The organism is Paracidovorax konjaci (assembly GCF_900112675.1).
GTDB lineage: Bacteria > Pseudomonadota > Gammaproteobacteria > Burkholderiales > Burkholderiaceae_C > Paracidovorax > Paracidovorax konjaci.
The window spans coordinates 283,458-339,565 of sequence record NZ_FOMQ01000003.1 but is presented as its reverse complement, the minus strand read 5'-3'; the positions used below and the strand labels follow the sequence as shown (position 1 = coordinate 339,565).

The 56,108-nt window shown below is 69.1% G+C and carries 51 protein-coding genes and 1 tRNA gene; 27 read left to right on the top strand and 25 right to left on the bottom strand.

The genetic code is table 11. The features are described 5' to 3' along the window. Positions 1-42: 42 nt before the first annotated feature. The 6 genes from BM144_RS22635 to katG form a co-directional block, all read right to left on the bottom strand. Positions 43-309, bottom strand: coding sequence for a hypothetical protein (locus BM144_RS22635; RefSeq protein WP_139225651.1), 267 nt, complete (start codon positions 307-309; stop codon positions 43-45). 128 nt (positions 310-437) lie between these two features. Next, positions 438-683 carry a hypothetical protein gene (locus tag BM144_RS22630; protein WP_139225650.1) on the bottom strand — a complete coding sequence of 82 codons (246 nt, stop codon included), beginning with the start codon at positions 681-683 and terminating at the stop codon, positions 438-440. Between the two features lie 63 nt (positions 684-746). After that, positions 747-1,211, bottom strand: a complete 465-nt coding sequence (locus tag BM144_RS06000) for an SRPBCC family protein (RefSeq protein WP_092950384.1) — start codon at positions 1,209-1,211, stop codon at positions 747-749. Positions 1,212-1,321: 110 nt separating this feature from the next. Next, on the bottom strand, positions 1,322-2,218 hold the full coding sequence (locus BM144_RS05995; RefSeq protein WP_217644321.1) for an alpha/beta hydrolase: 897 nt from the start codon (positions 2,216-2,218) through the stop codon (positions 1,322-1,324). Positions 2,219-2,411: 193 nt separating this feature from the next. After that, on the bottom strand, positions 2,412-2,735 hold the full coding sequence (locus tag BM144_RS05990; RefSeq protein ID WP_092950382.1) for a DUF2322 family protein: 324 nt from the start codon (positions 2,733-2,735) through the stop codon (positions 2,412-2,414). Positions 2,736-2,845: 110 nt separating this feature from the next. Next, positions 2,846-5,077 (bottom strand): catalase/peroxidase HPI, encoded by a 2,232-nt coding sequence (gene katG / locus BM144_RS05985; protein ID WP_092950381.1) that lies wholly within the window; start codon positions 5,075-5,077, stop codon positions 2,846-2,848. 287 nt (positions 5,078-5,364) lie between these two features. Here katG and BM144_RS05980 point away from each other — a divergent pair, with 287 nt between their 5' ends. Then, the gene (locus BM144_RS05980; protein ID WP_217644320.1) at positions 5,365-5,988 is read left to right on the top strand and encodes an excalibur calcium-binding domain-containing protein; all 624 of its coding nucleotides are present in this window, start codon (positions 5,365-5,367) and stop codon (positions 5,986-5,988) included. Positions 5,989-6,060: 72 nt separating this feature from the next. Here the strand turns inward: BM144_RS05980 and BM144_RS05975 are convergent, their stop codons facing one another. After that, on the bottom strand, positions 6,061-7,875 hold the full coding sequence (locus BM144_RS05975; protein ID WP_092950379.1) for a glutamine--tRNA ligase/YqeY domain fusion protein: 1,815 nt from the start codon (positions 7,873-7,875) through the stop codon (positions 6,061-6,063). Between the two features lie 180 nt (positions 7,876-8,055). On the opposite strand from BM144_RS05975, the gene BM144_RS05970 reads away from it, so the two are divergent. The 9 genes from BM144_RS05970 (at position 8,056) to hmuQ (ending at position 14,815) form a co-directional block, all read left to right on the top strand. Then, the gene (locus tag BM144_RS05970; RefSeq protein WP_092950378.1) at positions 8,056-8,421 is read left to right on the top strand and encodes a hypothetical protein; all 366 of its coding nucleotides are present in this window, start codon (positions 8,056-8,058) and stop codon (positions 8,419-8,421) included. A 160-nt stretch (positions 8,422-8,581) separates the two neighbouring features. Further along, complete coding sequence (gene aroQ, locus BM144_RS05965) at positions 8,582-9,034, top strand: type II 3-dehydroquinate dehydratase (protein ID WP_092950377.1); 453 nt, start codon at positions 8,582-8,584, stop codon at positions 9,032-9,034. Positions 9,035-9,111: 77 nt separating this feature from the next. Continuing rightward, positions 9,112-9,897, top strand: coding sequence for an alpha/beta fold hydrolase (locus tag BM144_RS05960; RefSeq protein ID WP_092950376.1), 786 nt, complete (start codon positions 9,112-9,114; stop codon positions 9,895-9,897). Between the two features lie 8 nt (positions 9,898-9,905). Beyond that, entirely contained in the window at positions 9,906-10,313 is a 408-nt protein-coding gene (arfB, locus tag BM144_RS05955) for an alternative ribosome rescue aminoacyl-tRNA hydrolase ArfB (protein ID WP_092950375.1), read from the top strand. 130 nt (positions 10,314-10,443) lie between these two features. Further along, positions 10,444-11,310, top strand: a complete 867-nt coding sequence (locus BM144_RS05950; RefSeq protein ID WP_092950374.1) for a dioxygenase family protein — start codon at positions 10,444-10,446, stop codon at positions 11,308-11,310. A 69-nt stretch (positions 11,311-11,379) separates the two neighbouring features. After that, the gene (locus tag BM144_RS05945) at positions 11,380-12,057 is read left to right on the top strand and encodes an alpha/beta hydrolase (RefSeq protein WP_092950373.1); all 678 of its coding nucleotides are present in this window, start codon (positions 11,380-11,382) and stop codon (positions 12,055-12,057) included. A 219-nt stretch (positions 12,058-12,276) separates the two neighbouring features. Then, on the top strand, positions 12,277-13,293 hold the full coding sequence (locus BM144_RS05940; protein WP_092950372.1) for a YopJ family acetyltransferase: 1,017 nt from the start codon (positions 12,277-12,279) through the stop codon (positions 13,291-13,293). 180 nt (positions 13,294-13,473) lie between these two features. Beyond that, positions 13,474-14,451: a DUF3014 domain-containing protein gene (locus BM144_RS05935; protein ID WP_092950371.1), complete on the top strand. Its 978-nt coding sequence runs from the start codon at positions 13,474-13,476 to the stop codon at positions 14,449-14,451. 55 nt (positions 14,452-14,506) lie between these two features. Continuing rightward, positions 14,507-14,815 (top strand): heme-degrading protein HmuQ, encoded by a 309-nt coding sequence (gene hmuQ, locus BM144_RS05930; RefSeq protein WP_092950370.1) that lies wholly within the window; start codon positions 14,507-14,509, stop codon positions 14,813-14,815. Positions 14,816-14,827: 12 nt separating this feature from the next. Here the strand turns inward: hmuQ and BM144_RS05925 are convergent, their stop codons facing one another. Further along, entirely contained in the window at positions 14,828-15,301 is a 474-nt protein-coding gene (locus tag BM144_RS05925; protein ID WP_092950369.1) for an Lrp/AsnC family transcriptional regulator, read from the bottom strand. Between the two features lie 104 nt (positions 15,302-15,405). On the opposite strand from BM144_RS05925, the gene mdeB reads away from it, so the two are divergent. Then, positions 15,406-18,126, top strand: coding sequence for an alpha-ketoglutarate dehydrogenase (mdeB, locus tag BM144_RS05920; RefSeq protein WP_092950368.1), 2,721 nt, complete (start codon positions 15,406-15,408; stop codon positions 18,124-18,126). Between the two features lie 108 nt (positions 18,127-18,234). Here the strand turns inward: mdeB and BM144_RS05915 are convergent, their stop codons facing one another. After that, positions 18,235-18,813, bottom strand: coding sequence for a TetR/AcrR family transcriptional regulator (locus tag BM144_RS05915; protein WP_092950367.1), 579 nt, complete (start codon positions 18,811-18,813; stop codon positions 18,235-18,237). A 97-nt stretch (positions 18,814-18,910) separates the two neighbouring features. Between BM144_RS05915 and BM144_RS05910 the strand changes: the two genes are divergently transcribed. Continuing rightward, complete coding sequence (locus tag BM144_RS05910; RefSeq protein ID WP_092950366.1) at positions 18,911-19,378, top strand: nuclear transport factor 2 family protein; 468 nt, start codon at positions 18,911-18,913, stop codon at positions 19,376-19,378. Here BM144_RS05910 and BM144_RS05905 read toward each other — a convergent pair. Further along, positions 19,359-20,327, bottom strand: a complete 969-nt coding sequence (locus tag BM144_RS05905) for a LysR family transcriptional regulator (RefSeq protein WP_092950365.1) — start codon at positions 20,325-20,327, stop codon at positions 19,359-19,361. The genes BM144_RS05910 and BM144_RS05905 overlap by 20 nt on opposite strands. A 128-nt stretch (positions 20,328-20,455) precedes the next feature. Here BM144_RS05905 and BM144_RS05900 point away from each other — a divergent pair, with 128 nt between their 5' ends. Then, positions 20,456-21,439 (top strand): Bug family tripartite tricarboxylate transporter substrate binding protein, encoded by a 984-nt coding sequence (locus BM144_RS05900; RefSeq protein ID WP_092950364.1) that lies wholly within the window; start codon positions 20,456-20,458, stop codon positions 21,437-21,439. 8 nt (positions 21,440-21,447) lie between these two features. Continuing rightward, entirely contained in the window at positions 21,448-23,082 is a 1,635-nt protein-coding gene (gene ggt / locus BM144_RS05895) for a gamma-glutamyltransferase (RefSeq protein ID WP_092950363.1), read from the top strand. A gap of 22 nt (positions 23,083-23,104) precedes the next feature. On the opposite strand, the gene BM144_RS05890 is transcribed toward ggt, so the two are convergent. From BM144_RS05890 to BM144_RS05865, 6 genes are all read right to left on the bottom strand, one after another. Beyond that, positions 23,105-23,953, bottom strand: coding sequence for a M90 family metallopeptidase (locus BM144_RS05890; RefSeq protein ID WP_092950362.1), 849 nt, complete (start codon positions 23,951-23,953; stop codon positions 23,105-23,107). Between the two features lie 4 nt (positions 23,954-23,957). After that, positions 23,958-24,767 carry a UDP-2,3-diacylglucosamine diphosphatase gene (locus BM144_RS05885; RefSeq protein ID WP_092950361.1) on the bottom strand — a complete coding sequence of 270 codons (810 nt, stop codon included), beginning with the start codon at positions 24,765-24,767 and terminating at the stop codon, positions 23,958-23,960. A 165-nt stretch (positions 24,768-24,932) separates the two neighbouring features. Then, positions 24,933-25,439 carry a peptidylprolyl isomerase gene (locus BM144_RS05880; protein WP_092950360.1) on the bottom strand — a complete coding sequence of 169 codons (507 nt, stop codon included), beginning with the start codon at positions 25,437-25,439 and terminating at the stop codon, positions 24,933-24,935. Between the two features lie 55 nt (positions 25,440-25,494). Further along, positions 25,495-26,076, bottom strand: a complete 582-nt coding sequence (locus BM144_RS05875) for a peptidylprolyl isomerase (protein WP_175525965.1) — start codon at positions 26,074-26,076, stop codon at positions 25,495-25,497. Between the two features lie 8 nt (positions 26,077-26,084). Continuing rightward, positions 26,085-27,395, bottom strand: coding sequence for a L,D-transpeptidase family protein (locus BM144_RS05870; RefSeq protein WP_092950358.1), 1,311 nt, complete (start codon positions 27,393-27,395; stop codon positions 26,085-26,087). A gap of 145 nt (positions 27,396-27,540) precedes the next feature. Beyond that, entirely contained in the window at positions 27,541-28,614 is a 1,074-nt protein-coding gene (locus tag BM144_RS05865) for a tetratricopeptide repeat protein (RefSeq protein WP_092950357.1), read from the bottom strand. 224 nt (positions 28,615-28,838) lie between these two features. Between BM144_RS05865 and cysS the strand changes: the two genes are divergently transcribed. The 6 genes from cysS (at position 28,839) to BM144_RS05835 (ending at position 34,611) form a co-directional block, all read left to right on the top strand. Next, positions 28,839-30,218: a cysteine--tRNA ligase gene (gene cysS, locus BM144_RS05860; RefSeq protein WP_092950356.1), complete on the top strand. Its 1,380-nt coding sequence runs from the start codon at positions 28,839-28,841 to the stop codon at positions 30,216-30,218. 52 nt (positions 30,219-30,270) lie between these two features. Continuing rightward, on the top strand, positions 30,271-30,930 hold the full coding sequence (locus BM144_RS05855; RefSeq protein WP_092950355.1) for a DNA-3-methyladenine glycosylase family protein: 660 nt from the start codon (positions 30,271-30,273) through the stop codon (positions 30,928-30,930). Positions 30,931-30,992: 62 nt separating this feature from the next. After that, the gene (locus BM144_RS05850) at positions 30,993-31,967 is read left to right on the top strand and encodes an acetyl-CoA carboxylase carboxyltransferase subunit alpha (RefSeq protein ID WP_092950354.1); all 975 of its coding nucleotides are present in this window, start codon (positions 30,993-30,995) and stop codon (positions 31,965-31,967) included. Positions 31,968-32,069: 102 nt separating this feature from the next. Next, positions 32,070-33,017: a tRNA lysidine(34) synthetase TilS gene (gene tilS / locus BM144_RS05845; protein ID WP_092950353.1), complete on the top strand. Its 948-nt coding sequence runs from the start codon at positions 32,070-32,072 to the stop codon at positions 33,015-33,017. Between the two features lie 186 nt (positions 33,018-33,203). Next, the gene (locus tag BM144_RS05840) at positions 33,204-34,475 is read left to right on the top strand and encodes an aspartate kinase (RefSeq protein WP_092950352.1); all 1,272 of its coding nucleotides are present in this window, start codon (positions 33,204-33,206) and stop codon (positions 34,473-34,475) included. A gap of 43 nt (positions 34,476-34,518) precedes the next feature. Further along, positions 34,519-34,611, top strand: a tRNA-Ser gene (locus tag BM144_RS05835). Between the two features lie 99 nt (positions 34,612-34,710). On the opposite strand, the gene BM144_RS05830 is transcribed toward BM144_RS05835, so the two are convergent. Together BM144_RS05830 and BM144_RS05825 are read right to left on the bottom strand one after the other, a co-directional pair. Then, entirely contained in the window at positions 34,711-35,007 is a 297-nt protein-coding gene (locus BM144_RS05830; RefSeq protein WP_092950351.1) for a hypothetical protein, read from the bottom strand. Positions 35,008-35,336: 329 nt separating this feature from the next. After that, a complete protein-coding gene (locus BM144_RS05825; RefSeq protein WP_092950350.1) occupies positions 35,337-35,684 on the bottom strand; it encodes a KGG domain-containing protein in 348 nt (115 codons plus the stop codon). Between the two features lie 488 nt (positions 35,685-36,172). Here BM144_RS05825 and BM144_RS05820 point away from each other — a divergent pair, with 488 nt between their 5' ends. Together BM144_RS05820 and BM144_RS05815 are read left to right on the top strand one after the other, a co-directional pair. Next, the gene (locus BM144_RS05820; protein WP_092950349.1) at positions 36,173-36,982 is read left to right on the top strand and encodes a ferritin-like domain-containing protein; all 810 of its coding nucleotides are present in this window, start codon (positions 36,173-36,175) and stop codon (positions 36,980-36,982) included. Positions 36,983-37,046: 64 nt separating this feature from the next. After that, complete coding sequence (locus tag BM144_RS05815) at positions 37,047-38,237, top strand: hypothetical protein (RefSeq protein WP_092950348.1); 1,191 nt, start codon at positions 37,047-37,049, stop codon at positions 38,235-38,237. Between the two features lie 66 nt (positions 38,238-38,303). Here BM144_RS05815 and BM144_RS05810 read toward each other — a convergent pair whose 3' ends face one another. Further along, the gene (locus BM144_RS05810) at positions 38,304-42,896 is read right to left on the bottom strand and encodes a PAS domain S-box protein (protein ID WP_092950347.1); all 4,593 of its coding nucleotides are present in this window, start codon (positions 42,894-42,896) and stop codon (positions 38,304-38,306) included. Between the two features lie 211 nt (positions 42,897-43,107). On the opposite strand from BM144_RS05810, the gene BM144_RS05805 reads away from it, so the two are divergent. After that, positions 43,108-43,686, top strand: a complete 579-nt coding sequence (locus BM144_RS05805) for a hypothetical protein (protein WP_092950346.1) — start codon at positions 43,108-43,110, stop codon at positions 43,684-43,686. A 22-nt stretch (positions 43,687-43,708) separates the two neighbouring features. Here the strand turns inward: BM144_RS05805 and BM144_RS05800 are convergent, their stop codons facing one another. Genes BM144_RS05800 through BM144_RS05790 form a run of 3 tightly spaced genes read right to left on the bottom strand, consistent with a single transcriptional unit; the run spans position 43,709 to position 46,292 of the window. Then, positions 43,709-44,128, bottom strand: a complete 420-nt coding sequence (locus BM144_RS05800) for an RNA-binding S4 domain-containing protein (protein WP_092950345.1) — start codon at positions 44,126-44,128, stop codon at positions 43,709-43,711. Next, entirely contained in the window at positions 44,125-45,594 is a 1,470-nt protein-coding gene (locus tag BM144_RS05795; protein WP_092950344.1) for a sensor histidine kinase, read from the bottom strand. The genes BM144_RS05800 and BM144_RS05795 overlap by 4 nt, the downstream gene beginning before the upstream one ends. Beyond that, positions 45,591-46,292, bottom strand: a complete 702-nt coding sequence (locus BM144_RS05790) for a response regulator transcription factor (protein ID WP_092950343.1) — start codon at positions 46,290-46,292, stop codon at positions 45,591-45,593. The genes BM144_RS05795 and BM144_RS05790 overlap by 4 nt, the downstream gene beginning before the upstream one ends. Positions 46,293-46,409: 117 nt before the next feature. Here BM144_RS05790 and BM144_RS05785 point away from each other — a divergent pair, with 117 nt between their 5' ends. From BM144_RS05785 to BM144_RS05775, 3 genes are all read left to right on the top strand, one after another. Next, positions 46,410-47,369, top strand: coding sequence for a Bug family tripartite tricarboxylate transporter substrate binding protein (locus BM144_RS05785; protein WP_092950342.1), 960 nt, complete (start codon positions 46,410-46,412; stop codon positions 47,367-47,369). 155 nt (positions 47,370-47,524) lie between these two features. Continuing rightward, the gene (locus BM144_RS05780) at positions 47,525-48,085 is read left to right on the top strand and encodes a tripartite tricarboxylate transporter TctB family protein (RefSeq protein WP_092950341.1); all 561 of its coding nucleotides are present in this window, start codon (positions 47,525-47,527) and stop codon (positions 48,083-48,085) included. A 2-nt stretch (positions 48,086-48,087) separates the two neighbouring features. Further along, positions 48,088-49,599, top strand: coding sequence for a tripartite tricarboxylate transporter permease (locus BM144_RS05775; protein WP_092950493.1), 1,512 nt, complete (start codon positions 48,088-48,090; stop codon positions 49,597-49,599). A 146-nt stretch (positions 49,600-49,745) separates the two neighbouring features. On the opposite strand, the gene BM144_RS05770 is transcribed toward BM144_RS05775, so the two are convergent. From BM144_RS05770 to BM144_RS05760, 3 genes are all read right to left on the bottom strand, one after another. Continuing rightward, the gene (locus tag BM144_RS05770) at positions 49,746-50,936 is read right to left on the bottom strand and encodes a PepSY-associated TM helix domain-containing protein (protein WP_092950340.1); all 1,191 of its coding nucleotides are present in this window, start codon (positions 50,934-50,936) and stop codon (positions 49,746-49,748) included. Between the two features lie 55 nt (positions 50,937-50,991). Then, positions 50,992-53,211, bottom strand: coding sequence for a TonB-dependent receptor (locus BM144_RS05765; protein WP_092950339.1), 2,220 nt, complete (start codon positions 53,209-53,211; stop codon positions 50,992-50,994). Between the two features lie 109 nt (positions 53,212-53,320). Further along, positions 53,321-53,596 carry a hypothetical protein gene (locus BM144_RS05760; protein ID WP_245783554.1) on the bottom strand — a complete coding sequence of 92 codons (276 nt, stop codon included), beginning with the start codon at positions 53,594-53,596 and terminating at the stop codon, positions 53,321-53,323. A gap of 349 nt (positions 53,597-53,945) precedes the next feature. Here BM144_RS05760 and BM144_RS05755 point away from each other — a divergent pair, with 349 nt between their 5' ends. Then, positions 53,946-56,078: a D-(-)-3-hydroxybutyrate oligomer hydrolase gene (locus BM144_RS05755; protein WP_092950338.1), complete on the top strand. Its 2,133-nt coding sequence runs from the start codon at positions 53,946-53,948 to the stop codon at positions 56,076-56,078. Positions 56,079-56,108: the final 30 nt, after the last annotated feature.

The following is a 56,108-nucleotide window of genomic DNA, read 5'->3' as shown; positions in this document are numbered from 1 at the left end:
GGGCAGGGGGCCGGCAGCGGTCACGCCCATCTGGCGGACGGATCAGCGACCGGGGATGCGCAGGTGTTTTGCGACGAGTTCCTCCAGCTTGGGCCACAGCTCCGCGCGAAGCTGCTCTCTGATTTTTGCCGCGGCAGGCCGTGACATCGATTCCATCGGCGATGACTGGGCAACGCTGATCCCCGTGGGGATGTGGACCAGTTTCACTTCCACGCAGCGTTTGGTTTTTGAGGGATGCCCATGCGATTTCGAGTAACCGCCGACATTCGATACGTACACATCGGCGTCATGGAGTTTCCAGTTTTTCATGCGGCTGGCTGCGATGTGAAAGAGACGGGTAGCACCCTTGCCATCAGACCTGCCGGCTGGCGCTCGAGCAGCGCCTCGGAGTGCGACCGCGCGGCGTGCGTGCGATCGGTCGCGTGTCCGGCGGGCGCCTACTGTTCGGCGGCTTCTTTTTTCTTCTTCTTATCCTGGTCGTAATGCCACTTGATGGCGAAAAACATGCCCGTGCCGAACACGAGAACCTTGAACACGATGAAGACTATCGGGACCCAATCCATCTTGGAGTATTTCCTGGCGGCTGATTGACACTGTTTGTCGCGATCGTAGCAAGCCGATGGGCGGGAAGCGCTGGACATTCTGTCCCACCCGGTCCGGAAAGCAGCGTGCTGAATGCCCATGCTCCCGCACCTCCTGCGTGGCTGCACCCGGCGGGAACGCGCCGCCCGCGCCGCCAGTCGCCGTCAGCCCGGGATCTCTGCCTCGACCAACAAGGCCAGCAACTGCAGAGACTCCTGCCATCCGAGGTAGCAGGCCTCGGTGGGGATCATGGCGGGAATGCCTTCCTGCACCACCGACAGATCGGTGCCCACGGGCACCGCCTTGAGCTGGATGGTGGTGCGCATCTCGCCGGGCAGGCCGGTCGCGTCGAAGCGGTCCGTGTGCACGATGCGTTCGCCCGGCACCAGTTCGAGGTATTCACCGCCGAAGGCATGCACCTGCCCGTTGCCGAAGTGCGTGAACTGCATGCGGTAGCGCCCGCCCACGCGGGCATCGATCTCCAGCACCTTGCCGGTGAAACCGTGCGGGGGAAGCCACTTGGCCATGGCGTCGGGATCGAGGAAGGCGCGGTAGATGCGGTCGGCCGGTGCACGCAGCACGCGGTGCAGCCTGACGGTGCCGGTGGGGTCTGGGGTGGGGGCGCTCATGGGCAGTTCTCCTTGGGGCGGCGGCGGGGTTGGATCCCGGGAACCGGCACCCTAACTGGCCTGCTGCCGCGATTCAAGAGGGTTGATGCCAGGGGCCGCCGTGCCCCGTTTCACGGCGCCGGTGGGGCCGCGCCGATGAAGCCCACCACGTCGTCCAGCACTGGGGCCAGCCAGCGCAGCGGCCAGGCGAAGGCACCGATCAGTGTGGCGTGGTTCACGCGGTCGTACATCTTCAGGGTGACGGGCACGCCGGCCGCCTCCAGCCGGCCCGCCAGCTGCCGCGTGCTGCGCTCGGGGCTCACCAGCCGGTCCTTGAGGGGGGCGCCCAGGAAGCTGCGCGGCGCCTGCGGGTGCGCGAAACCGATGGGCTGGGCGTTCGGCGGATAGTCGGGGTGGAAGAACACCGGCTGCGCATCGGGGTTGTCGGTGGGGAAGAAATCGTACGGCCCCGCCAGGCCGATCCACCCGGCCAGCTCGCGCGGCGTGTGGCCGGCGGCCTGCAGCCAGCGCCCATCCAGCGCCACCATGGCCGCGTTGTAGCCGCCCGCGCTGTGGCCCATCGCAAACACGCGCTTCGGGTCGCCTCCCAGCCGCGCCGCATGGTCCAGGCCGTAGGCCACGGCGAGGGCGCTGTCCACCAGGAAATCCGGGTAGCGCACTTCGGGGTAGAGCCGGTAGTCGGCCACCAGCGTGAGCACGCCGCGCGCCGCGAGCGCCTCGCCGACGAACCGGTAGTCGGCGCGCTCGCCGCTGTTCCACGAGCCCCCATAGAAGAAAACCACCACCGGCCAGCCCCCGGCCGGTGCGGCGACGCGCGGGCGGTACACATCCAGGCGCTGGCGCGGCAGCGGCCCGTAGGCCACGGCGGCTTCGACCGTGTGCGTGCCCTGCGCGGTGAGCGCATTCAGCGTGCCCACGCCCGAGCAGCCAGCCATCGTGGCCACCAGGGCCAGCGCGCCCGCGGCCCGCAGTGCCGCTCGCATCCAGGGGTTTCGGGAAGCTGTCATGTCGCGCCTTGGGTGTCGGGAGAAGGTGGTCCGGAGCGGCTGCTGGCCGGAGCGGCGCGGTGGGGCGCCAGCGCTGTGGATTGTCGAAGGGCCGAAGGCGTGTTGCCGTCGGAGGCCGCGCCGCCGTGCCGTGCGGCCAGCGCGCACCGGGTTCGCCGGCTGGCGGCTCCGGAGGCGCGAGGGGGCTCCCGGGTCAGCCGGCGTTCGCCGTCCACTCCACCCGGTAGCTGGCATCGCCCTCGGCCCACGCTGTCAGGCGGTCGATGTTCGGGTGCTTGCCGGGGTGCGCCTGCGCATCGGCGGTGTGCTCGGCATACCACTCCAGCCCCAGGCGGGCACCTGCCGGCGGGATGGAGCCGCCATACAGCGCGGCCAGCGCGTGGTACACGGCCAGCGAGCCGGCCTGGCCGGGCTTGTTTTCCAGCGTGGCGATCGGCTGGCCCTGGCCATCGAGCATGCGCAGCGATGCGATGTGGGCGACGGAGGGCAGTTGCTGGAGGCGTTCGGAGAATTTCATGGGAGAAAAAAAGAAAGGAAATGGGTTAACGGTGGCCAAACACAGCGGGGCCCGCACCTTCCGGCGCGGGCCCCGCAACGCGAAGGCGCGACCTTATCGCAAACCGCGCGTCATCGCTTCTTCAGATCGAAACGGTCCAGGTCCATCACCTTGGCCCATGCGGCGGCGAAGTCACGCACGAACTTGGATTCGGCACCGTTCTGCGCATACACCTCGGCCAGCGCCCGCAGTTGCGAGTTGGAGCCGAAGACCAGGTCGGCGCGCGTGGCCGTCCATTTCACCTCGCCGCTCTGGCGGTCGCGGCCTTCGTAGAGGTCGTTCGCTTCCGAGGCGGGGCGCCATGCGGTGCGCATGCTGAGCAGGTGCACGAAGAAGTCATTGGTGAGCTGCCCGGGGCGCTTCGTGAACACGCCGTGGTGCGAGCCCTCCCCATGGGCGCCCAGCACCCGCAGCCCGCCCACCAGCACCGTGAGTTCCGGTGCGCTCAGCGTGAGCAACTGCGCACGGTCCACCAGTAGCGCCTCGGCCGGAATGGCATAGGTCTTCTTCTGGTAGTTGCGGAAGCCGTCGGCCTGGGGCTCCATGGCTGCAAAGGATTCCACATCGGTCTGGGCCTGCGACGCATCGGTGCGGCCGGGCGTGAAAGGCACCTCGATCGCATGGCCTGCCGCCTTCGCGGCCGCTTCCACGGCGGCGCAGCCACCCAGCACGATCAGGTCGGCCAGCGACACCTTCCTGCCGCCCGCCTGCGCCGCATTGAACGCGCCCTGGATGCCTTCGAGCACCGAGAGCACCCGGGCGAGCTGGGCGGGCTGGTTCACTTCCCAATCCTTCTGCGGCGCGAGGCGGATGCGTGCGCCGTTGGCCCCTCCGCGCTTGTCCGAACCGCGGAACGTGGAGGCCGATGCCCATGCCGTGGACACGAGTTCCGCCACCGTCAGGCCGGAGGCCAGCACGCGCGCCTTCAGGTCGGCGATGTCCTTCGCGTCGATGGGAGCGCCGTCCGCTGCGGGCAGCGGGTCTTGCCAGACCAGTTCTTCGGCGGGGACTTCGGGGCCCAGATAGAGCGGCTTGGGGCCCATGTCGCGGTGCGTGAGCTTGAACCAGGCACGGGCGAACGCATCGGCGAACGCCTGCGGGTCCTGGTGGAAGCGGCGCGAGATCTTTTCGTAGACCGGGTCGAAGCGCAGCGACAGGTCGGCCGTGGTCATCATCGGCGCATGCTTTTTGGACGGGTCGTGGGCGTCGGGAATCATGTGCTCGGGGCGCACGTCCTTGGCCACCCACTGGTGGGCTCCGGCGGGGCTCTTGGTCAGCTCCCAGTCGTAGCCGAAGAGCATGTCGAAATAGCCGTTGTCCCAGGTCGTGGGATTGGGCTTCCAGGCGCCTTCGATGCCGCTGGTCGTTGTGTGCACGCCGAAGCCGGATTCGAACCTGTTGGTCCAGCCCAGGCCCTGCTCGGCGATGTCCGCGCCTTCGGGCTCCACGCCCACGAGCGTGGGGTCGCCTGCGCCGTGCGCCTTGCCGAACGTATGGCCGCCGGCCACGAGCGCCACGGTTTCCTCGTCGTTCATCGCCATGCGGGCGAAGGTCTCGCGCACATCGCGGCCCGAGGCGATCGGGTCGGGGTTGCCGTCCGGGCCCTCGGGGTTCACGTAGATCAGGCCCATCTGCACGGCGGCCAGCGGGTTGTCGAGCTGCCGCTCGCCGGAGTAGCGGCTGTTGGCCTTGTCGCTCGTCGCCAGCCACTGTTCTTCGGCGCCCCAGTACACGTCTTCTTCGGGCTGCCAGATGTCGGCACGGCCACCGGCGAAGCCGAAGGTCTTGAAGCCCATGGATTCCAGCGCCACGTTGCCCGCCAGGATCATCAGGTCGGCCCAGGAGATCTGGTTGCCGTACTTCTGCTTGATGGGCCAGAGCAGGCGGCGCGCCTTGTCCAGGTTGCCGTTGTCGGGCCAGCTGTTGAGCGGCGCGAAGCGCTGGTTGCCCGTGCCGCCGCCCCCCCGGCCGTCGGCCGTGCGGTAGGTGCCGGCGCTGTGCCAGGCCATGCGGATGAAGAGGCCGCCATAGTGGCCCCAGTCGGCAGGCCACCAGTCCTGCGAATCGGTCATCAGCGCCGTGAGATCGGACTTGAGCGCGGCGTAGTCGAGCTTCTTGAATTCTTCGGCGTAATCGAAGCCGGCATCCATCGGGTTGGACGCGGGAGCGTGCTGGTGCAGGATGCCCAGATTCAACTGGTTGGGCCACCAGTCTCGGTTGGTGCGGCCCCGGGCCGGAATGCGCGGCTTGGCGGCGGAAGAGGTCTGCGCGCCGGAGAACGGGCACTTGGATTCACTGCTCATGGGTCACTCCTTTTTTGCTTCTGTGTCGGTCGTATGTGGATCAGACGGCCACGGATGAGAAGGATAGGTCTATCAAATTCATTTTTCCATTGAAGAAAGCTAATTTCTGCAATCAAGGAGTGCTATCCCGTGCGGTCGTGTTTGATGCTGAGCCTGGCCAGAGCGATCCGGACGAAGCGGGAGGGACGCCTGCAAAGCGATGCCATACTGCACGGATGGGCAGCAGGCGCGGTACAGCGCCGCCGCCTGAATCACCAGGCAAAAGCGCGCACAGGGAGGGACAGCGCATGGAGCACCGCTTCGGAGGGCGGCTGAAGAACTGGAATGCCGAGCGCGGCTTCGGCTTCGTCGTGGCCGACGACAGCGGGGCCGAGTTGTTCGTGCACATCTCGGCCTTTCAGCGGCGCGATATCGTCCCTTCGGTGGGAGAGCCCCTGACCTTCGAAGTGGAGCCCGACCGCGAGGGCCGCCGGCGCGCCGTGCGCGTGCTGCGCAGGGGCGAAGTGGCCGGTGGCGCATCCGTCCACCCCTTCCATGCGCCGATCCAGCGCACGTCGGAAGGCGCTGAGCGGCACCGCCGCGATTCCGATGGCGCGGCTAGCCGTCCCGGCAGGTTCTATTCCGCCGTCGCCGTCCTGTGCATCGTGGGCGTGCTCGCCTGGATGGGGTACTCCCCCGCCATGCGAACGGCGGTGGAACAGGGGGCATCACTGCCTGCACCCCTGGCCTCTACCGACGTTGCCAAAGAGACGATGCCGGCAGGCTTTCGCTGCGATGGGCGCAAGTACTGCTCGCAGATGACTTCATGCCGCGAGGCAAAGCTGTTTCTGAAGAACTGCCCGGGCACGCAGATGGACGGGAACGGGGATGGGGTGCCTTGCGAGCAGCAGTGGTGTGTCGGGTCGAAATGACCCCCAGGAAATTTCCCCCTGGAAAAGCCGATGGCTCTTCCAGGGCGCCGGGTTTTCCGGTGGCCGAAGCCGTCACTTCCCCCAGGAATCCTTCAGCCCGGTCACCCGGTTGAACACCGGCTTGCCCGCTGCATGGTCCTTGCGGTCCGCCACGAAGTACCCGAACCGCTCGAACTGAAACTTCTCGTCCGGCTTCGCCTGCGCCAGTGATGGCTCGACATAGGCCTTCACCACCTTCAGGCTGTCCGCGTTCAGCAGTGCGAGGTAGTCCTTGCCCCCGGCATCGGGTTGCGCGTCGGTGAACAGCCGGTCATACAGCCGCACTTCGGCTTCCACGCCATCGGCCACGCCCACCCAGGTGATGGCGGCCTTCACCTTCACGCTGTCGGCGCCGGACGTGCCGCTCTTGGTGTCGGGCACCACGGTGGCCTGCACCTGCGTGACCTTGCCTTCGGCATCTTTCTCGCAACCGGTGCATTCGATCACGTAGCCGCCCTTCAGGCGCACCTTGTTGCCGGGGAAGAGGCGCTTGTAGCCCTTGGGCGGGGTTTCCTCGAAGTCTTCGCGCTCGATCCACACTTCCCTGCCCAGGGTGAAGTGGCGCACGGGCGCCTCGGAGCCTTCGGGCGGATGGGGCAGGGCCGGCAACTGGCAGGGCTCCAGGTGGCCGGCGCCGAAGACCTCGTCCCAGTTGGTCAGCACGAGCTTGACGGGGTCGAGCACGGCCATGCCGCGGTGCGCCTTGTTTTCCAGGTCTTCGCGCAGGCAGCCCTCGAGCGTGCCGTAGTCGATCCACGAATAGTCCTTGGTCACGCCGATGCGTTCGCAGAAGAGCTGCAGGGCCTCGGGCGTGTAGCCCCGGCGGCGCAGGCCGACGATGGTGGGCATGCGGGGGTCGTCCCAGCCGCCCACGGTGCCGCTGTCCACCAGGTGCTTGAGCTTGCGCTTGCTGGTGACCACGTACGTGAGGTTGAGCCGCGCAAATTCGTACTGCCGCGGCTGGGGCGTGGCGATCAGGCCGCCCTCGGCGAGCCGGTCCATCAGCCAGTCGTAGAAAGGCCGCTGGTCTTCGAATTCCAGCGTGCAGATGCTGTGGGTGATGCGTTCCAGCGCGTCCTCGATGGGGTGCGCGAAGGTGTACATGGGGTAGATGCACCACTGGTGGCCGGTGTTGTGGTGCTCGGCGTGCTTGATGCGGTAGATGGCCGGGTCGCGCAGGTTGATGTTGGGCGAGGCCATGTCGATCTTCGCGCGCAGCACGGCGGCGCCGTCGGGCAACTGGCCGGCCTTCATCTCGCGCAGGCGCGCAAGGTTCTCGGCGGGCGTGCGGCTGCGGTAGGGGCTGTCGATGCCGGGTTTGCCGAAGTCGCCGCGGTTGGCGCGCATTTCCTCGGGCGTCTGCTCGTCCACATAGGCATGGCCGGTTTCGACGAGGTATTCGGCCGCGCGGTACATGAAGTCGAAATAGTCGCTCGCCTGGTAAGGCGCGGCGCTGCCGGGCGTCTGGCCGATCTGCGCCCAGTCGAAGCCGAGCCAGCGCACGGCGTCGATGATGCTGTCGACGTATTCCTGGTCTTCCTTCTCGGGGTTGGTGTCGTCGAAGCGCAGGTGGCACACGCCGCCGTAGTCGCGCGCCAGGCCGAAGTTCAGGCAGATGCTCTTGGCGTGGCCGATGTGCAGGTAGCCGTTGGGCTCGGGCGGGAAGCGGGTGCGGATCTTCGCCGGGTCGGGCTGGCCGGCGGCGTGGTGGGCGGCATCGCCCGGGGTGCCGGCCCAGCGGGCCTGGGCGTGCGTGCCCTGGGCCAGGTCGGTTTCGATGATCTGGCGCAGGAAATTGCTGGGCTTGGCGGCTTCTGGCGGTGTGGGGGAGGGGGCGTGCGAACTCATCCCGCGATTCTAGGCGGCGGGCCCCGGCCGTAACTCCCTGCAACAATGGATGCAACGTCCGGAAACAAGATAGTGGGTGGTTTGTGCCATCCTTTCGGCCATGTGCTGCGTTAGTAGCGCACCGGGCCGCGTTTTCCGCCCTCCCTGCGCGGTAGGGGCCCAACTTCCAAGGAGATTTCCATGACCAAAAACCGTTCCCTCGCAGCCATTGCGGCCACGGCCGGGATGGGGCTGGCATTGCTGGCCGCATCGGGTGCCGCGCAGGCGCGCGATGTGTTCTGGTCCGTCGGCATCAATTCGCCGGGCGTGGTGCTCGGCGTGGGTGGCGGCCCTGGCGTCGTCTACGGCCCGCCGCCGGCCTATGTGGCGCCGCCGCCCGTGTATTACTCGCCGCCCGCTCCGGTCTACTACGCGCCCCCGCCCGTGGCCTATGTGCCTCCCCGTCCCGTTTATTACGCACCGCCGCCTCCGGTGGTGTATGGCGGTGGCTACGGGTACTACGGCCGGCCGCACTGGCACGGCGGTGGCCGGGGACACTGGCGCTGAGGTGGGCGCCGGGCCCCCGGAGGCCCGGTTCCCGGCGCCGGTTTCCATCGGCAAAGGCCCCTTGCAGGGGCCTTTTTCATTGGGGGCGCCGCATAATCGCGCGTTTCGCGCAGCAGCCAGGGCCGGATGCGGCAGGCGCTGGATCTGGAGTACCGCCCCCGTGACCCCCACCCGTACCGTTTTCGTTCTCAATGGCCCCAACCTGAACCTGCTCGGCACGCGCGAGCCGGCCGTCTATGGGGCGCAGACGCTGTCCGACGTGGAGCAACTGTGCGCCCAGGCCTGCGCGCGGCACGGACTGGCGCTGCAGTTCCGGCAGAGCAACCATGAGGGCCAACTGGTCGACTGGATCCACGAGGCAGGCCGCTTGCATGCGGCCGGGGAGCTTGCCGGCGTGGTGCTGAATGCCGGCGCCTATACCCACACGAGCGTGGCATTGCTCGATGCCGTGAAGGGCACGGGCGTGCCGCTGGTCGAGCTGCACATCAGCAATGTGCACGCGCGGGAAAGTTTCCGCCACCATTCCTATCTGGCCGCCGCGGCGCGGGCCGTGATGTGCGGCTTCGGCGTGCGCGGCTACGCGCTGGCCATCGACGCGGTGGCGGACTGGTGACGGCCGGGCTTCCTGAAGAGGTCGTTCGCCTCGCTGCGCGGGCGGAGGTCCACGCCACGCCCTGCGGCGCAGGCTCCATGGTATGGCGCGCCTGGAGGGCCCCCGTTTCGCCTGCCGGCGTCCTGCCGCCGCTGGTGCTGCTGCACGGCGGCAGCGGCAGTTGGACGCATTGGGTGCGCAACATCGACACGCTGCTGTCCTGGGGGCGCACGGTGTGGGTGCCCGATCTGCCGGGTTTCGGCGATTCCGCGGTGCCCACCAACGGCTCCGACGCGGATGCGCTGGTGGCGCCGCTGGCCGAGGGCATGCGGGCGCTCTGGGACGGCACGCCCTGCGATCTGGTGGGTTTTTCTTTCGGCGGGCTGGCTGCTGGGCTGCTGCTCGCGGCCGAGCCGGCGCTGGCCCGGCAACTGGTATTGGTCGGTGCCCCCGCGATGGGCGTGGTGCCGCAACGGCAGTTCACGCTCAAGGCCTGGCGCCATTTGCCCGAACATGCCCAGGCGGCGGTGCACCGCCACAACCTGGCCGAATTGATGCTGCACGACGCGGCGCTGATCGAAGGGTTGGCGCTGCAGGTGCACTGCGCCAACGTGGTTCGTGACCGCATGCCACGCCGGCGGCTGGCGCATACCGACGCCCTGGCCGGTGCCCTTCCTGCCGTGCGCTGCCCGGTGCAGGCGATCTATGGCGAGCGCGACGCGCTCTACAAGGGTTTTTTGCCTGCGCTCGAAGGCGCCTACCGCGCCGCGGCGGCCGATTTCCGCGGGCTCTCGCTCGTGCCGGACGCGGGGCACTGGGTGCAGTTCGAGCAGCCCGCCGCATTCGCCGATGCGCTGGCCGCGGCGCTGGCGGCCGGGGCCTGATCCGCGCCATGGCGGCCGCATCGCCCCGGGTGGATGAACGCGAGGTGGTGATCACCGCCGTGCGCGCGCAGGGCCCCGGGGGCCAGAACGTGAACAAGGTCTCCACGGCCGTGCAGTTGCGCTTCGACATCCCCGCCTCGTCGCTGCCGGAGGACCTCAAGGAGCGGCTCCTCGCGCTGAGCGATGCCCGCATCACCCAGGCAGGCGTGGTGGTCATCAAGGCGCAGCAGTACCGCACGCAGGAGGCCAACCGGCTCGACGCCCTGCAGCGGCTGGAGGCGCTGGTGGCGCGCGTGGCCCAGCCCCCGCGCGCTCGCCGGGCCACCAAGCCGTCGTACGGCGCCCGCCAGCGCCGGCTGCAGGACAAGCGCGAGCGTTCCGGCACCAAGGCGTTGCGCGGCCGGGTGCAGGACTGAACTGCCGCGGCGCCGTGGGTGCGCATGGCGCAACGATGTGTCTCGGGCACGCGCCCCTTGGGAACGCGGCCATGCGCACCCATATCCTCGGGGCAACCCTTCCGTTGCGGCATTCCTGGACCGCTCTGCCATGCTTTCTTCTTCCGTGCCTTTGTCGCCGCAGGCCGCTGCGCCTTCTATCCCGATTTCACCGCAGGGGCGGGTGCCGGCACTCTTCGTATCGCACGGTGCTCCGCTGTTCGCGCTGGAGCCCGGCACTACCGGCCCGGCGCTGCATGCCTGGGCGCAGGCGTTGCGGCAGCGCTTTCCCGGCCTGCGCGGGGTGGTGGTGATGTCGCCGCACTGGACTGCCCGCGGCGCGGCCGTGATGACCGGTGCGCAGCCGTCCACCTGGCACGATTTCGGCGGATTCCCGCCGCCGCTCTATGCGTTGCAGTACCCCGCGCCCGGGGCGCCGGACCTGGCTGCCGACGTTCTGGGCTTGCTGCGGTCGGCCGGCATCGCGGCCGAGGCCGATGCGCAGCGGCCTTTCGACCATGGCGCATGGGTGCCGCTGCGGCACCTGTTCCCCGAGGCCGATCTGCCCGTGGTCCAGGTCGCGCTGCCCGCAGGCGCCGGCCCGCGCGAGGTGCATGCCATGGGCACCGCAGTGCGCGGCCTGCGCGACCGCGGCGTGCTGGTCATGGGCTCGGGCAGCATGACGCACAACCTGTCCGAATTCTTCGGTGGCACGGCCGCCGCCCGGTCGCTTGGCTATGTGGACGACTTCTGCCGCTGGGTCGAGGCCGCGCTCCAACGGGGCGACACGGAGGCCCTGCTGGACTACCGCAGCCAGGCCCCGCATGCCGTCCGGGCGCACCCGGGCGACGACCATTTCCTGCCGCTCTTCTTCGCGCTGGGCGCTGCAGGCGAAGACCGCGTGCCGCACTACCTGAGCCGCGAGGTCATGCATGGGTCGCTGGCCATGGATGCCTTCGCGCTGCAGGCAGATGCATGAAACTCCCGACCCCGGACGGTGCTCCAACCGGGTCGATCCACTTCGCCAGCCGCCCTCCGGACGCCTTCCATGCTCGATCTGCCGCTCACATTCCTGAACCGCCCCGCCGCTCCCGAAACGCAGCAACCCTGGCTGCTCGTGCTCATGCATGGTGTGGGAAGCCATGAAAAAGACCTCTTCGCGCTGGCACCCTATGTGCCAGCCTCCTTCCACGTGGTGAGCCTGCGGGCCCCGTATCCGATGGGGCCCGGGGCCAACACCTGGTTCGAGTTCTCGGTGGAGCCCGACGGCAGCCGCACCATCCACGAGGCCCAGGAAATCGCCAGCCGCAGCCTGCTGGCGCGCACCGTGGAAACCGCGGCCGCGCAGTTGGGCGTGCCCCCCGATCGCGTGATCGTGGGCGGGTTCAGCCAGGGCGGGATCATGGCGCTTTCGCTGCTGCTGACCCGGCCCGACCTGCTGCGGGGCGCGATGGTCTGGCACAGCCGCCTGCTGCCCCAGGTGCTGCCGCATGCCGTGGCGCCCGCTGCGCTGTCGGGCAAGGCCCTATGGGTCAGCCATGGCGAGCAGGACAACGTGATTCCCCTGGCCAGTGCCCGCGCGATCCGCGACCATGCGCGTGGCCTGCCGCTGGCGCTGACCTACCGCGAGTACCCGGGCATGCACGAGATCCGGCCCAACGAGCTGCACGACGCGATGGAGTGGCTGGCCGCGCTGGACCTGCCGGAGGCCGTGGCCCGGGAGTGAAAGAAGCGGTTCCATGGAGTAATTGGCCTGTGGCGGTGGCTGGGATAGAGGGTTTTCGGACTGGGGCCCCACGTGCAGGATGCACGGACGCGAGTGCGTGAGGCCATGGGCTGCGCTTCGCCGTGATGGATAGGTATTCGCGCAGGGCGGGCCGCCAGGGCGGCTGGCGTCCGAATATCTTCGCATCGACTTACTGATGCCGGCAGGGCACAACCCGCGATGCGCAAGATCAATCATCCAGGCTTCAAGATTTCCATCCAATTGCCGGTAGCCGCGCCGGCTGCACAGGATGTGGAGATTCGAGGCCCCTCGGGCTCCTTGCCAGCGCTGTCCAGTCCAGGCATATCGCCAAGAACGCGCGCCAAGTCGGAGAAAACAGTGGCGCTCGACGCCGAAATACAAAAGGTGCGTGCGGACATCAACGCCCATCGGCAGCCCGACCTCCCGACCTTGCAGAGCGATCTTTCCAACGTCCAGTCCATTGTCCATGCACAAAATGTGCGAAAGCCGGGACTTGCGTTGTCATACCACGCCAGTGCCGAGTCACTGGTCGAGGCCATGCATGCGATGGACCCGAACCGGAGCCATCGGTTTCGCTCGGTTTTTCGAGTCGACCATCGACCCGGTGGGGTACACCACGCCGTCGTGGATGTGCGCATGCATCCGGGGCATCCGCCGACCGTCATCGCGGTGGAGCCCGCGACCATGGGCGCTGGTACCAACATCGACAGCTATGCGAATTTTGTCGATCTGCTGAGAAGTTCTCCGGGAATGGAGCACGCCCGGGTTTTCATCATTGATGCCGAAGCCCAGAAGTCGGGTGCCGATTGCGTGATGTTCGGGTTGACCTTCGCTTCGCACATGCACAAGGAATCCGGTTTGCTGGATCAGTGGCACGAACGGCTGGCTCAGGATTTGCAGCTTGCAGAGAATGTGCAGAGCGACCGTTTGCCCAGTGGGGTCGCGATTCTCGATGGGCAGAAGTTTCTGCCCCCCGCATTCTTCAAACACGCCCACTCGTTGACGCGGACGCTGGAGGTCCGGCCGGAGCTGGCCGATGCCGTGGTCGGCCATGGACCTGATGGAAGTCCGGAGACCCTTGGGGCACGCAAGGAGCGATTCACCGACCGGCGCATCACGGAGCGGGGGGAGAAAATGACCAGCGCATCCATTGACTACAAGCGGCACGATTACCTGAAGAAGACGCTCGAAACGCTGGCCAAAGAGATGCCCTGACGGGGGCGGCAGGCGCGCGTTTCTGTATTGGCTTGCGCGCCGTGATCTTTCGTCTCGCCGTCACATGCTTTTACGGCCCCATGTCTGAACGGACATCACAATGGCGCCCGAAGCTTGTCGGGCTTCCGTCGCAGGCGGGAGGACTGGCATGCCCAATCCTCGCTTCTGAAAGTCCCCCGCATGCCCGAAACCGATCCGCAGGATTTCCGCCCCCCATCTTCCCGGCCCGCTCCGGCGTCTGCGCTGCGGTGGGTGGTGGCCGGGGTGGCCGGCGCGATCGCGGTGGCGGGTGCGGCCTGGTGGATGGGCTGGCTGCCGCCACCCACCCAGATGCCGGCGCCGATCCCGCCGGCCTCGGTGGCGTCCGGGGCGCAGGGCGCGGCCCCCGTCCCGCCGCCCGTGGCCGCGGCCTCGGGGCCGGAGCATCCCGTGGCGCCCGAGGGCCCGGCCGCACCGGCCACGCCGGCCGAAGCCGACGCCGCCATCGCCCGCTCCCTGGGGGAGTGGCTGGGCGGCGAACGCGTGGCGGCGCTGTTGCGCGTGGACGAGATCGTGCGGCGCATCGTGGTGACGGTGGACAACCTGCCCCGCACGCAGGCCCCGGCGGGGCTGTGGCCCGTGCAGCCCGCGCCACAGCGCTTTCTGGTGCAGGCCGTGCCCGGCAGCGCGGTGGCCGAGAACGGCGCGCCCCTGCACGCCACGGTGGCCCCGGCCAACGCCGCGCGCTACGGGGCCCTGGTGGCGCTGGCCGAGGCCGTGCCGCGCGAGCAGGCCGTGGCGCTCTACCGCCAGCTCTACCCGCTGTTCCAGCAGACCTACGTGGAACTGGGCTATCCCAAGGGCTATTTCAACGATCGGCTGGTGGCGGTGCTGGGCCATCTGCTGCAGACCCCTGAGGTGCAGGGGCCGCTCGACGTGCAGCTCACGCGGGTGCAGGGCGAAGTGCCCTCCACGCGCCCCTGGGTGCGCTATGAATTCGCCGACCCGCACCTGCAGGCGCTCTCCAGCGGCCAGAAGATGCTGCTGCGCATCGGGCCCGAGAACGCCCGCCGCGTGAAGGCCGTGCTGGCCGATGTGCGGCGCCGGCTGGCTTCGGGCGATGCGCGCCCGGGCGCGGCGGCCGCCGCACCAGCCGTGTCCGCCAGTGCGGCGCAGTGATGCCGCACGGTCCGGTTCCTTTCCCGTCATCCTTTCTTCCTATCCTTTCAAGACCATGCCTCTGTTCATCGCCATGAACCGCTTCCGCATCGCCCCGGGCCGCGAGGACGAATTCGTGGAGGTCTGGCGCCAGCGCGACAGCCACCTCGCCCAGGTGCCGGGTTTCGAATCGTTCCATCTGCTGCGCGGTGAAACGACGGCCGAGCACACGCTCTTCGCCTCGCACACCGTCTGGGCGTCGCGTGCGCACTTCGAGGACTGGACGCGCTCCGATGCGTTCCGGGCCGCGCACGCCAACGCGGGCCAGAAGCGCGACCTGTACCTGGGCCCGCCGCAACTGGAGCTGTTCGACGCGGCCTGGTAGCCGGGCGCCGGTCTATCCCGCGGCCAGAGGCAGGGGCAGGGCGGTCTTGTAGCGCACCTGCTTGAGCGCGAAGCTGGAGCGGATCTTCTCGATGCCCGGGATGGGCGTGAGCTGCTCCAGGATGAAGCGCTCCAGCGCGCCGATGTCGGCCACGGCCACGCGGATCAGGTAGTCGGAATCGCCGCTCATGAGGTAGCACTCCATGACCTCGTCGTGCTCGGCGATGCGCCGCTCGAAGTCGGCGAGCGCGGGCTTGGCCTGCGACTTCAGGCTGATGCTGATGAACACGTTGAGCCCCAGCCCCAGGGCCGCCGCGTTGGCGAGCGCCACATAGCGCGCGATCACGCCGGCCGCTTCCAGCGCCTTGACGCGTGCCAGGCACGGCGAGGGCGAAAGGTGCACGCGCCGTGCCAGCTCCACATTGGAGAGCGAGCCATCGGCCTGCAGTTCGGCCAGGATGCGCAGATCGGTGGTGTCGAGCTTCATGTGCCGCAGTTTATGCAAAGCGCGGCACGAAATGCCGCCATTCGGGGTTTGTCAGGACGCGTAAAAGTCACTCATGCCGCGCCCGCATCGCTAGAGTGCCCAGGATGAACGCTCCCACCCCCCTGCATGCCCTGGCCGGCGGCGCGCCCGCCGATTTCGCTTCTGCTTCCGCTGCCGCCGATTCCGATCCGCAAGAAACCGCCGAGTGGCGCGATGCCTTCCTGTCGCTGCTGGCCGCGCAGGGCCCGGAGCGAGCACGCTACGTGCTGGACGAACTGGCGCGGCTCGCGCGCCGCCAGCGCACGGGCTGGCAGCCCACGCTGAACACCCCGTACGTGAACACCGTGGCGGTGGAGGCGCAGCCGGCATTCCCGGGCGACCTGGCCATTGAGGAGCGGCTCGCGTCGCTGATGCGCTGGAATGCGCTGGCGATGGTGGTGCGCGCCAACCAGGCCTATGGCGAGCTGGGCGGCCACATCGCGAGCTACGCCAGCGCCGCCGACCTGTTCGAGGCCGGCTTCAACCATTTCTTCCGGGGGCGCGAGGGCACGGGCGAGGGGCAGCACCGGGGCGATCTGGTGTTCTTCCAGCCGCACAGCGCGCCGGGCGTGTATGCGCGCGCCTTCCTGGAAGGCCGGCTGACCGAAGACGATCTGCAGCATTACCGGCAGGAGATCACGGCGCCGGCCGCGGGCGCGCAGGGGCTCTCCAGCTACCCGCACCCGTGGCTCATGCCGGATTTCTGGCAGTTCCCGACCGGCTCGATGGGCATCGGGCCGATCAGCAGCATCTACCACGCGCGCTTCATGCGCTACCTCACCCACCGCAACCTGCTCGACTGCCAGGAGCGCAAGGTCTGGGGCGTGTTCGGCGACGGCGAGATGGACGAGCCCGAGAGCATGAGCGCGCTGACGCTCGCGGCCCGCGAGGGGCTGGACAACCTCGTGTGGGTGGTCAACTGCAACCTGCAGCGTCTGGACGGCCCGGTGCGCGGCAATGGCCGCATCGTGGACGAACTGGAGCGGCTCTTTGCCGGCGCGGGCTGGAACGTGGTCAAGCTGCTCTGGGGCAGCGACTGGGACGGCCTCTTCGCGCGCGACCTCACCGGCACCCTGGCCCGCACGCTGGGCGGCACGGTGGACGGGCAGATGCAGACCTTCGCCGCCAAGGACGGCCGCTTCAACCGCGACCATTTCTTCGGCCAGACCCCTGAACTGGCCGCACTGGCCCAGGGCCTCACCGACGAGCAGATCGACCGCCTGAAGCGCGGCGGGCACGACCTGGTGAAGATCCATGCGGCCTATGCCGCGGCGGCCGCGCACCGCGGGCAGCCCACGGTGATCCTGGCCCACACCAAGAAGGGCTACGGCATGGGTGCGGCGGGGCAGGGCAAGATGACCACGCACAGCCAGAAGAAGCTCGACGACGCCGACCTGATCGAGTTCCGCAACCGCTTCAACCTGCCGCTCACCGATGCGCAGGCCACGGGCCTGGCGTTCTACCGCCCGGCAGAAGGCAGCCCCGAGATGCAGTACCTGCGCGCGCGCCGCGCCGGACTGGGCGGCGCGCTGCCGCGCCGCGAGACCGCCTGCGACGCCGTGCCGGTGCCCGCGCTGGGCCAGTACGCGCAGTTCGCGCTGCAGGCCGCGGGCAAGGAGATGAGCACCACCATGGCCTTCGTGCGCATGCTGGGCACGCTGCTCAAGGACGCCGCCCTGGGCCCGCGCATCGTGCCCATCGTGGCGGACGAGGCGCGCACCTTCGGCATGGCCAACCTGTTCAAGCAGGTGGGCATCTATTCCAGCGTGGGCCAGCGCTACGCGCCGGAGGACATCGGCTCCGTGCTGTCCTACCGCGAGGCGCTGGACGGCCAGATCCTGGAGGAGGGCATCAGCGAGGCCGGCGCCATCGCGAGCTGGACGGCCGCCGCCACCAGCTACAGCGTGCATGGCCTCGCGATGCTGCCGTTCTACATCTACTACTCGATGTTCGGCTTCCAGCGCGTGGGCGACGCGATCTGGGCGGCCGCCGACCAGCGCGCCCGGGGCTTCCTGCTGGGCGCCACCTCGGGCCGCACCACGCTGGGCGGCGAGGGGCTGCAGCACCAGGACGGGTCCAGCCACCTCGTGGCCGGCACCATCCCCAACTGCAAAGCCTACGACCCGGCCTACGCCGGCGAGCTGGCCGTGATCCTCGACGCGGGCATGCGCGAGATGCTGGTCGAGCAGCGCGACGTCTTCTACTACGTCACGCTCATGAACGAGAACTACGCGCAGCCCGACCTGCCCGAGGGCGCCGCGGCCGGGGTGTTGCGTGGATGCTATGTTTTTGATAGCTATCAAGCCAATGGATCCGGCGGCATGGAGGCAAAAACACCCCAAGGTGGCGTGCAGGATGGCGCAGGCCGCCCGGCCGTCACGCTGCTGGGCTCCGGCGCGATCCTGACCGAGGTGGTGCGCGCCGCGCAACTGCTGGCGGCCGAGGGCATCGATGCCACTGTGGTCAGCGTGACGAGCTGGAGCGAGCTGGCGCGCGACGGCGTGGCCTGCGAGCAGCGCTGGCTGGTGGAGGGCGATGCCCGGCCCGGCACGCCTTGGCTCGCCCAGGTGCTCCAGGGCACGCGGGGCCCGGTCATCGCCGCCACCGATTACGTGCGCGCCGTGCCGGAGACCGTGCGTGCCTTCGTGCCCGAAGGCCGCCGCTATCTCACGCTGGGCACCGATGGTTTCGGCCGCAGCGACACGCGCGCCGCCCTGCGCGGCTACTTCGGCGTGGATGCGGACAGCGTGGCCCGCGCCGCCCGCAGCCTGCTGCAGCGCCCCTAGGCCGCCCGCCGAAAACCCTTCTGGTGCCATGGCCCTGGCCGTGGGACCTGCCCGGCCCGGGTCGCGGCGGCGCGCCGCCAGGCGCTGCGCTGCTGGGGTGGCGGGCGCTTAGCTGGCCTGATCGATCAGCGCCACCGCGTGCCCCAGCGCCTGCAGCGCGGCCTGCGGATCGCCATCGAACTGGGCGTGCACGATGGCGCCGTCCACTGCCAGTGCGAGAACCTGTGCATGCGCCTCCCGCTGCGCCGAGGGGGGCAGCAATGCGGCGATGCGCGCCGCCATGTCCTGCTTGTGCCGGCGGGTGTGCGCATCCACCGCGGGCACGGTGGCGCCCAGTTCCGCCGTGGTGTTGAGGAAGGCGCAGCCGCGGAAGTCCGCATCGCCCAGCCACTCGGCCAGCGCCGGCACCAGCGCCTGCGGTCCATTGCCGTGGCGCTGCAGCACCGCATCGAACCACGCCATCCAGCGCGCATGGCGCTCGGCCAGGAAGGCCTCGACCAGATCGTTCTTGCTGGGAAAGTGCCGGTAGAAGGTGACCTTGGTCACCCCCGATTCGGCAATCACCCGGTCCACGCCGGTGGCGCGCACGCCGTCCCGGTAGAACAGGGCGTAGGCCGTCCACAGGATGCGCTCGCGCGCTGGCAGATCAGGGGTGGCGGCGGGGGCGGTGAGGGGAGCAAGGGGCATGGCGGCATTGTAGACAAGTCTGTCTACATCGACTACATTGCGGATGTAGACAGGTCTGTCTACATTGTTGTCACCCCGTTCTGAAAGGCCCGCTGCCATGACCTCGACCCCTCTCGTCCCTCCCTTCACCGAAGCCACCGCCCTGCTCAAGGTCCGCATGGCCGAAGACGCCTGGAACAGCCGTGACCCCGACCGCGTGGCCCAGGTCTATACCGAGGACACGCGCTGGCGCAACCGCGTGGACTTTCCCGTGGGCCGCGATGCCGTGCGTGCGCTGTTGCGCCGCAAGTGGGCGCGCGAGCTGGACTACCGGTTGATCAAGGAGCTGTGGGCTTTCGGCGGCGACCGCATCGCCGTGCGCTTCGCCTACGAATGGCACGACGATTCGGGCAACTGGTATCGCTCGTACGGCAACGAGAACTGGGAGTTCAACGCAGAGGGGTTGATGCAGCGGCGCTTCGCCTGCATCAACGACCTGCCCATCCGCGAGGCCGAGCGGCTGTTCCACTGGCCGCTGGGCCGCCGCCCGGACGGCCACGCATCGCTCAGCGACCTGGGGCTGTGACGCTGCCCGGGGATGGTGGCGGGACTGTCCTGGCCTGCGTGATGTGGTCCACGAAGAGCCGCACGGCCTCGGCGGGGTTGTCGCGGCTCCAGACCACGCCCACCGGGCCGAAGCGGATCGTGCGGTCCAGCGGCAGGATCCGCATGTTGCCCAGCGCCGCCTGGTATTCGGCCATGGCTTCCGAGCACACGCCCAGGTAGTCGCCCTGGTGGATCAGCGCCTGCAGCGTGGTGATGGCGGCGGTCTCCACCTTGGGCAGCAGCCAGGGCGCGCCGCTGTCGAGCAACGCGGCGTCCAGTTGCGAGCGCATCAGCGTGCCCTTGGGCGGCATGATCCAGTCCTCTTCCAGCAGGTCGGCCAGCCGCAGGGGGCCGGCAGCGTCCCAGAGGCGGCTCGCGCGGCCGACCACGAGGCAGACGTTGTCCTCGAACAGCTCCCGGTGCTCCAGCCGCGCATGATGCGCGCGGGCATCGAGCGAGCCCACCACCACGTCGAGCTGCTTGTTCTGCAGCCCTTCGAGCAGGTTGCCGAATGGGCTTTCGGACACCGTGACCGAGATGTGGGGGTGCAGCCGCTGGAATTCCGCCAGGGCCTGCGGCACGCCGCGCGCCACCCCGGCCCACACGCTGCCGATGTGCAGCCGCGCGGTGCGGCCCTCGGCCACCGCGCCCAGCTCCATCTGCGTGCGCGAGATGTCGCCCAGCACGCCAATGGCCAGCCGCTTCATGATGACCCCGGCCGGCGTGAGCTGGATGCGCCGCCCGCGCGTGACCAGCGGCATGCCCACCAGCTCTTCGAGGTCGGCCAGCCAGTGCGACATGGCTGACTGCGTCATGTGCATGCGCACGGCGGCCTCGGTGAGCGTGCCGGCCTCGTCCAGCACGAGGAACGACTCCAGGTGCTTCACCTTCAGCCGGCGCGCCCAGGCGACTTGATCATAGAAACCCATGAGCAAATGCTAATGGATCCATCGGGCGAATTCGCTGGTGCGGCGGCGGGCGCCTCCGAATAATCCAGGGAGCAGCGGTGCCTTGCGGCCCGCGTTCCCACCCCTGATCCCCTCGGAGACTGCAGACCATGAAGAAATTCTCTTGCCTTGCCGCGTTGGCGGCCGCCGCGCTGTCGTGGGCCGCCCCGGCCCTCGCGCAGGACGCCGCCGGCTACCCGGGCACCCGGCCGATCCGGCTCGTCGTGTCGCAGCAGGCCGGCGGCAGCTCCGACACGGTCGCGCGGCTCTGGGCGGAGCACGCGGGCAAGGCGCTGGGCGCCAGCATCGTGGTGGAGAACAAGCCCGGCGCGGGCGGCATCATCGCGGCGCAGCAGGTGCTGGGCCAGCCGGCCGACGGCTACACACTGATGTTCGGCGGCGTGTCGCAGATGGTGCTCAACAAGTTCGTCTACAAGCCGCTGCCCTATGACCCCGAAAAGGACTTCACCGGCGTGGGCATGCTGAGCACGGTGCCTTTCGTGCTGGTGGCCAACCCCGAGACGGGCTTCAAGTCGCTGGACGATCTCGTGAAGTACGCCAAGGCGCATCCCGGACAACTCAATTTCTCGTCGTCGGGCCTGGGTAACTCCACGCAACTGGCGGTGGAGCTGCTGCAGAAGAAGCTCGGCATCTCGATGACGCACGTGCCGTTCAAGGGCGAGCCCGACGGCCTCATGGCCACCATCGGCGGGCAGACGCAGGTGATGGCCCCGGTGGCCGGCACCGCGCTGCCCCATATCAAGAACCGCAAGGTGATTCCGCTCGTGGTGCTCGCACCCTCGCGCCTGCCCGAGCTGCCCGACGTGCCGGTCGCCAACGAACTGGGCGTGAAGGATTTCGACACCATGGGCTGGAGCGGCATCGTCGCGCGCAGCGGCACGCCCCCGGCCATCATCGCCAGGCTGCACGAAGGCACGCGTGCCTTCCACGCCAGCGCCGAGGTGCAGTCCAAGCTGCGCGCGATGAACGCCATCCCCATGCCGGGGCCCGCCAGCCAGCTCATGGAAACCGCCCGCCGCGACGCCCAGGCCTGGGGCCCGACGCTGGACGCCTTGAACCTGAGCGGCAAGTGAGGACGGCCATGAAAAAGCAAGCGATGGTGTCCTGCCCGCAGCCCGAGGCGGCGGAGTCGGGCATCGAGGTGCTGCGCGCGGGCGGCAACGCGGTGGATGCCGCGGTGGCCACCGCGCTCGCGCAGACCGTGGTGGACCCGCTGATGTGCGGCATCGCCGGCTTCGGCACGGCGGCCGTCTACATGCAGGGTGCCGCGGGCCCGGCAGCGCACGAGTACTTCGACTTCCACGCGCCCGCGCCGCTCGCCTGCCGCGAGGACATGTGGGCCGGCCTGCTCGAAGGCGAGACCAAGGACGGCTTCGGCTTCATCCTGAAGGGCCGCGTCAACGACATCGGCCCGCAGTCCATCGCCACGCCGGCCACGCTCAAGGGCCTGGAGGCCATGCACCGCGCGCACGGCCGCCTGCCCTGGAAGGACGTGGTGGCGCCCGCCATCGCCTGGGCGGCCGAAGGCTTCTTCGTGCGGCCCGGCATGCATGCGTTCTGGATCGACGAGCCCACCATGGGCCGCGCGAGCAACCTCGACCGCCTGCGCCACAGCGGCGAAGGGCGCGCTCTCTATTGCCGCGCGGACGGCTCGCCCAAGCCCATCGGCACGCCGCTCGCCAACCCCGGCATGGCCAGCGTGCTCGCCCAGGTGGCCGAGGAAGGCATCTCGCCGTTCTACGAGGGCGAGCTGGCAAGCCGCATGGTGGAGCACGTGCAGTCGCAGGGTGGCCTGCTCGCGCGCGAAGACCTCGCGCGCTACCGGGTGCGCCGCGTGGCGCCGCTCAAGGGCAGCTACCGGGGCCGCACCATCACCACCAACCAGCCTCCGGGCGGCGGCGCCATGCTGCTGCAGATGCTGAACATCCTGGAGAACTTCGCGCTCGCGGAGATGGAGCACAACGGGCCGGACTACCTGCGCCTCCTGAGCGAGGCCATGAAGAAGGCCACCTCCGACAAGGACCGGCACATCGGCGACCCGGCCTTCGTGCAGGTGCCGCTGGAGGAGTTGCTCTCCAAGCAAGGCGCCGCGCGCGTGGCGGACGCCATCCGTGCCGGGCAGCGCTTCAGCGTGGAGCGCGTGAACCCGGGCGCCCCCGTGCCGCGCGACACCACGCACCTGTGCGTGGTCGATGGCGACGGCAACTGCGTGTCGATGACGCATTCGCTGGCCATGCCCTCGGGCGTAATCACGCCGGGCATGGGCTTTTTCTACAACGGCTGCATGGGCGTGTTCGATCCGCGCCCGGGCCGCGCGGGCAGCATCCAGCCGGGCAAGAGCCGGTTCACCTCCTCGTGCCCGAGCATCGTCTTCAAGGACGGCCGGCCCGAGATCGTGCTGGGCGCGCCGGGCGGCACGCAGATCGCCATGGGCGTGCTGCAGGTGCTGCTGAACATGATCGACCACGGCATGGGCATGCAGGAGGCGGTGTCGGCGCCGCGCTTCTCGTCCACCAGCAACTCCATCGACGTGTGCAACCGCATCCCGCGCCACGTCACGCGCGTGCTGCAGCAAGAAGGCGTGGAGGTGTTCCGCAACCCGTACAACTACACCATCGGCTGGGTACACGGCGTGCAGATCGCGGCGGATGGCCGGCTGCACGGCGGCGCCGATCCCGGCCGCGACGGCGTGGCCTACCGCACCGCGGTGGATTGACCCGGACGGCGCGCGTGCAGCATCAGCCCGCGGGCTGGAAGAACGCGTCCAGCACGGGCCGCAGCGTGGGGAATTCCTGCGCGAAGCGGTCGCGGCTGACGAAGTAGGCTTCGCAGGCCACGGCGAAGAATTCGGCCGGCGCGGTGGCACCGTAGGCATCGAGCCACGGCCATTCGCCGCCGAAGCGCTCGGCGATGATGACCTGCTCGCGGAACTCGGCATAGGCCGGCTCCCAGGCGGCACGCCAGCGCTCGCGCGCGCTGCGGGTGTCGCGCGCGCCCATGAAGCCCGGCGGCAGGGGCGGGTAGCCGTCCGCGCCGCCGTTGCGCATATCCAGCTTGTGCACGAACTCGTGGATCACCACGCTCGTGCCGCTGCCCGCGGTGCCGCGCGCGAGCGGCCGGCCGGCGCCGTCCACGGCCGGCCAGCTCAGCATCACCGGGCCACGCTCCATCGCCTCGCCCAGCAGCACTTCGTCGTAGTCGTGCACCACGCCGGCCGCATCCACGGACTGCCGGCGGGCCACCGCTTCGCCCGGGTGGACCACAATGCCCACGAAGTCGTCGTACCAGGCGAGGGCCTGCGCCGGCTCGCCCCAGTGCAGCAGCGGCAGGCAGGCCTGCGCGGCGATGGCGACGGCCATGGCGTCGGTCACCTCCATGCCGTGGGCACCGGTGAACTCCTTGCGCTGCAGGAAATGGGCGCTCAGCGCGCGCAGCTTGGCCTGGTCGTGCAGCGGCAGCGCGGCCAGGAACGGGTAGCGCGAGAGCGTCTGCAGCCAGAGCGGGGCGTTGATGTCGGGGACGGGCGCCAGCGTGGCGCGCACGCGGTTGACGAAGCGGCGGAGGGCGTGGCGAAAGGGCGCGTGCATGCCCTCAGGTGGGGACGAGCGCGACGCGTTCCAAGCCCTGGGCGGTGAGCCGCAGCGCGCCGGCCCGCGGCGCGAGGGAGTCGAGGTCCCAATCGGTCAGGACATGGCGGGTGAGGGCGGGCGCACCGCCGCCGCCGGGTGCCGCTTCGCGCAGCACGTGGTCGGCCGGCAAGTGCGTGTGGCCGTGGATCAGCGCGGGCGCGTCGGCCGCCGCGAGCCATGCCAGGGCGGCCGCAGTGTCGACGTCGCCGTAGAAGCCGGAGCCGGACTGCTTGCGCGCCTCGCTCTCGGCGCGCACGCTGCGGCCCTGGGCGCGGCGGTCCGCCAGCGGGCGGGCCAGTACCTGCGCCTGCCACTGCGGGTCGCGCGCCACGGCGCGGAAACGCTGGTAGTCCACGTCGTCCAGGCACAGCGCATCGCCATGGCTCAGGAGCCAGCGGCGGCCCGCGAAGACGAGCACGGTGGGGTCCTGCAGCACCGGAACGCCGGTGGCCGTGGTGAAGCCATCGCCGACGAGGAAGTCGCGGTTGCCGTGCATGAAATAGAGGGACCGGCGGGATGCGGCGCGGCGCAGCAGCGCGCAGCCCTCGGCCTCGAAGCTTCCGGGCTCCTGCAGCGCGTCGTCGCCCACCCAGACCTCGAACAGGTCTCCCAGCAGGAATACGGCGTCGGCAGGGGTGGTGTCCAGGTAGCGGGAAAAGGCGCGCACCGTCTCCGGATGATCGGCATCCAGGTGCAGGTCGGAGATGAAATCGACCGTGCGCCAGGCGCTGGGCGCGACGAATTCCGGGAGAGACGGCACGGTCGGAGGCATCGGGCGGAAGGACGGAGGGCGAACGAAGGGATATCGGGGGCGTCGATCCGGGTCCGCCGCACCATCGGCAAGGGTGTCGGCGGCAGACCGGCAAGCGGCCCACGCGGAACCGGGAGAGCGGGGCGGCCGCCGAGGCGGCTGCGCCCGCAGCGGCTCAGTTCGGTGTCAGAGCGCGACAGCCTTCTCGATGATCACGTCGTCCTTCGGCACGTCGTCGTGGAAACCCTTCCGGCCCGTCTTCACGCCCTTGATGGCGTCCACGATCTCGGTGCCCTTGACCACCTTGCCGAACACGGCATAGCCCCAGCCCTGGGCGGACGGCGCGGTGTGGTTCAGGAAGCCGTTGTCGGCCACGTTGATGAAGAACTGCGCGGTGGCCGAGTGCGGATCGCTTGTGCGGGCCATGGCCACGGTGTAGTTGTCGTTCTTCAGGCCGTTCTGGGCTTCGTTCTCGATGGCTGCGTCGGTGCCCTTCTGGTTCATGCCGGGCTCGAAGCCGCCGCCCTGGATCATGAAGCCCGGGATCACGCGGTGGAACACCGTGTTGTCGTAGTGGCCCTTCTTCACGTAGGCGAGGAAGTTCTCGGTGGATTTCGGCGCCTTCTCGGCATCGAGTTCGAGGGTGATCACGCCGTGGCCGGCGATGTGGAGTTCGACTTGGGGGTTGCTCATTCGGGTTCCTTGGTAAGTCCGGGAGGGGGACGGTGGGGGGCGGGCGAGCGGGGGCTCACTGCACCACGGTGGCGGAATTGATCACGACGGGCGTGGCCGGCACGCCCTGGTGCATGCCGCGGTTCGTGGTTTCCACCGCCTTGATCTTGTCGACCACTTCCTTGCCGCTCACCACCTTGCCGAACACCGCGTAGCCGTGGCCGTCCGGGTTGGGCGCGTTGAGAGCGACGTTGTCCTTCACGTTGATGAAGAACTGCGAGGTGGCCGAATCGGGGCTGCCGGTGCGGGCCATGGCGATGGTGTAGGCATCGTTCTTGAGGCCGTTCTTGGCTTCGAGCGGGATCGGCGGGCGCGTGGGCTTTTGCTGCAGGTCGGGCGTGAAGCCGCCGCCCTGGATCATGAAGCCGTCGATCACGCGGTGGAACACCGTGCCGTCGTAGTGCTTGTCCTTCACGTACTGGAGGAAGTTCTCCACCGTCTTGGGGGCCTTGGCGGGATCGAGCTGCACGACGATGTCGCCCAGGGTGGTCGCCAGCTTGACCTTCGGCGCGGCCGCGGCCTGCCCCATGGCCGAGGGGGTCAGCGCCGCGAACGCGAGGCCGGCCAGGGCGGCGGCGGCATGTCGTCTGGAAAACATCGTCTTCATCATCCAATCACTCCTTCGAAAAAGATCTGCCATTGCTGGCCCTTGCGCATCCAGTACTGGCGCTTGACGGGGCCGGTGCGGGCGCCTTCGGCCACTTCGCCGAACGTTACCACCATGGTGTCGGAGGCATCCGTCCAGCGCAGCAGCGAGCGGTCCTTGAGGTGCAGCGGGCGCCCGCGCAGCGCGCGGGTCTCGGCCTCCAGGCTCTTGGCATAGTCGGCAAGCTGCATCTTGCCGTAGCTCTGGAAGCCGGGCGCGTAGAACGACAGCAGCCGCCGCACGTCGCCCTGCGACTTGGCGGTGCGCCACGCGTCGAGCACGTTCTCGAACTGGCGGCGCTCGCCCAGCACGGCCTGGGGCTGTACCCACTGGATCTGCCGTGCGATCAGCACCGGCGTGGAGCGGGGCTCCACGGTGCGCAGGATGCGCTCCAGGTCGGGGTTGGCGAGCGCTAGGCAGCCGTCGGTGGACAGCGGCGCGCGCGAGAACTGCTCGGACGGCGTGCCGTGCAGCCAGATGCCGCTGCCGGTCTTGCCCCGGCTCAGGTCCAGCGGATTGGGGTAGTTGATGGGCAGCGCCCCCGCGCCGTAGAAATCTTTCAGCGTGGCGGGGTCGAGCCGGCTCGTGATGAAGTAGACACCCAGCGGCGTGCGCTGGTCGCCCTCCAGGGCCTTCTCGATGCCGAGCTTGCCCACCGAGGCGTAGTAATCGGCGATCAGCTCCAGACCCTGGTCGGTGTTCTGGAACAGGTACAGGCGCGATCGCGAGGCATCGACCGCGATCGCATGGCGCGAGCGGGGCGACAGTTCCAGGAACTGGGCGGGAATGGCGCGCGCGCCAGGGCGGATGCGCAGCGCATCCGTGCGCTGGCGCGACTCGGCGCGCAGCTCGGCCAGCACCTCCGCCGCGGTGGGCGTGGGGGGCTGGGGCGCATCGCCCTGGCCGGCCGGTACATCGCCCAGTTGGCGCAGGGGCCGTGTGCGGGCCGACAGCAGATCGCCCAGCGTGAGTTGCGCGAGCTGGAAATGCGGGTAGTCGCGCACCAGGCTCTCGGCCTTGGCCAGTGCTTCGCGGCCACGGCCTTCGCCGGTGAGGCGGTAGACCTCCATGAGGCGCTGCTCGGCCTGGCCGTCCCGCAGCGGCGCGGGCTGTGCGCGGGCGGGTGCCTTGGTCTGGGAGCGCTTGGCGCGCGCGACGGCGCGCTCCTTGTCGCCCTGGGCATAAGCGCCCGGCGGCACCAGGCCGCAGAGCACGGACAGTGCTGCCGCCGCCGCGACCGTGCGGCTCCGTAAGGGAATGGCCACGGACATGCGCGGCTCTACAGGGAGAGAAGGGTGTGGGGGCCGCCCCGCGCCGCGCGGCGGGCACGGTGCGGCAGGGCTGCGCAAGGTACGACGCCGGCGCTGCACAGCGCCGGCATGCACATCCGGAAAGACGTACGACGCAGCGCCGCCATCAGCCGCCGGTGGACTCGCGGAGGATCAGCCAACGGCCGCCGCTCTGGACCAGATCGAGGGTCTTGCGGCTGTTCACGCTGTAGGAGCCGGAGCTGTAGCCCTGGCGGAACCGGGCCTGGGCCTTGTTGCCGTTCACCGTGACGCGCAGGTCGTTCACGGTCACGTTGATCTTGGCGCGGCCCACGATGCGGTCGCGGCGTTCCTTTTCCCAGGTGGCGCGGCTTTGCTTGCCGGGCGGTACGAAACCCTGGTCGTAGGCGCCCAGGTAGCCATTCATGTCCTGGCCTTCCCAGGCGGCGGCCCAGGCGCGCACGGCCGCAGTGACGTCCTTCTCGGCCGCATTGCTGGTGGCCGCGGCGGGGGCGGGTGCCGGCGAAGGAGCAGCGGCAGGCGCCGGTGCGGGCGAGGCCGCCGGCGCGGGAGAAGGCGCTGGGGCGGGTGCCGGAGCCGGAGAGGGCGCAGGGGTGCGCGTGGTCGCGGGGGCCGGTGCGGCGGCTGTGGCGGCTGCCACCGGCACGGTCGCCTTCGCATTCACCGATTTGCCGGCATCGCCGGAGAACAGGTCGCGGATCAGGGCCAGCTTGGGGCGCACGGTGGTGGCGTTGGAGGCGTCCAGCTGCAGGGCCTTGTTGTAGGCCTGGCTGGCCAGCTTGGCGTAGATGTCGCCCAGGTTCTCATGGGCGGTGGCGTAGCTGGGGTTGGTGCGGATCGCCATCTCGAGCGCGGTGCGCGCCTTGTCCAGCTGGTTCTGGTTGGCGTAGAGCACCGCCAGGTTGTTGTAGGGCTCCGGCAGCTCCGGATAGTCCTCGGTGAGCTTGGTGAAGGTGGCCACCGCGTCCGCCTGCTTGCCGGAGTCCGCCTGGGCAACGCCGCGCAGGAACCGCAACTGCGGGTCGCGGGGATTGGCCAGGAGGCGCTGGTCTGCCTTGGCCAGGGCATCGGCGGGCTTGCCGGATTTGAGCAGCTGGGTGATGTCCGCGTAGTCGTCCGCGTGGGCCAGCGGAGCCCCCAGCAAGGCCGACAGCACGAGCAGTCGCAGGAGATGGGGAATTGGGCGGCGTGCGTGCGTCATGGGCGATGGAAAAGGGGGTGTGAAGGTGTCAAGCAGTAACGGGCCTTATACTGCGGCGGATTGTAGCCGAGGGGTTTTGTCATGCCGGTGCGCTGTTGCCGCTCCTGATTCCCGTGTCGCGCATCCGCCGCGCACGCCCCGCTCGCCAGGGCTTCCTGGCGCCGGATCGCCGCCCGCAAGGGCAGGCCCGGCTGCATTCCGCCACCCCTCTTCACTGACATTCCATGAGTTTGCGCATCTACAACACGCTGTCGCGTGCGATGGAGGACTTTTCTCCGCTGGAGCCCGGCCATGTCCGCATGTACGTCTGCGGCATGACCATCTACGACCTGTGCCACATCGGGCATGCCCGCATGATGATGGCATTCGACGTGGTCCAGCGCTGGCTGCGCAGCAGCGGCTACCGCGTCACCTACGTGCGCAACATCACGGACATCGACGACAAGATCATCAAGCGTGCGGTGGAGCGCGGCATCACCATCCGCCAGCTCACGGACGAGATGACCCTGGCCATGCACCAGGACATCGGCGCGCTGGCCATCGAGCCCCCCACGGTCGAGCCGCGCGCCACCGAATACGTGCCGCAGATGCTCTCGCTCATCGGCACGCTGGAGGGCAAGGGCCTGGCCTACCGCTCGGGCAGCGGCGACGTGAACTACGCGGTGCGCAAATTCCAGGGCTACGGCAAGCTCTCGGGCAAGTCGCTCGACGAATTGCGCGCCGGCGAACGCGTGGCCGTGCAGGACGGCAAGGAAGACCCGCTGGATTTCGTGCTCTGGAAGGCCGCCAAGCCCGGCGAGCCGCCCGAGGCGAAGTGGGACAGCCCCTTCGGCGCCGGCCGGCCGGGCTGGCACATCGAATGCTCGGCCATGAGCTGCGCCACGCTGGGCGAGAGCTTCGACATCCACGGCGGGGGCGCGGACCTGCAGTTCCCGCACCACGAGAACGAGATCGCGCAGAGCGAAGGCGCCTCGGGCCAGCCGCTGGCGCGCTTCTGGATGCACAACGGCTTCGTGCGCGTGGACAACGAGAAGATGAGCAAGTCGCTCGGCAATTTCTTCACGATCCGCGAAGTGCTCGCGCAGTACGACGCCGAGACGGTGCGCTTCTTCATCGTGCGCACGCACTACCGCAGCCCGCTCAACTACAGCGATGTCCACCTGCAGGACGCGCGCGCCGCGCTCAAGCGGCTCTACACCGCGCTCGCCCTGGTGGCGCCCGAAGACACCGGCCCGATCGACTGGACCGATCCGCACGCGGCCCGTTTCAAGGCGGCCATGGACGAGGACTTCGGCACACCCGAGGCGATCGCCGTGCTGTTCGAACTGGCAGGCGAGGTGAACCGCACGCGGTCCGCTCGCACCGCCGGACTGCTCAAGGCGCTGGGCGGCAGCCTCGGGTTGCTGCAGGGCGCGCCGGACGCCTTCCTGCAGGCAGGCGCGCGCCTGGACGAGGCGGTCATCGCCGAGCGCATCGCCGCGCGCGCAGCCGCCAAGGCCGGCCGCGATTTCGCCGAAGCCGACCGCATCCGCAACGACCTGCTCGCGCAGGGCATCGTGCTCAAGGATTCCGCCGCCGGCACGACCTGGGAGGCCGCGCAATGAACAGCGGCATCCTCTTTTCTTCCGAACCGATCTTTCCCCGGGCAGAGTAAGCGTGGCCTCCAGCAAGAAAACCGCGGGGACGGCCGAGCCGTCCACCGCCCCCGGCTACTGGGCGGACGCCTGCCGCCATCTGGTCAAGAAGGACCGCGTCATGAAGCGGCTCATTCCTGAGCTGGGCGACGTCGCCCTCGTGGCGCGCGGCGATGCGTTCACCACGCTGGCGCGCAGCATCGTGGGCCAGCAGGTGTCGGTGGCGTCCGCACAGAAGGTCTGGGACCGCTTCGCCGCGTTGCTGCGCAGCATGACGCCGGCCGCCGTGCTCAAGCTCAAGGTGGACGACATGCGCGCCGCGGGCCTGTCAGCGCGCAAGGTGGACTACCTCGTGGACCTCGCGCTGCATTTCGATTCCGGCCGGCTGCACGTGCGGGACTGGGACGCGATGGACGACGAGGCCATCGCCGCCGAGCTGGTGGCGATCCGCGGCATCAGCCGCTGGACGGCCGACATGTTCCTCATCTTCCATCTGGCGCGGCCCAACGTGCTGCCGCTGGACGATGCCACCCTGCTGCAGGGCATCAGCCAGCATTATTTTTCGGGCGACCCGGTCAGCCGCAGCGATGCCCGCGAGGTCGCCGAGGCCTGGAAGCCCTGGTGCAGCGTGGCGAGTTGGTATATTTGGCGGTCGCTCGCCCCCCTGCCGGTGGACTATTGAGGGCGGCCGCCCGGCCGCCGCGCGCAGGGCCTGCAAAGGCAAGACAGCCCAAGGAGTAAAAATTGGCGAAAAAGACTTTTCTGGATTTCGAGCAGCCCATCGCGGAGCTGGAATCCAAGATCGAAGAGCTGCGCTACGTGCAGACCGAGAGCGCGGTGGACATCTCCGAGGAGATCGATCAGCTCAGCAAGAAGAGCCAGCAGCTCACCAAGGACATCTACGGCGAACTCACGCCCTGGCAGATCACCAAGATCGCGCGCCATCCCGAGCGGCCCTACACGCTCGACTATGTGCGTGAGATCTTCACCGACTTCGTCGAGATGCACGGCGACCGGCACTTCGCCGACGACCTGTCCATCGTGGGCGGACTCGCGCGCTTCAACGGCCATCCCTGCATGGTCCTGGGCCACCAGAAGGGCCGCGACACCAAGGAACGCGCCGCGCGCAACTTCGGCATGAGCCGCCCCGAGGGCTACCGCAAGGCCCTGCGCCTCATGAAGACGGCCGAGAAGTTCAAGCTGCCCGTCTTCACGTTCGTGGACACGCCGGGCGCGTACCCCGGCATCGACGCCGAAGAGCGCGGCCAATCCGAAGCCATCGGCCGCAACATCTTCGAAATGGCGCAGCTCGAAGTGCCCATCATCACCACGGTGATCGGCGAAGGCGGCTCCGGCGGCGCCCTGGCCATCAGCGTGGCCGACCAGGTGGTCATGCTGCAGTACTCCATCTACTCCGTCATCAGCCCCGAGGGTTGCGCCTCCATCCTCTGGAAGACCAGCGACAAGGCGCAGGACGCGGCCGATGCCATGGGCATCACGGCGCACCGCCTGAAGGCCCTGGGCCTGGTGGACAAGATCGTGAGCGAGCCGGTGGGTGGTGCCCACCGCGACCACAAGCAGATGGCCGCTTTCCTGAAGCGCGCGCTGGGCGATGCCCACCGCCAGCTGGCCGACTTGAAGGTCAAGGACCTGCTCGACCGCCGCTACGAGCGCCTGCAGAGCTATGGCCGCTTCAACGACACGCGTGCCGAGCGCTGACCGGCGCGTTCGGAGGCGGCTTGCCGCCTCTTCGCCATCGGAACGGCCCTTTGGGGCCGTTTTCGTTGGCGGGCCGCGCGCGGCCTGTGGCAGGGGCATGCGATGACCGAGCGCTTCGAGGCGGCCATGGACCGGTTCCGGCCGGCGCTGCCGCTCGGCGTCGCCCTGAGCGGCGGCGCCGACTCCACCGCGCTGCTGCAGGCCTGTGCGCAGCGCTGGCCGGGGCAGGTGCATGCGCTGCACGTGCACCACGGCCTGCAGGCCGCGGCGGACGGGTTCGAGGCGCATTGCCGTGCGCTGTGCGAGCGCCTCGGGGTTCCGTTGCGCGCCGCCCACGTGGATGCGCGCCATGCCGCCGGCGACAGCCCGGAAGCCACCGCCCGCCAATGGCGTTATGCGTCATTGCAGGCGCTTGCCGCCGGATCCATTGAAAAGATTGCTATCAAAAACATAGCAGTTGCCCAGCACGCCGATGACCAGGTGGAAACCGTGCTGCTCGCGCTCTCGCGCGGTGCGGGCGTGGCGGGGCTGGCGGCCATGCCGTCCCGCTGGCAGGGCGGCGGCATCGACTGGCATCGGCCGCTGCTGCGGGTGGCCGGTGCGGAAGTGCGCGCCTGGCTGGTCGCGCGTGGCGAGGGATGGGCCGAAGACCCCACCAACGCCGATGAGCGCTACACGCGCAACCGCATCCGGGCCCGGGTGCTGCCGGCGCTGGAGGCCGCATTTCCGCACTTGCGCGACACCTTCGCGCGCAGCGCTTCGCACGCGGCCGAGGCCGCCGTGCTGCTGCGCGAACTGGCGCAGGCGGACCTGCTGGCCGTGGGGCAGCCTCCACGCATCGCCGCGTTGCGGGCCCTGGGCCGTGAGCGCCAGGCCAACGTGCTGCGCCATTGGCTGCGCACCGCCTGCGGCACCACACCCACTGCCGCCCAGCTCCATGAATTGCTGGACCAGCTCGCGGCCTGCGCCACCCGGGGCCACCGCATCCGCATCAAGGTGGGAAAGGGCTTCGTAGCGCGGGAAGGCGAGGAACTCGGTTGGTACAATTGACGGGTTTTGGTCCTTTCAATCGCACGAATGAAGGCGGCGCGCCAAAACACCCTGCCACAGCGCACAGGGTGCCTACGAGGCCCCGGGGCTGTGAGACACGGGGGGCCTCCATCCCGACGGACCCGATTCCCGTGCCTTCTTTCTTCCTCTCGCGCCGCGGCCTTCGTACCGTCACCCGGATATCCAATGGCATTGATCGTTCATAAATACGGCGGCACATCGATGGGCTCCACGGAGCGCATCCGCAATGTCGCCAAACGCGTCGCCAAGTGGGCGCGGGCGGGCCACCAGATGGTGGTGGTGCCCAGCGCCATGAGCGGCGAGACCAACCGCCTGCTCGGCCTCGCGAAAGACCTCGCTCCCTCGCGCGCCTCCGCCGCCTACCACCGCGAACTCGACATGCTGGCCTCCACGGGCGAGCAGGCTTCCTCCGCGCTGCTCGCCATCGCGCTGCAGGCCGAAGGCATGGAGTCGGTGAGCTACGCGGGCTGGCAGGTGCCGATCCGCACCGACAGCGCCTACACCAAGGCCCGCATCGAATCCATCGACGACCAGCGCGTGCGGGCCGACCTCGCGGCCGGCAAGGTGGTCATCGTCACCGGCTTCCAGGGCATCGACGAGCAGGGTCACATCACGACCCTGGGCCGTGGCGGCTCCGACACCTCGGCCGTGGCCGTGGCCGCGGCCATGAAGGCCTCCGAGTGCCTGATCTACACCGACGTCGATGGTGTCTACACCACCGACCCGCGCGTGGTGGCGGAAGCCCGCCGCCTGCACACGGTGAGCTTCGAGGAAATGCTGGAGATGGCCAGCCTCGGCAGCAAGGTGCTGCAGATCCGTTCCGTGGAGTTCGCCGGCAAATACAAGGTGCCGCTGCGCGTGCTCTCCAGCTTCACGCCCTGGGACATCGACATCGACGAAGAAGCCCGCTCCGGCACGCTCATCACTTTTGAGGAAGACGAAAAAATGGAACAAGCCGTCGTATCCGGCATCGCTTTCAACCGCGACGAGGCCAAGATCTCCGTGCTGGGCGTGCCCGACAAGCCGGGCATCGCCTACCAGATCCTCGGTGCCGTGGCCGATGCCAACATCGAGGTGGACGTCATCATCCAGAACCTCAGCAAGGACGGCAAGACCGACTTCAGCTTCACGGTGAACCGCAACGATTTCGCGCGCACCGTCGATCTGCTCAAGGAAAAGGTCGTGCCGGCCCTGGGCGCCCAGGAAGTCGTGGGCGATGCCAAGATCTGCAAGGTCAGCATCGTCGGCATCGGCATGCGCAGCCACGTGGGCGTGGCCTCCAAGATGTTCCGCGTGCTGAGCGAAGAGGGCATCAACATCCAGATGATCTCCACCTCGGAAATCAAGACCTCGGTGGTGATCGACGAGAAATACGTCGAGCTGGCCGTGCGCACGCTCCACAAGGCGTTTGAACTCGACCAGCCCGCAGCCGCGTGATTTCGTCTGAAACGCCTCTGATCTGAGGCATAATCGTGGGATTGGAAACGTGACCGAGTGGCCGAAGGTGCTCCCCTGCTAAGGGAGTATGGGGTGTAGAGCCTCATCGAGGGTTCGAATCCCTCCGTTTCCGCCAAACAATTCCCAGCTCTCCGGGTTGGAAAGCAAAAAGCCACCGCAAGGTGGCTTTCTTGTTTCTGGCTCTTGCGCGCTGAGGCAGTCTGAAAGGCCCGACTCACATGGCCAGGTCTGCCGGAGGCACTGCTTGCGGTGCGGGCGAGGGTGTCTGCAACTCCGCCCGTTCATGGCTCCATTGCCGCAGGCCGTCGCGGCCGCCGGCGGCACGCAGCAGTAGGGCGCCTCCCAGTGCTGCACGGCACACGGCACGGGTGCGGCCCCGGGCGATGAGCGCGCAGAAAAGCAGACCGGCACCGGCAATCGCCGTGAGGGCGTGTTCGCGCGGGGCGCTGGCCCGCTGGTCGTCGTAATCGATCACGTGGCGGACGGATTCGCGGAGTGCTTCCTTGTTCATGGTGTGTTCCTGTAGAGGAGATGCCCCAAGCCGGCGCAGACGGGGGCTGCGGGCTCTTCGGCGGTTTGCGAAAGCCCGAAGGTAGACGGTCCGCAGGAATCTCACGGTCGGCCGGTGCACCCTGCCGCCGTAGGCGGTGCCCGACCCGGCGGTGGCAGCGTTGCCGGATGCACGCATCGGCGCCCTGCAGCAGCGCCGCGAACGAAAGGCCAGGAGGCCGCCCGGACAGATGCCCAGCGGCCTCCCGTTCGCAAGGCATCCAGCAACGCGTCCTGCCTGCCTGCCTGCATGCTGCGGGCGAGGGCGCGTCGCGCTTTGCCTAGCCTGGGTCAACGGTCGTTCTTGTGGCTTTGGCGGCCGGCTTCTGCGTGCTGCTGGCTGCTGCCACCGCGGGTGCCGCCGCTGTTGGCGTTGCTTTGGGTGCTGCCGCCGCTGCCCTGGTTTCCGCCGCCTTGGTTGCCGCTGTTCTGATTGCCGCCACCGTGGCTCATGCTGCCGGCGCGGCGGGCTTCCTCGGAGCTGAATTCGTGGGCATTCCCGCTTGCATGCGCAGCGCGTCCGCCTTCGGCGGCGATCTCGCGTTGGCGTTCGGGGTCCATGCCGGCAAATCCGCGACCGGAACCGCTACCTTGGTTCCCTTGGTTGTTATTGCCTTGGTTGCCTTGATTCGATGCCATGTGATTTCTCCTTTGGAACATTACGAAGTGTGGTGTGAAGGTGACGGCGCGATCAAGCGCTGTCGATGAAAGTGGCGGCAACCCGTGTGCCGCGCGCACCGCGCGCAGGCCGTTCTGGAGGGCCGGCGGCGCCGTTTGACAGAAGAGTGTTGACGGGCTTGCAGGGAGAGAAACAGGCCGTTTCGGCACGGCATTTCTGCACCGTTTTTTTTTATTGCAAGCAAACGTGCAACTGTCGATGCACGCTACCGTGGCGGTGTGTGGTTGCGTCGCAGGCCAAGGCGATGCTTGAGGCATTGCGACAGCTTTGCGGCAAAGCTTGCCGGCCCGGTGGCCACGGCCCGGCAGCCCTGCACGACACGCCGTGAAGGGCTGCACACCTGTAACGTGGGCCGTATCTTGCGCGGCTTCCTACGTCCTGCAGCGCAGGGGATTGCGAATGATGGATCGCTCGCATTCCCCGATGAAACAACGCAAAAGGAGTTTTCATGGAAGCCACGACCACCGGCATGAATCGCACGGGAGCTGCTGCATCGCCAGCCGGCGCCCGCGCAATGGCAGAGGCCGTCGCACGGTACTCGCCGCCCGGGCCCATCGATGTTTCACAAAGCGAAGAGGTCCGGCTGCTCTATGCGCAGGAAGCAGACCCTCTCGGAGGGGTGCCGCCTCCGACCTCTCTGGGCGGCATGGTGCGCACCGGCGTGAGCAAGCTGATGGGCGATCACCCAGAAATCCTTCTGGACAAGATCGGAGAGCGCATCGCGTTCGAACGCGGCGGCACGCGGTTGTACGACGCGCTCATCGTGAAGTACCAGGCCGCGCTGAATGCCGGAGCGCAGGTGCCGTCCCCGGCACAAGCGCTTCAGGCCCTGGGTCTGGGCACGGACGACGCGGCCTTGCTGGCCGATGCATCGGCCCTCGCGACGCTGCAGCGGATACGTGCCGAAGAGCTGCAGCATTTTCAACTGCTGTCGGAGGCCATGCGCACGCTGGGTGGTGATCCCACTGCACAGACGCCTTGCGCCGACGTGATCGCCACCGCATCGATGGGGCTCATCCAGGTGGTGACGGACCCGCGCACCACGCTGGCCCAGGCCCTGTCGGCCATCCTGACGGCTGAACTCACGGACAACGCCGGATGGGAGCTGTTGATCCAGCTGGCCGAGCAGGCCGGAAAAGCGGATCTGGTGAGCGAATTCGCGCAGGCCCTGACGGAGGAGCAGCGGCATTTGAGCACCGTGCAGGCGTGGCTCAGCGCCCTGGTGGTGTCCGGCCCGCTGCCCAACGAAGCGGTCTGACCGGCAGCGTCCGCGCGCAATTTCCACGGCAGAGATGCCGCCACCCTTCATTCAAGGACATCCCATGACGATCCATCTTTTCCAGGACAAAGGCACAGCGCTGGACCGCCAGCGCCTGAGCTGGAAGGACATGGTGGGCAAGCCCATCAGCAAGCTCGACGATGATGCTTTCACGCGGGTGCGTGCCATTCTCATGAATGGCGTCGAACTCGATGCGCTGCGCACCAAGCAGGTCCTGCTGCGCATGAACGCCGATGCCCGCCCGCAGATCGCGCAGCTCATGCGTGTCGAGCAATACCAGGCCACCACCATCAACTGGCTCATCGGCGCAGACCATTCGCCGCTGGAGACCACCATCGGTTACGAACAGACGGCCATCGAGGTCACCGCGTCGGTGGCCAGGCTCGAACCCGACAGCTACCTCGCGCAGGGCTACCGCTATGCGCTGCTGGAGGATTTCGATCACCTCTACCGCTACAGCGCACTGCTGGACCGGCTGGAAGGCAAGGATGCCAACAACATCACGCAGGGCTATACCGATATCGTGCCGGCACGCGCCACCTGGGTGCACCACCGTGCACCCGAGCACGACCTGCTGGAGCCCTACGGCCCCGATGCCGTGCTGGCCACGAAACTGCATGCGCTCACGTTGACCGGCGGTGAATACCAGACGCACGATTACTACATGAACATCGGTCCGTTGTTCGCCGATCCAGTGGCGCGGCAGCTGTACGCGGAAATCGCTTCCGTGGAGTCGCAGCACATCACGCACTACGGCTCGATGCTGAACCCCCATGAGACGCCGCTGGAGAAACTGCTGATCGCCGAAGCCTGCGAGGTGTGGAACTATGCCGGCTGCGTGGAGCAGGAAAGCAACCCCCGCATCCGTGCGATCTGGGAGATGTTCCTGGACTACGAGCTGGGGCACTTCCAGGTGGTGCAGGAATTGTTCAAGCGGCTGGAGCGGCGCGATCCTTCCGAAGTGCTTGGCGATGGCGCGCTGCCCGCGTTCATCCGCTTCGAAAGCCATCGCGATTACGTGCGCGAGGTGGTCGATGCCGAGACGGACTTCCGCAAGGACGGCACCCGCTTCGTGCACACGCCTGCGCAAGAGGGCGAGACGTCGCTGCAGTACCGCGAAGCGGTGAACCGGAACGGATCGCCCTCCCGCGCGGCGTCGGACAGCTATGCCTGGACCCCCGGAACGGAGTTGGTGCGCGAAGCGCAGGCCGCCGCCGGCATGCCGGCCCGGTAGGGAAGAACCCGGAAAAGCGCCCGGCCGTCCGCCCGAAGCGGTCGGCCGGGGCTGCCAAGGTGGTACTCAGCGGGGCTGCAGGTGCGCCTTGATGAGGCGCTGCAGCTCCCGCACGTCCAGCGGTTTGACGAGGTAGGCGTCGAAACCGGCATCCCGCGCCTGTTGCCGGTTCTGCTCCTGCCCCCAGCCCGTGGCTGCCACGAGCAGCATGCGTTCGCCGAACGGTTCCGCCCGCAAGGCGCGTGCCACGGAAATGCCGTCCAGCCCGGGCATGCCGAGGTCCAGCACGGCCACGTCGGGTTCCATCTCCCGCGCCAGCTGCAGGGCCTCATGCCCATTGGCGGCCGTGGTGACGGCGCAGCCCTCCAGCAGGTGGGAGACGGACCACGTCACGTCCACGTTGTCATCCGCAAGAAGGATGCGCGGGCCTTCCCCGGCGGCGCTGCGCTCGGCCTGCGCGGCGGTGCGGCGTTCGTCCCTGGCCGCAGCCGGTTGCGGGGGCAGCGGCAGTTGCAGCGTGAACCGGCTGCCTCGCCCCGGTCCATCGCTTTCGCCGCGCACGCGGCCCTGGTGCATCTCCACGATGTTGCGCACCAGCGCCAGGCCGATGCCGAGCCCCTGCGTATGCCGGACGCCTGCGTCGGGGCTTTGCGAGAACATCGTGAACATGTCGTCCACGCTGTCGGGGTCCATGCCGATGCCGTTGTCCTCCACGCAGAAAAACACCTGCCCGGATGCGACCCATGCCGCGAGGCGGATGCGCCCCTGGTCGGGCGTGTACTTGGCGGCGTTGCTCAGCAGGTTGGCAAGCACCTGTGCGATGCGCACCGGATCGGCATCGAGCACCACGGGATCGTTCGGCAGGTCCAGCACGAGCTCATGGCGCGCTGCGCGAATGGCACCCCGCGTGGCTTCCAGCGCGGCCTCGACGATCTCGGTCAACGGCACTTCGCGCTTCTGCAGCGCCATGCGGCCCAGCCGCAGCCGGGAGATGTCCATCAGATCGTCCAGCAGTACGGCCATCGCGCGTGCCTGCCGCTCCACGATGAGCGAAGCCTGCCCGCGCTCACCGGCCGCGACACTGTCGTTGGTCAGGACCGCCGACGCGCTCGCGATCGATGCCAGCGGGTTGCGCAACTCGTGCGACAGCACCGCGAGGAAACGGTCCTTCGTGGCGTCGGCCGCCTGGAGTGCGGCCCGCGCCTCTTCGTTTTCGCGCAGCGCCTTGAGCAGGTCCGAACGGCTTTGCTCCAGCGCCTGCTGGCTTTCCCGCTGGTCGCTCTGATCGCGCAGGATCTTGACGAAGCCCACCACCGCATCGGCGCTGTCGTGCATGGGCATCAGCGCGCCGCTGGCCCAGAAGCGGCTGCCGTCCTTGCGCTGGTGCAGCCGGTCGTCGAGCGCTCCGCCGGTGGCAAGGGCCGTGCGGGTTTCGGCCAGCGGCGCTTCCGCGGCGCGGTCCTCGGCCGTGAAGATCATGTCGGCGAGCTGCCCCATGGCCTCGTTCTCGCTGTAGCCGAGGATGCGCTCCGCGCCGCTGTTCCAGGTGGTGATGCGGCGGTCCAGGTCGGTCGAGAAGATCGCGTATTCCACCGCGTTCTCGACGACGAGGCGCAGCCGCTCGGTGCTTTCGCGCAATGCGTTCTCTGCACGCTTGCGCTCGCTGATGTCGTTGCACACGACGATCGACGCCGTGGGGCGGCCTTCGGCATCGGCCAGGAAGCTGATGCTGTTGTGCAGCCACAGCGTGCTGCCGTCCTTGCGCAGGCAGCGCTTCTCGATATGGAAGGGTTCCCCGAACTCCGTGAGCCGCTTCATGAGATGGGCGCTGAGGCGCCGGTCACCGGGATGGACGAGGTCCAGCAGCTGCATGCCGATCAGCTCTTCGTCGCCATAGCCCAGCATGTGGCTGTAGTGGCGGTTGACGAAGGTGATGCGGCCGTCCAGGCTGGTCTGCGCCACGCCCACCACGGCCTGGTTCACGATGGCGCTGAAGCGGTCTTCGGAGCGGCGCAGCGCCTCCTGGCCCTGCTTGCGCTCGGAGATGTCCACGAAGGTCAGCACCACGCCGGCGATGCGGTCGTCCAGCGTGCGGTAGGGCAGCATGCGCACGAGGTACCAGTTGCCGTCGCTCGCGCCCACCTCGCGTTCCACCAGCGCCAGCCGCTCCAGCACGCGACGGGCATCCTCGGCCAGTTCGGGGTATTGCAGTTGCGTGCGCAGGTTCGACAGTGGCCGGCCCACGTCCGTCGCGATCAGGTTGAACAGGGTGACGGCGGAAGGCGTGAAACGGGTGATGCGCAGGTCGCGGTCCAGGAACACCGTGGCGATGGCCGTGGCATCCATCAGGTTCTGCATGTCGCTGTTCGCATGGCCCAGCTCGTCCACCTTGCTCTTGAGTTCGTGGTTGACGGTGGTCAGCTCTTCGTTGATGGACTGCAGTTCCTCGCGGCTGGTTTCCAGCTCTTCGGTGGCCGAGCGCAGTTCCTCGTTCATGGCCTGCAGCTCTTCGTTGCTGGCCCGCAGTTCCTCGGTGGATGCCTCGTACTGCTCGATGGTGCTGCGCAGTTGCGCGTTGAGCAGTTCCAGTTCACGGTCGAGCTGCTCGGCCGCGGCGTCCGAGGGCAGCTCGGCCGGGGCGGCAACGGGCAGCGGAGCGACCGGTGCCGTGGGCAGCAGGATGAGCGACAGTCCCGGCACCAGATCGGGCATGGGCCGCACCTCGGGGGCCAGCCACACCGAGCCGCCTGCGATGTCGAGCGATACCGCTTCCAGCAGTGCAGGTTGTCCGGTGCGGCCCGCGCGGTAGAGGGCCGCCCGCAGACCGATGCGCAGGGCCGGGTGGATGAGCCGCAGCAGGTTGCGTGAAGGCTCGCCGCCATGGAAGGACAGAAAGCGGCCCGCCGAGGGCGACATGTGCAGGATTTCCTGCTCGCCATCGACCAGGATCGATGGTGGCGCGAGGTGTTCGAGCAGTCGCAGGTGCAGCTCGCCCCACGACAGTGGCTTGCTGCCCGGGGCTGACATCAGGGGCCGGGCCGCGTCTGCGAACGGCCGTGCCACGGCCGCCGAGTGCACGATCGGCCCCTGGTGCGCCGTGAACTGTGCTTCCATCGCGGCCACGATGGTGCCGCTGCTGCCAGAGGCCAGCAGTTCCGTGCGGGGCGCGATCTGGTGGCTGTAGATGCGGTGCTGTTCGTCCACGACGGCGAAGCGCGAATCGCTGTCCTCCACGGACTCGGCCGACCCCAGGAACAGCGTCTTGCCGGGCAGTAGCGCGAAATGGAAGGTGTCGAGCACGCGCCGCTGCGCTTCCCGGTTCAGGTAGATGAGCAGGTTGCGGCACGAGATGAGATCGAGCCGCGAGAACGGCGAGTCCTTGAGCAGATCGTGCACCGCGAAGAGAACGCATTCGCGCAGTTCTCGCCGCACGCGGTAGCCGCCGCGCTCGCGCACGAAGAAGCGCCGCAGCCGGTCGGCGGAGACATCGCCCTCGATGGCCGCCGGGTAGAAGCCGTCGCGGGCGACGCGGATGGCGCTGTCGTCCAAGTCGGTCGCGAAGATCTGCAGCACGGGCGCGGAGTCGAGCGTGCGGGCGTGCTCGGTCAGCAGCATTGCGATGGAGTACGCCTCCTCGCCGGTCGCGCAGCCGGCCACCCACACCCGCAGCGTGTCGGCGCCGCTCTTGCCCTGGAAGAATTCCGGCAGACAGGCCTGCAGCGCCGCGAAATACGCCGGGTCGCGGAAAAAATTCGTCACACTGATGAGCAGGTCCTGCAGCAGGGCGCCCGCCTCGCCGGGGCGCGTGCGCAGGCAATCGAGATAGCCGGCCATGGTGGCGATGCCGTTGACCTGCAGGCGGCGGCCGACGCGGCGGACCACGGTGGCGCGCTTGTATTCGCTGAAGTCGCGCCCGGTGCGGTGGCGCAGGAAGTTCAGCACCTCGCGCAGCGCGTCCTCGTCGGGAAGGTCGGTGCTGGCAGAGGCCTGCGGCGGCGCGCTCTGCACGGTCGGCAACTGCAGCCGGTGCTCCATGCGGTGGTACTCCAGCACGCGATGGGCCATCTGGCCGACGGGCAGCACCCAATCGACCATGCCGGTGGCGATGGCCGAGCTGGGCATGCCGCTGGACGACGCTTCCTCCGGGTCCTGCGCGATGGTGAGGCCGCCGTGCTCCTTGATGCGCTTGATGCCGATGGCACCGTCCCCGTCGGCACCCGACAGGACGATGGCGGTGGCATGCGGGCCATGCGTATCGGCGAGCGTGCGGAAGAACAGGTCCACCGCGACGTGGCGCTGGCGGTCCGCCGGCAGCGGGCCGAGCGTGAGGGTGCCGTCCTGGGCTTCCAGGACCTTGCGCGGCGGCACGACGTAGACCGTGTCGGCTTCCATGGTCACCGTGTCGGTGACCTGCTGTACGCGCAGCGTGGTCACGCGCTGCAGCAATTCGGCCAGCATGCTTTCATGCTCGGGCGACAGGTGCAGCACGACGACGAAGGCGATGCCGGGCTGCGCCGGCATGGCCGCGAAGAAATCTCGCAGGGCCTGCAATGCGCCTGCCGATCCTCCCAGGCCCACCACCGGCAAGGCCTGATAGCCACGTGCAGGCACCGGGCCTGCCATGGCATCTTCGGCATCGCCCGTCATGATCTCGTCCATCTCTTGTCCTTGTGGGGTGTGCACTCGTGGTGCGTGGAAGGCGATTGGGGGACGATGCTAGCTCATCCCCACGGGTCGGTAAGTCGGAAGATTTGCCATTCAGCGGAATGCGCATCGGTGAGAAATTTTTACCAAACCCGGCCTGTGAGCCGGCCTGGCGCCTGCGAAGAAAGGCTGCGCGTCCGGGCACGCCGTTTGCCCGCTCAGCGGCATGGACTCACAACCTACGACGACCTCCCACCGGACTGCGCAGGCGGGCGCCACTCCTCCATCGGCCAGGGAGCCCGTGCGGTACCGCGAGCATGCGGGCCGCCAGGTCGGCATCATGGTGTGGGCCAGCGGTGATGGCTGGCGCGGCGCCTGGTCCGTCGGCGGCGGCGCGTGGTATGCGGTGCGCGGGCGCTGGGCCACCGAGGAATTGGCGGCAGAAAAGACTTTCGCCCTCTCGCGCTCGTCGCTGGGACAGGACGGATTGCGGCGCAGGCGCTCCTCTGCGCCGGCATCGCAGCGGCCCGCCCCGGCCTGCGCCACGCCGGAGACCGACCGCGCGCCGGCGCTGCGGGCGGCTTCCGAGCAGTGGAGCGAACTGCGCCGCGACTGGCAGAACGCCGAAGTGCGCCTGGCGCGCCGCCAGTCGGCGATCTGCCTGGGCGAAGGCGAAGCCCTCGATGCGGCAGAGGGCGCCAAGAGCCTGCGCGAACTGGAGCGCGAAGCGGAAAGCGCCCGCCAGCGCATGGACGATTACCTGAACGTGGTGCTGCGCATGCTGCGCCCGACGGCTGCGGGGTGAGTCGGCCGCGGGCGGCGGCGCTTCACTCGTCCACCGAGGCGCTCCAGCGGCTGCCCCAGTCGTGCGCCTGGTCTATGTCGCGGCGGTCGCGTTTGGTGGGCCGTCCTTCGTTCAGGCTGGCGGCTGGCTCCGGTGCCAGGCGGCGCATCTCTGCCGCCTGCTCGCGCGCCGCGATGCTCTCGGGCGTCTCCTCGTAGAGCTGCTGCGCCACCACGGCCGGGCCGCGCATGGCGCTCAAGCCGCGCACGACCACCGTGCGGGCCATGGGGCCCTGGCGCAGCGCCACGGTGTCGCCCGGGCGAAGCTCCCGGGACGCCTTGGCGGCCTGGCCGTTGATGGTCACGCGGCCCTTGCCGATTTCTTCCACGGCCAGCGAGCGCGTCTTGTAGAAGCGCGCGCACCACAGCCACTTGTCCAGGCGCATCGATTCGGGTGGGGTCATGGGCCCGATTGTCCGCGAGCCGGCGCTGCCGGGGTGTCGGCCGTTGCTGATGGAGCGCGCAGCGGCAACCGCACGATGGCGTCGAGCCCGGCGATGTGGCCGTTGTCTTCGCGGTTCACCAGTTCGATGTGCCCGCCCAGTGCCTGCACGATCTCCTGGCAGATGGCCAGGCCCAGGCCTGAGCCGGTCCGCACATCGCCCGCCGAAAAAGGCTGGAACAGCCTCTGGGCCAGCTCCGCATCGATGCCGGGCCCCTGGTCGGACACGGTGAGCGCGGCATGGCGGCCGTCCGAACGCAGGTCGACCGACAGCACGCCCGAGCCGGGCGAATGGCGGATGGCGTTGTGCAGCAGATTGCGCGTGAGTTCGCGCAGCATCCATTCGTGGGCGGGGATGGGCGCTGCATCGGTGTGGATGCCGAAGTCGAGGTCCTTCTGGGCGATGAGGGGCGAGATCTCCAGCGCCACGCTGCGCAGGATTTCGTCGAACCGCGTCTCGGGCGCCGCGCTCTGCTGGCGCAGCTGCTCCACCTTGGCGAGGGCCAGCATCTGGTTGGCGAGCTGCGTGGCGCGCTCCACGGTGACCTGGATTTCAAGCAGCGCCTGCTGGGGCGGCGCATCGCCGCGCAGCGCGGATTGCACCTGCGTCTTGAGCACCGCCAGCGGCGTGCGCAACTGGTGGGAGGCATCGCGCACGAAGCGCTTCTGGTGGGCCAGCAGGTGCGCCAGCCGGCCCATCACGTGGTTGGTCGCATCGACGAGCGGCAGCAGCTCCCGCGGCGAGCCGGGCGCGGCGATGGGACGCAGGTCGTCGCCCGGCCGCGTCTGGAGCTGGTCGCTCAGCTGCCGCACCGGCCGCATCGCCCGCTGCACCACGACGACGACGATGAGCGCCACCACCAGCGCGAGCAGCGCCTGCCGCGCGAGCGTGGTCCGGAGGATCTGCAGCGCCAGCGTGCGCCGCAGCTCCAGCGTCTCGGCCACCTGGATCACGGCCATGCCGCGCCCGGAGGCGCTGGCCACGGGTTGCAGCAGGACCGCGACGCGCACCGGGCGGCCCCGGAACTCGTCGTCGTAGAAGTCGACCAGGGCCGCATAGGGCGGCCGCGCGGGAATGCGGCCGCGCCAGATGGGCAGCTCGGCGAACCCCGACACCATTTCGCCGTGCATGTTGGAGACGCGGTAGAACATGCGGCTCTGGTTGTCCGCCTCGAAGGCTTCCAGGGCCGAGTAGGGCACGGTGGCGCGCAACTGGGCGGCATCGTCGTAGCCGGTCACGTCGATCTGCTCGCTGATGGTCTTGGCCGAAGCGAGCAGCGTGCGGTCGTAGGCCGTGTGCAGCGCCGAGAGCGTCTCGCTGTAGAGGCTGGCGGTGTTGTAGGCGATGAACAGCGCCACTGGCACCAGGATGCCCGCCAGCAGCTGCCGGCGCAGCGAACGCGCCCCGCCCGGGCCGGACCGCTTCATGGATCGGCCTTGAGCAGGTAGCCCAGGCCGCGCAGCGTCATCAGCGTGAGGCCCGTGCCCGCCAGCTTCTTGCGCAGGCGGTAGACCACCACCTCGATGGCTTCGTACTGCACGTCGAGCTGGCCGGGAAACACCAGCTCGTAGAGCCGCTCCTTGGCCACGGCGTGGCCCGGCTGGGCGAGCAGTGCGTGCATGAGCGCCAGTTCGCGCGGAGTGAGTTCCATCACCTCGTTGCCGAGGTAGATGGCCCCGCTGTCCTTCTCGTAGCGGATGGCGCCGAGCACCACGGCGCCGGAGCCCGCGGCGGGCCGCGTCTCGGGCAGGTCGCCGAGGCGGCGCACCAGCGCGCGCAGGCGCGCCTCCAGCTCATCGAGATCGAAGGGCTTGGGCAGGTAGTCGTCGGCTCCGGCATTGAGCCCCAGCACCCGGTCGCCCACCGTGCCGCGCGCCGTGAGCAGCAGCACCGGCGTGCGCAGGCCCTGCGCGCGGGCCTGCTGCAGCACCTGCAGGCCGTCCAGGCCCGGCAGCGTCAGGTCCAGCACCACGGCGTCGGGCGGGCGCGAGGTCCATTGAGCGAGGGCGGCCCGGCCATCGCCGAGCGCGGTCACTTCCATGCCCCGGCGCGCCAGGGAGCGCTGCAGCGTGGCCTGCATGGCGGGGTCGTCTTCCACGAGGAGCAGTTGCATGCGCCGGACCATAGCACCGCCCCCGCGCGGCTCCGTCATGGGTGTTTTCCCTGAGTCGGCGGACAGCCGTTTGACAGGAAGCGCGCGCATCATCGGCCCGGTTCAGTACACCCATAAAAGGAGACACGCATGCGGCGCGATACCTTCCTCAGATCCCTGGCGGCCCTCGCGGCCGCGGGCGCGCTGCCCCTGTCGGCGCGCGCCGCGTCCGCGATCAAGATGCTGCTGCCCGCCAACCCCGGCGGCGGCTGGGACACCACGGGCCGCGCGCTCGGCAAGGCGCTCCAGGACGCCGGCGCGGCCTCCTCGGTCACCTATGACAACAAGGGCGGTGCGGCCGGCGCCATCGGCCTGGCGCAGTTCGTCAACGCGAGCAAGGGTGATCCCAACGCGCTCATGGTGATGGGCTCGGTCATGGTGGGGGGCATCATCACGGGCAAGCCGCCCGTGAACCTGTCTCAGGCCACTCCCATCGCGCGCCTCACGAGCGAATACAACGTCTTCGTGCTGCCCGCCAATTCGCCCTTCAAGTCCATGGCCGAAGTGATCGCCCAGCTCAAGAAGGACCCCGGCAGCGTGAAGTGGGGCGGCGGCTCGCGCGGCTCCACCGAGCACATCGCGGCCGCGATGATCGCGCGCGAAGTGGGCGTGGACCCGGCCAAGATCAACTACGTGGCGTTCCGCGGAGGCGGCGAGGCCATCGCGGCCATCCTGGGCGGCAACGTCACCATCGGCGGCGGCGGCTACAGCGAGATGGCCGAGTACATCAACACCAAGAAGATGGTGCCCGTGGCCGTCACCTCGGGCCAGCGCCTGAAGGGCTCTGCGGTGCCCACGCTGAAGGAGCAGGGCGTCAACGTCGAGATCGGCAACTGGCGCGGCGTGTACGCGCCCCCGGGCATCAGCGCGCAGCAGCGCAAGACGCTCATCGACATGGTCGCCCAGGCCACCAAGAGCAAGAGCTGGGCCGAGTCGATGGAGAAGAACGACTGGACCGCCGCGTGGCTCGCGGGCGACGAATTCGGCGCTTTCGTGGATGCCGAGTTCGCCAGCATGCGCGCCACGATGGTCAAGGCCGGCATGGTCTGACCGGCCGCCCGGCCCGACACGGCGCCCTGCGCCGACCCCCGGCGCCCCGGCGCCGACCCATTCCCCAGCGCACCGCGCTCTGCACGGCACGCGCCACCCCGGTGGCGTGCGCCCGCGCGGCCGGCGGCGCCTCATCCCTGGAGGACATATCCACCATGACAGAGCCTCTTGTCCCCTCTCCCTCGGCCGCGCCTGACAGCAGCGCGGGAGCCGTGCCTTCCCGCCGGGCCCAGACCATCGTGGGCTGCGGCGTGCTGCTCGTCGCGGCCGCGCTGGCGGCCGGCGCGCTGCAGATACCGGGCGAGGCCGGCTACGGCGGCGTGGGCCCGAATTTCCTGCCCTGGCTGGTGTCTGCCGTGCTGGCCGTGTGCGGCGGTTTCCTGCTGTGGGAGGTGTTCTCGGGCGGCTTCCGCTCCATGGATGCGCCGGGTGGCGCGGCGCGCGCCGACAGGCAGGCGTTCGTCTGGGTGTCGGCCGGCCTGCTGCTCAATGCGGCGCTCATCGGCACCGTGGGCTTCATTCTCAGCTGCACGCTGTGCTACCTGCTGGCGGTGCAGGGCCTGCGCCGCGCCGCGCACCAGCCGGCGGCCGGATCGCCGCGCACCTGGGCCGTGGACGCCTTCACGGGCCTGGCCATTTCGGCGCCCGTGTTCTGGGCCTTCACGCAATTCCTGGCGATCAATCTGCCGGGCCTGACGCAAACGGGGTGGCTGTGATGATGGATATCTTCAACGCCCTGCTGCAGGGCTTCGCGACCGCGGCCACGCCCGCCAACCTGCTCTGGGCCCTGGTGGGCTGCGCGCTCGGCACGGCCGTGGGCGTGCTGCCGGGCATCGGCCCCGCCGTGGCCGTGGCCATGCTGCTGCCCATCACGGCCAAGGTGGAGGTCACGGCCTCCATGATCTTCTTCGCCGGCATCTACTACGGCGCCATGTACGGCGGCTCCACCACCTCCATCCTGCTCAACACCCCGGGTGAGACCGCGAGCATGGTGACGGCGATGGAGGGCAACAAGATGGCCAAGAGCGGGCGCGCGGGTGCGGCGCTCGCCACGGCGGCCATCGGCTCGTTCGTCGCCGGGACCATCGCCACGGTGGTGGTGACGCTGTTCGCGCCCTCGGTGGCGGAATTCGCCGTCAAGCTCGGGCCGCCGGAATACTTCATGCTGATGGTCCTGGCCTTCACCACGGTGAGCGCCGTGCTCGGCCAGAGCACCGTGCGCGGCCTCACCGCGCTGTTCGTGGGCCTGGCCCTGGGCTGCGTGGGCATGGACCAGATCTCCGGCGCGGCGCGCTATACGCTGGGCCAGCCCGAGCTGCTGGACGGCATCGACATCGTGCTCGTGGCCGTGGGCCTGTTCGCAGTGGCCGAGGTGCTGTATGCCGCCATGTACGAAGGCCGCCAGGTGGACACGCGCAATGCCATGGGCCGCGTGCACATGACCGCGCGCGACTGGAAGCGCTCCGTGCCGGCCTGGCTGCGCGGCACGCTGCTGGGCACGCCGTTCGGTTGCATCCCGGCGGGCGGCACCGAGATCCCCACCTTCCTGAGCTACGCGACGGAGAAGAAGCTCGCCAAGGGCGCGAACCGCGAAGAGTTCGGCACCCAGGGCGCCATCGAAGGCGTGGCCGGCCCCGAAGCCGCCAACAACGCCACGGTGACGGCCGCGCTGATCCCGCTGCTCACGCTGGGCATTCCCACCTCCAACACCACGGCCGTGCTGCTGGGCGCGTTCCAGAACTACGGCATCAACCCCGGCCCGCAGCTCTTCACGAGTTCAGCCGCGCTGGTGTGGGCGCTGATCGCCTCGCTCTACATCGGCAACGTGATGCTTCTGGTGCTGAACCTGCCCATGGTGGGCCTGTGGGTGAAGCTGCTGAAGATCCCGAAGCCCCAGCTCTACGCGGGCATCCTGATCTTCGCGACGGTGGGTGCCTACGGCATGCGCCAGAGCGCATTCGACCTGTTCCTGCTCTACGGCATCGGCCTGCTGGGCGTGATGATGCGGCGCTTCGACTTTCCCACGGCGCCCGTGGTGGTGGGCATGATCCTCGGGCCCCTGGCCGAGGCCCAGATGCGCAACGCGATCTCGATCGGCGAGGGCAGCTGGATGGTGTTCGTGAACCGCCCCATGTCGCTCACGCTGATCGTGATCGTAGTGGCCGTGCTGGTGCTGCCGCGCGTGCTGCGCGGCTGGGCCGCGCGCCGGATGCGGTTGGCTGCGGCCTAGAGGCAACGAAACCGCCGTGACGCCTTGCGCCTTGTCCCTTCTTCCGCGCTGAGCACGGGAAGGGGGATGCCACCGGTGGCCGGGCGAAAGCCTGGTCCCCGGCGTCCGCGGACACCGAGAAGGTGGATGCGCGTCGGGACTGCGTGTCAGGACCGCGCGGTGCGCGCAGCGGCAGGTTCCAGCGGGGTGCCCCGGGGCGCCCCGTTGGCTTTTGCCTGGTCCTTTTCCTTCTGCGCGGCGGCGGTGGAGCGCTTCTTGAGCCACAGGTAGAGCCCGCTGCCCAGCACGATGATGGTGGCGATGTCCAGCAGGGCCCACAGGATCTGCATCGGCATGCCCGCGTAGTCGCCGAAGTGCAGCGGCTGCGAGATGAGCAGCGCGGTGAGGTACCAGGGCAGCTCCGGCGCCGCCGTGACCTGCGCGGTGCGCGCATCCACCAGCACGGGCTGGTAGAGCTTGGACGTCAGGGGCGAGCTGCCATGCAGGAAGAACGTGTTGTGGTGCGGGCTGGAGAAGGCCGTGCCGGGGAACGCGATGAACGACAGCTTGGTGTCCGGCGCGCGCGCCAGGGCCACGTCCAGCGATTTCTGCAGCGAGCCGCGCTCGGCCTGCGGCGTGATCGGCTGGCCCGCGTAGGGCGCCATCAGCGCCGAGAGCTGGTCGTGCTGCCAGTACTTGATGAGCAGGTCGGCCCAGGTGTTGATCATGCCGGTGCCGCCCACCACGAAGGCCCACACCAGCGTGACGATGCCCAGCAGGTTGTGCAGGTCGAGCCACTTCACGCGCGTGGAGCGGTCGCGGCGTACCTCGCCGAACTCCAGCTTGCGCATGAACGGCGCGTAGAGCACCACGCCGGAGACGATCGCCACGAGCAGCAGCAGCCCCATGAAGCCCAGGAACAGCTTGCCCGCCAAGCCCGCGAACAGGTCCACGTGCAGCTTGTACATGATGTACATGAAGCCCTGGTCGAACCGCGGCTGCGCCAGGATCTCGCCGGTGCGCGCGTCCACCGCCACCGAGCGGAAGTCGGTGGTGGGCTCGGGCGTGTGCGTGAGGGTGACGAACCACACGTTGGGGTCGTCCTCGCCCTGCGAGGCGTACTGCACGATGCGGTCCGGATGCTGCGCGCGCGCGACCTCCAGCACCTTGTCGAGGCTGGCGCGCGGCGTGTCCCGGGGCATGGCCGGCGCCTCCACCTCGGTGCCCAGCAGGTGCCCGATCTCGTGGTGGAAGATCAGCGGCAGCCCCGTGAGGCACAGCAGCAGCATGAACACGGTGCACACGAGGCTGCTCCACTTGTGCAGCCAGGACCAGGTTTTGAGGGCTTTGGGTGTCATGTCGTTGTGTCGCGTGGGGAGAGGGGCTCGGGAAGGGGCGGGCGGCGCGCGGGGATCAGAAGTCCACGCTGGCGCTCAGCTTGAAGGTGCGCGGGGCGCCGACCACCAGGTAGCCCGAGCCCGGGTAGCCACCGGCCGAGGCCCAGTAGTTGCGGTCGGCCACATTGTCGACGCGGGCGCGCAGCGTCACGAGCCGGCCGCTCCATTCGGTGGCGTAGCGCACGCCCAGGTCCAGGCGCGTCCAGCCCGGCACGCGCAGGGCGTTGGCGGCATCGGCGTAGCTGGCGCCCGTATAGACGACGCGCGTGTCGAGCGCCAGGCCCGGCATGCCGGGCACGTCCCATTCCAGCCCCGCATTGGCCTGCAGGCGCGACACGCCGATCACGCGCTTGCCGTTGAGCGACGCGGTACCGGTCTCGCGCTGCTGCGCGTCGAGCCAGGTGACGCCGCCCAGCACGCGCAGGCCGTGGGTGGCCTCGCCCTGCACGTCCAGCTCGATCCCCTGGTGGCGGTCCTGGCCGGCGGTGCCGAACACGTTGGCGGAATTGATGTAGGCGCGGGGCTTGGTGGTGCTGAAGAGCGCCAGCGATCCGCGCAGGCGGCCGCCGTCGTACTTCACGCCCACTTCCTTCTGCTTGGAGACGTAGGGGGCGAGCTGCTGGCCGCTGTTGACCACCGGCACGCCGTTGGCCGTGGCCGGCGCGGTCTGGCCCTGGCTCAGGCTTTCGATGTAGTTGCCGTACAGCGACCACTGCGGCGCCATCTTGAACACCAGGCCGGCCATGGGGCTGTTGCGGCTCTGGTCGTAGTGGCCGAGCGGGGCCGAAGTGCCGTAGGCGAAGTCGGAGACCTCCAGCTTCTGGTGGCGCAGGCCCAGCGTCAACAGCACCGTGTCGTCCAGGAAGGACAGCGTGTCGCCCACCGCGAAGCTCACGAGGCGCGTGCGGCCCGTGAGGTTGGGCGCGGACAGCGAGCCGCCGTACAGCGTGTTGGCGCTGAAGCCGGGCAGGGCCGTGGGCCGGTACTGGTAGAGGTTGGAGGCGATGGTGTTCCGCCAGTCCATCGCATAGGCGTTGTCTTTCTCGGCCTCGAAGTACGACGCCGACGCCACCCATTCGTGGCCCACCGCGCCGGTGCGCAGCTTGCCGCGCACGCCCACCTCGCCCGTGTCCACGCGGTCCTTGCGGGTGTTGTCGAAGCGGTAGGTGGTGCCGGCGCCGGTGGCGGCGTTGCTCACCGTCAGGTTGGCGAGCGAGTTCGCCTCCTTGCCGCGGCGCAGGCCGTAAGCCCCCCAGGCGGTGACGTCGGGCGCCAGATCCACCTCGCCGCGGAAGGTGCCGAACACGTCGCGCTCGTTGGAATAGGACCAGGGCTGTGAGAAGTTGGCCGAGGCGTCGGGCGCGGCGGGCACCGAGCCGACGCCGCTCAGCGACACGTTGGGCCGCGTGCCGCGCAGCTGGTGGTCCTGCCAGCCGATGTCGCCCGACAGGCGCACGTCGCGGCTGCGCCAGTCCAGGCCCAGGGCCACCAGGCCGAGCTGCTGCTTCTCGTGGTCCACGGCGGTGTCGCCGTCCTGGTAGGCTGCATTGAAGCGGATGCCGGTGTTGCCATCGGGGCCGAAGCGCCGGCCGATGTCCACCGCCGCCTCGCCGCGGCCGCCCGAGCCGGTGCCGACCGTCACGCGCGACAGCGGCTCGTTGGGCGCGCGCTTGGGCAGCAGGTTGACCGCGCCGCCGATGCCGCCGCCCGCCGGGGTGGCGCCGGTCAGGAACGTGGAGGCGCCGCGCAGCACCTCGACGCGCTCGAACAGCTCGGTGGCGATGTATTGGCGCGGCAGCAGGCTGTAGAGGCCGTTGTAGGCGATGTCGTCCGAGCCCAGGATGAAGCCGCGGATGAAATACGCCTCCTGGAAGTTGCCGAAGCCGCGCGCCATGCGCACGCCCGCATCGTTTTGCAGCACTTCGCCCACGCTCTTGGCCTGCTTGTCCTGGATCAGCTCGTTGGTGTAGCTGGTGATGGCGAACGGCGTCTCCATCGAATCCTTGGTGCCCAGGATGCCCGCGCGGCCGCCTCGCGCCACCTGGCCGCCGGGGTAGGCCGGCGACAGGCCCTGGGCCGATGCGTCGGCGCTGGCGCCCACGGTCACGGTCGGCAGCGCCGGCGTCTCGGCTCCCGGTGCGGTGGCCGGCTGGCCGGCGGTCTGGGCACCGGCCTGCTGGCCGAGCAAAGTGAGGGCGAGCGATGCGGCGAGGGCGATGGGATGGTGGCGGAGCATGGCGGTGGGCCTGGAAGGGGTGGACAAAGGGGAAAACCTGCGGGCGACGGCGGTTCAGGGCGCTGGGGGCCTCATGCCGCCGTATCCATTGAATAGTTTGCTATTGTTTCTATAGCGATTGCGTTGGGCGAGGTCGGCGCCGCAGGCCGAACCAGGCCATCACCGCCACGGGTACGCCGAGCGCCACCCACGACCAGGTATCGCCCCAGCCCTCGGACACCAGCGCGCTGATGAGGCCGCTGGTGGTCAGCACCCCCAGGGCGATCGGCCAGCCCCACAGGCTGCCGTTGCGCGTGGAGGCGGTGTCCTCCAGGTCGGAGGGCTCGGCAGGGGCGGAGAGGCCGGCGGCGGGCCGCGGCGCGGAAGCGGGGGTCGAGGAGGGCATGGATGGCTCGGGCTGCGTGCGCGTGGGAGGAAGGCGGCCGGCCCGGGCTGGACAGCGCGCCCCGGGGACATGCACGTCCGCCGGGGCTCCCCACCAGGGCACTGTTTTTCGCAAACTTCCGATTCTAAAAGGTATTGCGAATAGTTCGCATTGAATTTCGTGGAATCGGCCCAAGGAATCCGCGGTCCCTGCGGCCCGGCGCGCGGCCCGTGCGCGGCGCGGGGCCCCGCGCACGGGGAGAAACCCTGGCGGCGCGGCCCCGGCCGTGGTTGAATGCGGCCTCCGGACGGCAAGCCCCGCCTCTGGCGCCTGGCGCCGCGGCCGTCCGCCGCCTCCTGAGGAATCGACCATGAACCACAAGAAAACCATCGCCCCGCTGCTGCTTTCCGCCCTTGCCGTGTCCTCGTGCGGGGGCGGGGGCAGCGGTGCCTCGCTCGATTTCGACTTCAACGCCCGCCCCACCTACCTGAACGACATCCGGCAGACCACCTACGACGGCGTGGGCGACGACCTGCTGACGGCCGGCATGGGCCGCACGGGCCTGCAGGACGACCAGGCCCCGGGCTACGAAGGCAGCCAGCCCACGGCCGAGGAACTGCGGCGCAACGCGATCTACACCAACTACCGCGCGCTGGTGGACACCACCACCGCGGGCGGCTACGGCACGCTGTACGGCCCCAACATCGACGCCCAGGGCCGCGTCGGCTCGGGCGAGGGCAAGGTCGCCGGGCTGGAGGCCATCGCCTATTCGGACGACGGCACGGGGCGGCGCAACATCACGCTCATGGTGCAGGTGCCGGACGGATTCGACCGCTCGCGGCCCTGCATCGTCACCGCCACCTCGTCGGGCTCGAGCGGCATCTACGGCGGCATTTCCACCGGCGAATGGGGCCTGAAGCGCGGCTGCGCCGTGGCCTATACCGACAAGGGCACGGGCACCTCGCCGCACGATCTGCAGACCGACACCGTGGCGCTGGTGGACGGCACGCGCACCACCGCCACGCTCGCGGGCACGCGCGCGGCCTTCAATGCCGGGCTCTCGGCCGCCGACCTCGCCGCCTTCAACGCGGCCACGCCGCAGCGCCTGGCCTTCAAGCACGCGCACTCGGGCCAGAACCCCGAGAAGGACTGGGGCAGCGCCACGCTGCAGGCCGTGGAGTTCGCCTTCTACGTGATCAACGAGCGCTTCGGTGACCGCTCGCCCGGCGGGCAGCCGCTGCGCAGCTTCCAGCCGTCCAACACCACGGTGATCGCGTCCAGCCTCTCCAACGGCGGTGGCGCCGCCATCGCCGCGGCCGAACTCGACACGCAGGGCCTGATCGACGGCGTGGCCGTCTCCGAGCCCTCGGTGCAATTGCCCGCCAATGCCGGCGTGACCGTCCAGCGCGGTGGCCGCACGGTGGCCGTGAACGGGCGCCCGCTGATCGACTACGTGACGCAGGCGCACCTCTACCAGAGCTGCGCGGCGCTCGCGCCCTCGCTGGCCTCCACGCCCTTCGCCGCCACCTTCGCGATCCGCTTCGCGGACCCGGCGTTCCCGGCGGCGGCCAACCGCTGCGCGGGCCTGCGCGCGCAGGGCCTGCTGACCGCCACCAGCACCAACGCCCAGGCTGAAGAGGCCCTGGCCCGGCTGGTCTCCTATGGCTGGGAGCCCGAATCGGGCGCGCTGCACGCATCGCTCGCGGCCTTCGAAGTGGCGCCCGCCATCGCCGTCACCTACGCCAACGCGCTCTCGCGCAGCAGCGTGAAGGACAACCTCTGCGGCTACAGCTTCGCCACCACGTCGTCGATCGGCGCGGTCGGCCCCACGCCGTCCACGGTGCTGGCGGACATGTTCTCCACCGGCAACGGCATTCCTCCCACGGCGGGCGTGCAGATCGTGAACAACCGCAGCCGGGGCGTGCCGGTGCGCGATGTCTTCTCGTTCAACACGGCGGGCGTGCCGACCTGGAACCTCGAAGGCGCGCTGTGCCTGCGCAACCTGCTGACGGGCACCGATGCCGCGGCGCAGCGCCTGCAGGCGGGGCTGGACGAGACCCGGCGCAACGGCAACCTGCGCGGCAAGCCCGCCATCATCGTGCACGGCCGCGACGATGCGCTGCTGCCGGTCAACCACACCTCGCGCCCCTATGCGGCGCTGAACCGGCGCGTGGAGGGCTCCGCCAGCCGCCTGCGCTACATCGAGGTCACCAATGCGCAGCATTTCGACGGCTTCATCGGCCTCACGGCCGCGTTGCCGGGCTACGACAGCCGCTACGTGCCGCTGCACGTGTACCTCAACCGGGCCCTCGACGCCATGTACGAGCACCTCGTGAACGGCCAGGCCCTGCCGCCCAGCCAGGTCGTGCGGACCGTGCCGCGCGGCGGCACGCCCGGCGGCGCGCCCGCCATCACGGCGGCCAATGTGCCGCCCATCGCGGCCACGCCGGCCGCCGCCAATGCGATCACCGTCACGAGCGGCGCGATCTCCGTTCCCGACTGACCGGCTGACGGCCGGGGGGCGCGGCCGCCA

Bases quoted from the DNA above. Each gene is read 5' to 3' on its own strand.
- BM144_RS05875 (WP_175525965.1), bottom strand. From the start codon at position 26,076: ATGTTTTCCAGACGACATGCCGCCGCCGCCCTGGCCGGCCTCGCGTTC.
- BM144_RS05800 (WP_092950345.1), bottom strand. From the start codon at position 44,128: ATGACCCCACCCGAATCGATGCGCCTGGACAAGTGGCTGTGGTGCGCG.
- BM144_RS05915 (WP_092950367.1), bottom strand. From the start codon at position 18,813: ATGCCCCTTGCTCCCCTCACCGCCCCCGCCGCCACCCCTGATCTGCCA.
- BM144_RS22635 (WP_139225651.1), bottom strand. From the start codon at position 309: ATGAAAAACTGGAAACTCCATGACGCCGATGTGTACGTATCGAATGTC.
- BM144_RS05975 (WP_092950379.1), bottom strand. From the start codon at position 7,875: ATGAGTTCGCACGCCCCCTCCCCCACACCGCCAGAAGCCGCCAAGCCC.
- BM144_RS05905 (WP_092950365.1), bottom strand. From the start codon at position 20,327: ATGGGTTTCTATGATCAAGTCGCCTGGGCGCGCCGGCTGAAGGTGAAG.
- BM144_RS05775 (WP_092950493.1), top strand. From the start codon at position 48,088: ATGGATATCTTCAACGCCCTGCTGCAGGGCTTCGCGACCGCGGCCACG.
- ggt (WP_092950363.1), top strand. From the start codon at position 21,448: ATGAAAAAGCAAGCGATGGTGTCCTGCCCGCAGCCCGAGGCGGCGGAG.
- BM144_RS05945 (WP_092950373.1), top strand. From the start codon at position 11,380: ATGCTCGATCTGCCGCTCACATTCCTGAACCGCCCCGCCGCTCCCGAA.
- BM144_RS05830 (WP_092950351.1), bottom strand. From the start codon at position 35,007: ATGAACAAGGAAGCACTCCGCGAATCCGTCCGCCACGTGATCGATTAC.
- mdeB (WP_092950368.1), top strand. From the start codon at position 15,406: ATGAACGCTCCCACCCCCCTGCATGCCCTGGCCGGCGGCGCGCCCGCC.
- BM144_RS05820 (WP_092950349.1), top strand. From the start codon at position 36,173: ATGGAAGCCACGACCACCGGCATGAATCGCACGGGAGCTGCTGCATCG.
- BM144_RS05790 (WP_092950343.1), bottom strand. From the start codon at position 46,292: ATGGTCCGGCGCATGCAACTGCTCCTCGTGGAAGACGACCCCGCCATG.
- BM144_RS05865 (WP_092950357.1), bottom strand. From the start codon at position 28,614: ATGACGCACGCACGCCGCCCAATTCCCCATCTCCTGCGACTGCTCGTG.
- BM144_RS05785 (WP_092950342.1), top strand. From the start codon at position 46,410: ATGCGGCGCGATACCTTCCTCAGATCCCTGGCGGCCCTCGCGGCCGCG.
- BM144_RS05780 (WP_092950341.1), top strand. From the start codon at position 47,525: ATGACAGAGCCTCTTGTCCCCTCTCCCTCGGCCGCGCCTGACAGCAGC.
- BM144_RS05805 (WP_092950346.1), top strand. From the start codon at position 43,108: ATGGACTCACAACCTACGACGACCTCCCACCGGACTGCGCAGGCGGGC.
- hmuQ (WP_092950370.1), top strand. From the start codon at position 14,507: ATGCCTCTGTTCATCGCCATGAACCGCTTCCGCATCGCCCCGGGCCGC.
- BM144_RS05755 (WP_092950338.1), top strand. From the start codon at position 53,946: ATGAACCACAAGAAAACCATCGCCCCGCTGCTGCTTTCCGCCCTTGCC.
- BM144_RS05940 (WP_092950372.1), top strand. From the start codon at position 12,277: ATGCGCAAGATCAATCATCCAGGCTTCAAGATTTCCATCCAATTGCCG.
- BM144_RS05825 (WP_092950350.1), bottom strand. From the start codon at position 35,684: ATGGCATCGAATCAAGGCAACCAAGGCAATAACAACCAAGGGAACCAA.
- BM144_RS05885 (WP_092950361.1), bottom strand. From the start codon at position 24,767: ATGCCTCCGACCGTGCCGTCTCTCCCGGAATTCGTCGCGCCCAGCGCC.
- BM144_RS05795 (WP_092950344.1), bottom strand. From the start codon at position 45,594: ATGAAGCGGTCCGGCCCGGGCGGGGCGCGTTCGCTGCGCCGGCAGCTG.
- BM144_RS05935 (WP_092950371.1), top strand. From the start codon at position 13,474: ATGCCCGAAACCGATCCGCAGGATTTCCGCCCCCCATCTTCCCGGCCC.
- BM144_RS05880 (WP_092950360.1), bottom strand. From the start codon at position 25,439: ATGAGCAACCCCCAAGTCGAACTCCACATCGCCGGCCACGGCGTGATC.
- BM144_RS05980 (WP_217644320.1), top strand. From the start codon at position 5,365: ATGGAGCACCGCTTCGGAGGGCGGCTGAAGAACTGGAATGCCGAGCGC.
- BM144_RS05970 (WP_092950378.1), top strand. From the start codon at position 8,056: ATGACCAAAAACCGTTCCCTCGCAGCCATTGCGGCCACGGCCGGGATG.
- BM144_RS05890 (WP_092950362.1), bottom strand. From the start codon at position 23,953: ATGCACGCGCCCTTTCGCCACGCCCTCCGCCGCTTCGTCAACCGCGTG.
- BM144_RS05770 (WP_092950340.1), bottom strand. From the start codon at position 50,936: ATGACACCCAAAGCCCTCAAAACCTGGTCCTGGCTGCACAAGTGGAGC.
- BM144_RS05870 (WP_092950358.1), bottom strand. From the start codon at position 27,395: ATGTCCGTGGCCATTCCCTTACGGAGCCGCACGGTCGCGGCGGCGGCA.
- BM144_RS05910 (WP_092950366.1), top strand. From the start codon at position 18,911: ATGACCTCGACCCCTCTCGTCCCTCCCTTCACCGAAGCCACCGCCCTG.
- arfB (WP_092950375.1), top strand. From the start codon at position 9,906: ATGGCGGCCGCATCGCCCCGGGTGGATGAACGCGAGGTGGTGATCACC.
- BM144_RS05960 (WP_092950376.1), top strand. From the start codon at position 9,112: ATGGTATGGCGCGCCTGGAGGGCCCCCGTTTCGCCTGCCGGCGTCCTG.
- BM144_RS05925 (WP_092950369.1), bottom strand. From the start codon at position 15,301: ATGAAGCTCGACACCACCGATCTGCGCATCCTGGCCGAACTGCAGGCC.
- BM144_RS05760 (WP_245783554.1), bottom strand. From the start codon at position 53,596: ATGCCCTCCTCGACCCCCGCTTCCGCGCCGCGGCCCGCCGCCGGCCTC.
- BM144_RS05810 (WP_092950347.1), bottom strand. From the start codon at position 42,896: ATGGACGAGATCATGACGGGCGATGCCGAAGATGCCATGGCAGGCCCG.
- BM144_RS05815 (WP_092950348.1), top strand. From the start codon at position 37,047: ATGACGATCCATCTTTTCCAGGACAAAGGCACAGCGCTGGACCGCCAG.
- BM144_RS05990 (WP_092950382.1), bottom strand. From the start codon at position 2,735: ATGAAATTCTCCGAACGCCTCCAGCAACTGCCCTCCGTCGCCCACATC.
- tilS (WP_092950353.1), top strand. From the start codon at position 32,070: ATGACCGAGCGCTTCGAGGCGGCCATGGACCGGTTCCGGCCGGCGCTG.
- BM144_RS05950 (WP_092950374.1), top strand. From the start codon at position 10,444: ATGCTTTCTTCTTCCGTGCCTTTGTCGCCGCAGGCCGCTGCGCCTTCT.
- BM144_RS22630 (WP_139225650.1), bottom strand. From the start codon at position 683: ATGGGCATTCAGCACGCTGCTTTCCGGACCGGGTGGGACAGAATGTCC.
- BM144_RS05765 (WP_092950339.1), bottom strand. From the start codon at position 53,211: ATGCTCCGCCACCATCCCATCGCCCTCGCCGCATCGCTCGCCCTCACT.
- BM144_RS06000 (WP_092950384.1), bottom strand. From the start codon at position 1,211: ATGAGCGCCCCCACCCCAGACCCCACCGGCACCGTCAGGCTGCACCGC.
- BM144_RS05840 (WP_092950352.1), top strand. From the start codon at position 33,204: ATGGCATTGATCGTTCATAAATACGGCGGCACATCGATGGGCTCCACG.
- katG (WP_092950381.1), bottom strand. From the start codon at position 5,077: ATGAGCAGTGAATCCAAGTGCCCGTTCTCCGGCGCGCAGACCTCTTCC.
- BM144_RS05900 (WP_092950364.1), top strand. From the start codon at position 20,456: ATGAAGAAATTCTCTTGCCTTGCCGCGTTGGCGGCCGCCGCGCTGTCG.
- cysS (WP_092950356.1), top strand. From the start codon at position 28,839: ATGAGTTTGCGCATCTACAACACGCTGTCGCGTGCGATGGAGGACTTT.
- BM144_RS05995 (WP_217644321.1), bottom strand. From the start codon at position 2,218: ATGACAGCTTCCCGAAACCCCTGGATGCGAGCGGCACTGCGGGCCGCG.